Origin of the sequence: Geomicrobium halophilum (assembly GCF_014207655.1) — a bacterium.
In the GTDB taxonomy this organism is placed as follows: Bacteria; Bacillota; Bacilli; order Bacillales; family Marinococcaceae; genus Geomicrobium; species Geomicrobium halophilum.
On sequence record NZ_JACHHJ010000004.1, the window covers coordinates 346,027 to 402,790 of the forward strand.

Sequence of the window (56,764 nt, forward strand, 5' to 3'; positions counted from 1 at the left end):
AGATTCTTCTAAATAACGATCCTTATTGAAGAATCTTGGCATCCGCTCTTTTTGATAAAATAGCTGATCACTATTAATATTAAATTGCACGGATTTTTCCTTCAAACCCTGAATAGGCGATAACGTATGAATCGGGATCGGTCCATCCGCTTGTTTTTTTTCACAAATACCTTCTTCGATCCAACATAATTTTCCCAGCATTTCTGTCAGACCTAAATAGGGCGGATAAACGTAGGTTTGATTTTTTAACCTTTGTTTTAAATCATTTTGAAGGGCAGGATCTGCATGTCGAAAAAAGATACGATACGTAAGTTCATGTTGTTCAAGTGGCGGGAATAAAAACTCGACGGGTATTTGCGTACGACCCTTACTTAAGTTTACATCTGTTTTGTTCTTGACAAACATATAATTTACTGTCTGTATAATTTTTCTAGGCCATCCAACTACCGAAATGGCAATATCAGCATTTTCAGGATTGAACAATTCATAGTGCGAGTCCTTTTCGTAACCAAGGATTCCTGCCAACAACCCTGCTATCACAGTGCGGGGTGGGGCAATGTACGATAAAGAAGAGGAGTTTGTATCAAATTTTTTAAATTGGGCTATAGGCCCTTTTAGGTCAAACACTAAAATTGTTGACATATAGAAATCCTCCCTTAAACGTTAGCCCCTTCCAAGCTGCTTACTTTTTTTTGTAATGATGATGGTAAAAGTTCAGTGAATGGTTTCGCTTCACCCTTATGTTCTAATTCCAAGGAGTGATCGTGCCAAATGTGGATTTTTTCAATTTGATCAGATACTTGAACCAACTTATCAACCAATAAATCAATGTTAATTTTGGTTTCAGCAACAGAACGAAGTCCTTCTTGCTCTTCAAGACGGAGATAATCACGAAGATCACCGGTTATAAATTCTGGGTTAGTATATTCCACTCGTATGTATAACCGTGGATACTGCCCAACCTTGCTTCGTGTTGCCTGTAAAGGAATTGAGCGTACGATAGCTTCATCTAATAATTGAACATCTTGGTCTGTTAAACGTGTATGTTCAGCGCGCTTCGCACTAATCAGGCCATGAAAAGCTATTAATGAATAATACAGCCGATAATCCTTGCCTATTGACCCACGCTCATTTTCATCACTTGAACTAAAATGGGAAGTAATCGATGAAGATTCTACAAGACTTACTTTATTAAGGGAGTGACCCCAATTAAACTGAACAGGTCCCGTATACGTTAATGACCCACCCCTTGAACCATTACTTTGAATAGGCATTGTTGCTCCAAATAAGCGCACATCTATGAGTTGATCCAACATCCACTGTTTAGCAGGTTCTTCTAATTTTTTTAGGTTTACCTTCTCTTCATATTTATCAAATAAATTTTCCAAACGCTTTGTTGCGTTAACGGTCTTTCCATCAACTTGACCTGCATATATCTCCAATTCCTTATTAAGGAAATAATCGCGTAAATACCTCTTTAACCGAACGTCACTCACTAAATTAATTGAACGCTCATAGTCCATCCTTGGACGATTTTCATCATCTATATCACCGTTTGGATTTGTTAACTTTGCATCATATAAAAATAAAATATCGCTATTGTTCATTGGTATTTTCCTCCCTTTGGAGTTTATTAAAACGTTTTTGCGTGCCAAATGCATAGCCTGCAAGAATATAGAAAACAGTTTCATTATCTCTCATTGACCATGTTTTTAATGCTGCATCAAACAAACGTTTATGTTCAGCAAACATTGCTTCTTGATAAGAATTTATTGCAGTTTTCGTTAATTGGCTTAGCCTTCCATGAACCTCGGTCGATAACATCGCTATTTTTGTTTTATTCATTCCTTGGTAATTGATCTTGTTTAGTATCGGCTTTGTCGGCTCTTGCTTGCTGTACTGCATGGATGCCACTTCAGCAATTAAGCAACCTAGTAAAAACATGGCACTTTCCTCTTCTCCGTATTGCATGGTTTTCATATAATCCACGATTAGGTTATCTTTCAACTGATAATCAATGGTATCCTCCACTTTTTCTCCCTCCTCCTTTGTTAATTGATCAATCAGCCATAGAAATGATTGACATCGTAACATCTTGTCACGTAAGTGATAATCAATATTGCTTACTTTCTGGATTTGATAATTACCAAATTGTTCATGACGATAGATCTTGGCAAGCTGGACAAATTGGCTGATTAGCCAATTGTTAGATATTCTATTACCTGACAACATTGATTCATATACTGTTAATATTTTATGTTTTTCTTGCGGATTGCCACCTTGGATTTTCATTGGAATTAAATAATAGATATTTTCCAAACCTAGTTCCCAACTTCCCTCCCCGTAAAAATAATTAGATAGATCAGTACTCTCCTGCTGTAATCTTATAAGCCGTCCCAATTTGGAGATCGGAATACCTTTGATAAGCTTGTTAACCTTAAAAGAATTCTGCAGACTAGTAAAGAATAAAAAATTAAGAACGACTTGGTTCAAACCATCCTCGTCTTCCTCGAGGTAATCGCCAGTTATTTCATTAACTTCATGTGAAACGTTGATGATCTTAGTAGTTTCCACGTAATTTTTTACTTTTTCACTTAGATTATCTAGAAAGTAATTTGTATCGTCAGTATCCTTACTTTTAAATATAACTTCGGGAACTACATAACATGGAAGAGCCACAAATCGAGTATGAAAATTTCTCATTATATATGATTCTCCAGCCATTAGCTGTCGGTAAGTCTGTTTTCCCAGAACCATATTTTTCGAAAATCCAGTTTTTTCTATATTACTTGCAAAGTTTATTTTGTCATTAATGTAGTAGTTAAACTTTAATTTAGCTGTATCCGAGGTTACGGTTTGCTCCTCTCCAGTTACACTGCAAACCCCTTCTTTTGCCTTTTGAAATATATTCTCTTTCTCTTGAACAACAAGTTCACGATAATAAGTTTGGTCAATAATTCTCGAGCCGTTGATAGACAAAGAAAAAAGCTGAATTTCATCTGAAGCAAGTCCGTGTTCCTTTTTTAGTAGTCTGTAAAAATCCTTACCGGCCGCTTCAACTACCTTTTTTAGTTCTTCCTTTTCAATAACATTCGCATCGTAGTATTGTGGTGAAATGATATATCTATACCTCTGTTCTTTGGGGCCTCCAGGCCCTATGTCTATGAAGAATTGATCGTAAGCTTGTTTTAGCTGATTGAAAAACACATCTTTTTGTTCCCACATATTAAGAAGGGTAGGGATCGTTTGGCTTAACAAATACTCTACATTTGTCGTTGTAGCATACCATTGCGGACTATTAGGTCCATCTGCCGTACCAATCCATAAAAAATCAAGCGGAGTATCGTCTTGAACTTCATACGGTGGATAGATTTTCAATTGATTCGAATGCGTGAGTAAGTCAATTTCTACGATATGTTGAGTCTTATTTTTAAATTTTTTATAGACTGGAAGAGTTAAAGCTTCTGTTAAGTTTTTTTCTTCCAAAGCCATTTTTCCAAGATCTTTTATCGCTTCAATCATTGTTTCACTCCTTTATAGCGAGCCCCCCAGAATATTGCATTAAAAATAAATCTGACTTATTTCTAACACACCTCCTTCGATTAGTTTAAAACCTCCGGCAAACCAAACCCTTGAGAATTTTTACTACCTATTCCTACCGTACAAGCAAACGTTAGTATATTTGGTTCTCCTTGAAGTAAATATGTGCCATTCCACGCTTCTATAATAAAACCCTTAAATCTCGTTACGATTTTGTCTTTTTTATTTACTTTTATTGGTTTGATAGCTACTCTGGAGCTTAATTGTTCGCCATAATACGCCCTGTATTTGTTATTTATATTTTCATTAATTAAGTGAACAAATGCATGATCCCAAGGTTTATAATATTGCGTTGTTTTGCTTGCCCTACCTTCAAAAGTACTATGTACGGTGATGGGTGAAACCATACGAATTACACATTCCTTGTCATTGACCGTGGTAGTTTTATATTGCAGCTCTTCAACAGAGACCGGGTGATTACTAATATAAAGAAAATCCTTCATTAGCATACTTTGACCCAAGCTTTGAATAAATTTTGGTAAGCAAGAACTGACTTCCCAACTTACCTTGTCTTCGAAAGTAATCGTCTTATTTTTTGGATTGATCTTTCCTTTTCCTTGCAAACGGCTAAACGTAAACATTTTAAAAATTCGTCTTCCATCTGTGTATCCCTCTTCATGAAGAAAACGAGAAAAGGTTTCATCATCAATCTGATTATAAATAAACCCCTGTAGAATTTGCTGGTAATTAAGTGGCAGGGTCAAAGGAGATGAAAGTTTAAATTGGACATATAGACGCATGAGGCGCCCTCCTAATGTTATATTTATTTGTAATAGTCAGATATACATTTCCTTATTAAAAGGATATATAAGGATAGCAAATAAATCAATAAAAAAGTTATAAAGATCTTGAGATAACATAAAATTGAAGGTTAAAAGAGATGGATGTCTTCAAGTTTGAAAACAATATACATGTTAGTAAAAATTTTCCATTTATACCAGTATATCGGGCCGCCCCTTTATGAATTAACTCGCAAAACCCTGTACGTGAATTTGGGCAAAGAACAGATGGAATACCTATAGAAGAAGCGATGAAAGAAATGAAGGAAATGTATTCAAGTGCCGATGTTTAGCGCTGCGTGATCCATAAGGTTCGACATTCGCTCAACGCCGATCGTTAATCTTGAGCGAATGATAGGAGTGATCGAAACGGGATTCGGCGCGGGGAGTAGGTTTTTCGGCGCAGTAACACGTTTATTCGGCGCACAACCTAGATAATTCGGCGCGCTGGGCATTTTATTCAGCGCTTGAGGAATTTTTTCTTTAAGGCGATATCGTTAACCAAAAACATAAAAAAGAGACTTCTACCGAGTTAGCAGCTTGATGAAAAGTCTCTCTGAGGGATTTTTTTCTTGATAGAATAAATAACCTTAGTATTCCGTTCATCAAACCACCTTCTTTTCTAATCTTTACACCGGGTTCCTTCTTAACGTCCGAATAGAAACTTCATGATCACCTAAAATTTCGTGAATGGATTTTTGATCCTCTAATATTTGCTCTACTTTCTGATCTGTGACCGTTAACATCCTATTAGCATCAAGTAAAGCACGCTTGATATACGGGTGATATCCCTTCAGTTCCTTCAAATCACTTTCTAGATTACCAACTTTAGTCTCTATACCTAGCATTTGCCTCTCCATCCCTGTCATTTGCTCTTGCACCCCTGAATGTAAAATGACTGGGACTCATTACGCTGAAGCGTTTCTTTAAGCAAAAGGTATATAAAAGATTAAGAAACAAAATCACCTCCGCGCCTCTGTAGATGAGTGCGGAGGTGGGAGGAAATAGTAACAGAAGTTGGTTCATACTCTTCTATCTTCCTTGGCCAGAAGCTCTTACACGAATGGTGTCGGTCATTTTGTTTTCTTCTTTTTCATTCATAAGCTTTTCTCCATAAACATTGTAAATGTTCAAATCTGGATCAAACTTCGCTTGAAGATTATGGGTCCCGGGTGATAATTCAGGCACCTCTGTTTCAAAAACAAATTGGTCATGACCTTTTTGCTCGACTAATTCGAAGTACGTTTCTTCTTCTCCAATGGTAGCACTTAGACGTTTATTCCCGTTAAGCATAACATAATCCTCAAAGGTAGCTTCGATTTGTATCTTTTCCCCAGATCGGTACACAGGTGGAGGTGATAAAATCACATCCATTGATGCTAATTCCGGTATCGGTTTTTCGCCTTCCTGTTCCCACTTCAAAAATTCAGTATTGAACTTCATAAAATCCATTTCGGTGTTGGGAGTACCTTCGTAAAAGAGCCCAATTTCTCCATCAGGAAGATTCGTTAAACTGGAGTATCCGTAATGACCTTGTTTCACAAGTTGCTCATATTTCCAATCAAATGAATAATCTGTATATCCGTTTTCGTCCGTTCCGTTTTCTTCAATCAGACCTACCCTGACAGTACCGTTAATACGATCCACCGAATGATTAGCACTAGAGAAAATAACCGCTTCTTTTCCATCAATTTGACCATCATAACGGATCGCTGACATTTGGCTGTACGGGGCCACTAAATCTTCTTCCGTCTTCACTTCTTCTTGCCATGTTTCCCCACCGTCTAAGCTTGTTGCAATCTGTGCGTATCCTGAGTAATTACGCATAAATAGTTTGAGCTGACCATCGGGCATTTCTACAACTTGCGCTTCGGTTATTTCATGATCCTGTTCCGTAAAATCCTTCTCATTGATGGTTTCTCCATCTCCTATCACTCTTCCTTCGTTGGGAGATTCTCCACGATGCCATGTTTCCCCATTGTCATCACTGTAAATCACCGCACTTGCTTGCCTGTTATTGTCATTGATGAAATAAACAGGGAACACTAATCGACCTTCATTGGGACCTTCGCTCAACTGAATGCCGTTACCCGGTCCAACCCCTAGAAACATCATATATTCTTCTTTTACTTGATCATTTAAATCGATCGGACCCGTCCATGTCTCCCCATCATCGTCGCTGTAATATAATTCTAAATACGATGTTTTAAAGGGTTTTAAAGGGGACGATTCACTAAAAATATTGTCTATTTTCTCTCCGCTTTCATATAAGTTTCTTTGCATGTCGACGGAATAATCCGTTAAATTTCCCTCTTCATCATAGACCTTTCCCTCTTCTCTGATCGTATATTGACGATCATCTTCATCGGTCAGAAACATATAATCTTCTCCATCAATCGTCGTAAAGCCCGTGCCTTTATTTATATTAGCGCCAAATCCACCCATTAGACCGGCTCCATCAGGAAATCCATCAACAAGTGCAAAAACTCTTTCGTTTGAAATATCCTCTGTAAAAGCTAAATCAATATTCGATGCTTCATCGGGGTAGGCATTAATCAAACTACCCTCTTCTTCCCATGTGTCCCCTTGATCCATGCTCCGGCGAAGAGCTGCATGAATGTCATTTGGAGAATCACCTGGCCCTCCAACTCGACGGTCTATGCCAGCTAGAAGTGTATCATTCTGCGTATAGTACAAAGCAGGAATTCTAAAATTTGGAGAATCCATAAAACCGGGATAAAAGATACTCTCGGAGTCTGAGACATAAGCATCTTCGGGCATAGGGTTGGTTACGGGCTCAGACGCCGTTTCTTCCGTAATATTTTTCAGTGTTTCATCTGAAAGTGGTTCACTGTAGATGTCTGCAAAGTCAATATCTCCACTAAAAGGATAATTGTTTCCAGATTCCCTATCAGTTTGCCCTAAATACGAACGATTCGGATTATAAATGTTGCTCAAGAATTTTCGCGGGGACTGTGTATCTTCTTTGACTAATTCACCATTCAGAAAATACTTATATCCTTCGTCTTTGTCCATCACCATTGCGGCCGTGTGCACTTCTCCTTCTTTGAGTTCCACCGGTTCAGATGCAATATGGATGTTTTCTTGTGGCTCCCCGGGTGCTTCATACCGATTCTCACTTCCTATGGTATTGGGAGAAATGTAGAAATGGAAATGGCCATCTGAGACGTTGTTGTTACTTAAAGAAAAAAGCGACATAATGGAAGAACCTTCATGTCTAAATCTTACGACGATTGTTCCTTCATCTAACGTATTCAGCTGCTCTACTTCCTCATTTAGTTTTATATAATTGTTATCCGTTATGGTTTGATTTTCGATTTGCAGAATTGGGTCCGGAGTCTCGGCAGCCGCCCCCGATTCATCCGCAAACGCGAAAATGAACACCACTGGTATAAGCGTAATTAATGACCTGATTACGGTTTCCTTCAAAATAAACGCCTCCCTTATTATTAAGCAGTAATCATCTGATACACAGCACCTTGCAAATTAGCGTCATTCCCATTTTGGGCGAATTTTAACTGTAAGGGACGTTGAAAAGAAGACATGATCTGTTGGTTCACTTGTGCTTTCAATTTTTCAAGTAAATATTCTCCTTGTTCAGAGATCCCTCCTCCCATAACAACTAAAGAGGGATTGAACACATGAATGAGTGTCTTCATCCCCAGCGATATATCCGAAACCCACTGGTCAATGATAAGTTCTGCTTTCTTCTCTCCTTTTTTAGCCTCCGAAAATAACCCCCGAAGTGAATCACCTCCTTCAAAGTGTTCGTAAGCCTTTTGCTCAAGGGCTCTACTTGACGCATACATTTCATAACATCCCCTGTCTCCGCACGTGCATATCTTCCCATTCGGATAAAGGGTCATATGCCCAAACTCCCCTGCAGAAAAGGAAGCGCCCCGATAGACGGCTCCATCATGAACAATGGCACCACCAATGCCGGTGCCAAAAGTCATGCATAGAAAATAGCGGGAGTCTTGAGCTGCCCCTTTCCAATATTCCCCGAGCGCGGTGCAATTCACATCATTATCGACAACCACCGGCAATCGCACGGCCTGTTCTAATTCTCGTTTGATATGAACGCCCGTATATCCGGGTATGGCATCTGTCGCATAGATCACTTTTCCCTCGAGGTTGTCCACTTGCCCAGCAGTGCTGACCGCAACACCGTCGAGAATATATGCTTTTTGCAACTCCTGCACAAGTGCTATGATTTGGCTGACAACAACGACACCACCTTCTTGGGCTTTAGTGGCTACATGGGATTTGAAATGAATGTTGCCTTTGTCGTCTACGATTCCGTATTTAATATTTGTTCCACCGATATCAAAAGCTCCAATCATCATTTGCGCCCTCCGAACCTAATTCAATATATCTACCAAGAACGTTGCAATCTCCGGAACAAAGATTAAAATGATCAATACTGCAAAAAGAGGAAGTAAAAACGGAAGCACGCCTCTGTACATCGTACCGACCGGAATGTCACCTACACGTGAGACGACGAATAATGCCATCCCCATTGGAGGTGTCAAAATACCAATCATCAAACATAGGATAACGAAGATACCGAAAAAGATCGGATCAATACCTACGCTTGTTGCCACGGGAATAAGCACCGGCACAACAAGAACAAGCAATGCTAAAGCTTCAATGAAGGTTCCGAGAATAAGCAGCAACACACTGATTAACAGTAGCAACAAAATCGGGTTTTCTGTCACACCGAGAAAAAAGTCAGCCACTTGTATAGCGACTTGCTCTCGGGCGATAAATTGCCCAAAAAATTCAACAGACGCGAGCATCAACACGACAACCCCGGTCAATTTCATCGAATCTACAATATTGGCATATAATTTTTGGAAATTAAGTTCCCGATAGACAAAGAAGCCTAAAATTAAAGCGTAACAAGTACTAACAACGGCAGCTTCTGTCGGAGTAAAATAGCCGGAAAATATCCCAACAATGATAATCACAGGGGTCAACAGTGCCCAAAATGCTCTCAGGAAATCCTTGCCGATCATTTTCAAACTCGCTTTTTCCAATACCTGGTATCCGCGTTTTTTGGCCAAAATATAAGCAGCCGCGAACAAAGATACACATACAAGCAGCCCAGGAACTAAACCAGCAATGAACATGGAAGCGACGGATACGTTCGCGATCGCCGCATAAATAATCATATTCAAACTCGGTGGAATAATCCCGCTTAAGATCGCCGATGCCGCAGTTAATCCGCCGTTATAATCATCGTCATAACCAGCCTTTCGCATCGTCTTGATTTCAAGCTGCCCCAATCCCCCGGCATCCGCGAGTGATGAACCGGACATACCGGAAAACATCAGACTGGCCGTAATGTTTACATGACCAATGCCACCGGTGATATGTCCTACTAGTGATCTCGCAAAATCGAAAATACGATCTGTGATCCCCGAAGAATTCATTAAAGCTCCCGTTAAGATGAAGAACGGAATCGCCAATAAAGTGAAATTATCTATCCCAGCTATTAACTGGGCACCGGATGAATAAACAAGACTCCAATCTCCAATCATAAAATATAACAGCCCCGCTATGAGAAGGGAAAAACCAACAGGCACACCTAGAAACAGCAATATAATCCAAATAATAAATATAATTGCGACGTCCATTACTCTACCCCCCTCGTCTTCTCTTTCCGCCATTCTTTAATAAGTCGTTCAATGAGACGGTATATCATTAATAGCGTGAGTATAGGTAGAGCCAAATACATATACATGTATGAAATTTGCAAGGTAACAATGTTAAGATGTGCCTGATTCTGTACAATCGGGATACTAATCATAAATACGGTCACGAGTGCACTGAGAATTAACAGTTGGTTAAAGGTATACACCCACTTCTGAGCCTTAGCCGGAAGTTTATTGATCAAAACATCAATGGATACGTGACTATCATCTTTAATACAAGCGACAATCCCTAAATAACCTACATAGATAAACAAAAGCTTGCTTAATTCTTCAGACCACATGAGGGGAGTCCCAAACCCTTGGCGAGCCGATGTTTGAGCAATTAAAATAAGGAGCATTGCGACAAACAAGCTACTGCCAATAATTTCTTCAAAATGGTCATAGATTTTTTTTATCATGGATGCTCACCTGCATTTTGGCATTTTTAGGCGCAAAGCCCCCTATCACAAATTCTTGTCGATTTATGAGAACGGTTGCCTTGTAAATCTCTCATCTTCCATGGTTCCACACATCCCGAACATACAAGGGGAATGATTGGGGCAATAGACTGCCCCAGTTTCAACGTTTGCTAGAAATTGAATGGAAAGCCTATCATTCACGCGCTTCATCAATGATATCCATATACTCTTCGGCGCCTTCGCCAATTTTATCCAGATACTCAGGATAGACTTCGGAGAGAGCTTCTTCAAATTCGTCTAAATCCGGCTCTGTGATGGTCACACCTTCTTCTGCAAAGAATTCAAGCAATTCTTCTTCTTCTGTAGCAAATAAGTCAGTGTGATGGTCAGCTGCCTCAGTAATGCCATCGCTTAAAATTTGTTGAAGATCCTCAGGAAGTTCCTGCCATGTCACATCACTCACTACATAGGTGTTATCGTTCACCACGTGGTTCGTTAACGCAATGTAATCTTGCACCTCATAAAAGCTTTGTGCTTCAATAGCCGAAAGCGGATTTTCTTGCCCATCCACTTGGTTTGTCTGCAAAGCCAAATAGACCTCATCAAAGTTCATTGGTGTCGGATTGGCACCTGTATATTCCGCGTAATCGAGCAACGTTTGCGCCTCAGGGGTGCGTATGTTCAGCCCTTCCATGTCGGCAAGCTCGTTGATCTCAGTATTGCTTGAGGTTTGTCTCGTACCGTTATAACCCGTATCCATCACGCGCAAGTGATGCTCGTCAATCAACTCTTCACGCAATTCCTCGCCATATTCCGTTTCATAAATTACTCGTTCGATATGATCAAAATCTTCAATCACATACGGCACCATTAGAAGCTCGGCACGAGGAACCCATTCGCCAAACCGTCCCATTTCCGATAATGTGATATCGAGCGATCCATCCTGTAATTGCCCAAGCATGGAAAGATCATCACCCAGCTGAGCATCCGGATATAAGGTGATGGTCAATTGTCCATCACTTTCTTCCTCTACATAGTCCGCCAAATACTCTGCTGCCTCGTATTCATTGGACTGAGTACCGGGCTGCATCCCGAATTGGAGCTCAAATTCTTCCTCCTCTCCACCATTACCGTTCTCACCGGTTTCATCTGTAGCAGCTTCTTCACTTTCTTGATCACCATTTCCGCAAGCCGCCAGCATTAGCGACGCCATTAAACTAAACGAGAAAACCATCCCTTTTTTCATACTTTGATTACCCCCTCTAAGATTCATTCATCTTTGCCACGAATTTTTCCGTGATCCATTGCGGACGTGTAACAGCACTACCAACGACGACGGATTCTGCTCCCAGTTCAAGGGCATGCTTTGCCTTTTCTGGAGTGTCCATGTTCCCTTCGGCGATGACTGGCAATGCTGTACGTTTGACGATTTGTTCCAATACTTTTAACGGGTCATCCTCTTTGGAATACTCGGTATACCCTACTAAGGTGGTAGCAACCAAATCCACACCACAATCTTCAGCATGGAGCGCTTCTTGTACAGTAGATACATCGGCCATCAGCTTTTGATTAGGAAAACGTTCTTTAATAGATAATACAAAAGAATCTAATGCACGGTTGCCGGGACGAATCCTGTCGGTAGCGTCAAAAGCGATCACGTCGACTCCTTCGTCATATAAAGCTTGGACCTCCTTTTCAGTTGGGGTGATCACTACCTCACTGTCGTCATAATCTTTCTTAATAATTCCAATAATAGGAAGTTTCACTTCTTGTTTAATGGCTCTGATGTCAGCTACACTATTAGCGCGGATGCCACATGCTCCGCCAAGCTTAGCCGCCAAAGCCATTTTGGACATGATAAACGGACTGTGGAGTGGTTCGTTGTGCAACGCTTGGCAAGAAATAATTAACTTATTGTTCATGTTTTACTATCTCCCAAATGAGTCTTTATGAGTTAAGCTTCAACAAAACCGGTAATTTTTTCAGCTGTCTTCTTTTCTTCCTCCGTTAGCTCGCGAAACGGAAATTTCATAAAGCCTGCATCGATTCCTTTTTGTTTGAATACATGTTTAATCGCTTGATATACCCCGACCTCAAGCATGAGATCAATGACTTGGTTCATTTGCGATTGCATATGGCGAGCCGTTTCCAAATCAGAATTTTGTACAACCTCATATAGTTTGACCGCTTCCCTGCCAATGAGATTGTATGTGCTTCCAATCGCGCCGTCCGCTCCGGATACGGCAAACGGAAACACCATATCATCGGAACCACTAAAAAATACTTTTTCCGGATGGTTCTGCTTGAGCTTCGCAAGTTTTGCGAGATCAGTATCTGTATATTTCACTCCGATTACGTTCGGAAGTTCCAGCAATTCTCTATAATCATCGACAGAAAATTGAGCACCGGTAAAAGCTGGATTCGAGTAAATGATCATCGGATAGTCCGTTTCCTTGGTCAGCCGTTGATAATAAGCTTTGATTTCTTGAAAACTAAATTTGTAGTAGTACGGTGTAATCGCGGAGAGGGCATCATATCCTAGTTGTTTCGCTACTTTACCTAAGCGGATAGCTTCTTCAATGTTCAATGAGCCAATTTGGGCAATCAACTTCCCATCTTCACCGGCTTCTTCTTTAACTATTTGCAATAATTGGAGCTTCTGGCTTTCATCCAAAAGAAAACTTTCACTCGTAGAGCCTCCTACATACAAGCCATCCACGTTCATGACATCAATGTTATAGCGAACGATCTGTCTTAACCCTGTTTCATTTATGGTCCCATCTTCATGAAAAGGGGTAATGAGTGCTGTTATGATTCCTTTCATGTTCATCCTCCATTCAATGATGAAAACGGTATCATCATGTTGCATTCATACTAGCAACATGAAATAATGTTGTCAATATATTTTTATGAATGAAGTTTCACTCCAACATGATCTCTTTTTGATAGCCATCGATTAGGGTATTATTTTAGTAGAGGTGATCCGGAAATGAATAATGGGGAAACACCAGGAGAAAAGCGATTAAAATTAACGATGCTTATGGAACAGAATAAAAACAACTTCACAAAATCTGAACATAAATTGCATCGTTACATTTTGGAGCATTTTGAGGAAGTATTATATAAATCCTTAACGGAAATTTCCAGCGAATGCAAACTGGGAGAGGCCACCATATTAAGGTTTTGTCGAAAACTCGGCCTGAAAGGCTATCAAGATTTCAAATTCGCATTAGCCCAAGAACTTTCCTCCCTGCAAAAATCGAATAATGACGAAACTTATATCGACAAAATTAAGGGCAATATGGGCCAATCCATTGAAGACACCTATGAGTTACTCGACGCTGACATATTGCAGCAAGCCATCGACGAGATCAGTCATTCCAATGACGTCATTGTTTACGGCATTTCTTCGTCGGGGATCGCAGGGCTTGATATGAAAAGCCGGCTGATGCGTATCGGTAAAAATATTGAAGTCGTCACTGATTCCCACAATCAGGTTATTCGTTCCTGTTCGGTTACGAACGAAACAGTCATTATTGCCATCAGTTTAACCGGTAGCACAAAAGACATCGTTGATGCCGTCGAAGAAGCTAAAAAAAATCACGCCACAGTAGTTGCCATTACAAACTATGTAAAATCACCTTTAACCAAATATTCCGACCTTGTCCTGCTCTCATCCGCAAAAGAAAATCCTTTAGACAGCGGATCACTCGTTTCCAAGGTTTCTCAACTATTCGTCATCGATCTTCTCTGCACGGGTATCGCGATGACACAATATGAGCGCGCCCAGCAAAACAAGGAGCTTATCGCCGGAGCAATCTCCAGTAAGCTGTATTAAGCCGACGAGAAGCCATTTATCCATGCGTCCACATTTTGCAGCTTTTCAATTCTTGATGACTCTACGCTCGTAGTTTCGATCGCTCCTTTACACAAAATAGAGATTCTTCTCTATGTGCATCCGTCTCTCCCTCGTTGTAATGTGTTATACTGGATAACTATAGCAAAAGGAGGGAAGATGGATGCAAGTTCGAACGTTTTCAATCGAAAAACCTAAAGAGTTTCTGAAGATGCTGATCCAAAAATTCCAAAGTGATGAAACCACGGGTCTTGCCGCCCAACTGGCCTATTATTTTTTATTATCTTTGTTTCCGTTATTATTATTTGTTCTTACCTTACTCCCTTATTTTTCGTTACCTGTAAACCAAGTGATGGAATGGATTCGAGCTTACGCTCCAGGTGATACAGGCCAAATGATTGCAGGGAATGTCAGCTCGCTTTTAAATGAAACGAGAGGCGGTCTTCTTTCCCTTGGTATTATTGGTACGCTGTGGACAGCTTCCGGAGGCGTCAGCGCATTTATCAGAGCTACCAATCGAGCCTATGAAGTGGAAGAAACCAGATCTTTCCTTAAAGTTAAGCTCTTATCGATGACGTTAACCTTTTCCATGGTATTTGTCATTGCTATTACGTTAGTATTTCCCGTCTTTGGGCAGGTCATTATGGAGAGCATCCAAGCGTTGCTTCCCATCTCTTTTAATGTGGAATTTCTATTTCAAATTTTAAGATGGGTTGTTGCCATCTCGATTATGGTCTTTGTACTTATGGTGTTATACTACGCCGCACCCAATACCAATTTTAAAATGCGAGAAGTCTTTTGGGGTGCTGTCTTTGCAACCATTGGTTGGCAGCTTATTTCCGCTGGTTTTTCTTTTTACGTTACAAACTTTGGAAATTACGAAGCTACTTATGGAGCTATTGGCGGCATCATCGTCCTCATGATCTGGTTTTACTTAACCGGAATTCTCTTAATTGTCGGTGGACAACTCAATGCGATCCTTTATAAATGGAAAAGAACGGGGAGAACTGCGTAATGATATTTGGAGAGAAACCTTTAAGAGTAAACGACAAAACTACAAATGCGGCAAAAACTGCATCTTAGCAATCCAACTAAACGTCTGAACCACCTCATAACACTGAAACATCGGAGATCAAAAACATGGAACAAAAGAAGAACGAGCGCCCGTTTCTATCTGGGGAGCCGTTCTTCTTTTGATATTAATGACAAGATTCGTTCTCTATGGAGGTTTTTTTCTTTCCATTTAGGATTCCCCGCAGCACCACCATTTTAGAAATAATGATGGAATCAAATAAAGCAAAAACTTATTCAAGTCCCCTTTTCGCTTTGGAGGGTTAGTAAGGACCAGGATAATCACTAATATTCATTTCGTCATTGACCTGATCGTCGAACTTGTCAACGTAAAGCGTATCATTGGGAAGGATGGCTGCATAAGAGATCTCACGAAGATCATTGATTCCTTGCGTCTGAAGTTGTTCCATGAGCCAATCTTGATCTTTATTTCGCTGGGAAAGATTTTGGTCAATCAATTTCCCATCCATGACCACTTCAGTCGTCAGTTTCGCTGCTTTCGGAGGGATGTTTAAATCTTTTTTTTGCACGACTTGAAACGATGAATAGGGTGAAACGGAGACCGAACCATCCGGTTCCAATAACGCAATTTCTACCTCTACCGGCGAAAAAATATTTTTGGCTCGTAATTGGGCCATTAATTGATCTTTGGTAATTCGGGACTTTTTTAAATTTTCTTCTAAAAGCTTTCCTTTTTCCATGAGAACGACAGGTTCGGCATCTTGAACTTTGGCCAGAAAGCGACTCTTCATTCCAGTCCATTGAAGGATGAGCGTCAGGATGAGAAACACCGTTAAAGCAAGCCAATGAACAAGGGCTTTGGAAGAGATATCTGTGGCTAACGTAGCTGCAATGGAACCGATCGTAATACCATTGATGTAGTCAAACATGGTGAAATTGCCAATTTGAGACTTCCCAATGAGCCTGGCATAGAGAAGAAGAACAAAGAACGTAATCACGGCTCGTACAATGACAACCAGGGACTCTTGCATACCCTTACCACCTTTTTAACATGAATACCATTAAATTTTCCCTGCTTTCCAAATTTATGTATGTTAAATATTCGCTTCAAATGGATCGGTTTGCTGAATCGTCAAACAGCCATTGAGATGTAGATAAGAACTAGCTGGATTCTTTTTTTGCCATGTCGAACCCATAAGCGTATGCGCTTAACATTCGGTCGATTTACACGAGTCATATAATCTTAGCCAAGCCATCAGTGATTTGATACCTGATGATGGCCGGATGACATTCGTAGGAAAGGATGGAATAGAACCTTTTTCATCTTGATAGGCCCCTTACAGTTTTCTGTTTATGTTTGCGGCGGAGACTGAGTGTACCTTATAAAACAAGATTGAATCGATGTGTTAGTGCCCCAAACCACTTGTATTTTTCGTTTTTAGAGTTAATTTTATTCCAAATATACGGGTAACAATGGAAACATAAAGAAAATCTCCTGTATTCCTAATGTCATGCCGATTGGCATGCCCATTAAGTATACAGGAGACGGTGAATTGGTAAAGGCCCCCGCAAAAGGGGGGAAACTCTTCCGCATTTGGTGGTAAAAAAGATTGCAAGGGCGGTAAAAGATGAATGCACTACTCACGTTGGAAAAATCCAAGGGTCACTGTTTACGTGTTTTGCCCTTAAGCTTCAGCATCCACCCATGTATTGGAAATAAACTCCCTTATTGTCAGTGCTGGAGTCATAACTCATGATGCGCCTTGTTGAAAGCTCTGAGTAAGAAGATCCCCAATCTTAGAACGATTTTCGCTGGTAAATCATAGTGGTAACTCCCCAAGAAACACCATAGAGTGTCACAATGGCAAGTACCGCTCCCGTATATAAAACCGGGAGAGATAAATTGGCAACAAAATCAGTAATTGCTGTTAAATGTTCAGCTAAAAACGACATGATAGGCGGCCCTATGCCTACTAAAAGGATAAAGCTAAAGAGAATAACTGTTGTAATATGACCTGGTTTAAGTATATAAAATAATGGGAACGTGAGCGCAGCAAATAATAAGAATAAACCACTTCCAACTGCAATATCAGTCATTGTAAAAGGTTTATTCAAAGCAAATAATGCCAGACTTGTTACCCCAACGGCTAAAACCATATAAACGATAGCACCAAGATAGCGTGAGCCGATAATTTCTTTACGTGTGTAGGGTAAGGAGTTTAACAAAATATTCGTTTCTGCTTTTTCATCGTAATAAAAAGCATTATAGGGAATAAATATATTGGCAACCAGAAAAGTAACAGTTGGGTGTACATCCATAAATATAAAGAATAGGATAAAAGGGAGAAAGGTTAAAAGCAACCTTTTTTGTAATATAACATCACGTCTTATTAAATTAAACATGGTGTATACCCCCTTTGAAGTAATACATAATATCTTCCAGTGATGCTTTTTCAATAACAACCGAATCCCCGAAAGTATTTTTCACTGCTTTAATATTACCCGTTAATGCCTCAAATCCTGTTGGTGCGCGATGAATATGAACAAAAGATTTTTCCGTGTCTCTATCCAGCAACTCCATTCCTCCTTTAACGAGCGCATAATTTTCAGCAACGTCGTTAAGGGACTGATTAAATACTAATTCCCCGTTCTGTATAAAAGCTATATAATCTGCGATACGATCCAAATCTGTTGTAATATGCGTGGAGAAGAAAATGGTACGATTACCGTCAATCATTAATTCCTGCAAAAGATCCAGCAGCTCTCGTCTAAAAATGGGGTCTAAGCCTGCTGTCGGCTCATCCATAATAATTAGCTCTGCATGATGGGAAAGGGCTATCGCCAAAGATGCCTTCATTTGCATCCCTTTTGAGAAAGTTTTTATCTTTTTATAAAGCGGTAATTTGAATTGATCAGTATACTGATAAAATAATGTATCATCCCAGTGTTTGTAGGCTGGTGCAACAATGCGCTTAATATCCTTTAGGTTCATCCCTTCAAAAAAGACATTACTATCGTATACAAACCCAATGCGCTCCTTGATCTCCTTCTCGTGAGCTGTGTAGTCCAACCCGAAAAGTTTTACCTCCCCAGAATCTGGCCTTAATAGATTCATAATCATTTTTATCGTTGTCGACTTACCAGCACCATTTGCTCCTATAAACCCCGTTACAAAGCCTTTCTTAACTTGCAAATCAATATTTTCAACGGAAAAACCTTTGAAATTTTTCGTTACACTTTTTAATTCAACGACATTTTCCATTCATTTCACTCCTCATATAAAATCTTCAATAATTGCTGCAGCTCATCAAGAGACAGCCCAATTTCTCTGCTATTCGTTATGACCGCAATCAGCTGCTCTTCAATGACCTTCAGCTTCTTCTCTCTCATAAGCTCTAAATTTTGCTCTGCGACAAAAGAACCTTTTCCAACAATGGAATAGATAAAGCCTTCCTTCTCCAATTCCTCATAGGCACGTTTCGTCGTTATAACACTAATCCTTAAATCCTTTGCGAGTTTACGCATTGAAGGTACTGCTGTCCCCTCTTGTAGTTCACCTGCTAAAATTAACGATTTAATTTGATTCGTAATTTGTTCATAAATCGGCTCCTTTGAACTGTTGGAAATAATTATTTGCATGCCAATCCCTCTTCTTTAATTTTTCGGAATATCCTGTACTGCTTGAATCCGTACAGGAATTGTTATTGAAGTCAGCGTTACATATAAATTCTCATATGTTTCTATAATGTATATATACTATAATAACATTATATACATGTGTAGGGATTCATGCAACTACTTTTATTCGAAAAATTTTTTCAGTGAAAGTTGACTGTAAAGCTATCTAAAGGATGTTGTATTTGCTTTCATATTTATAAGGCCACTTGAACTTGTCTCTTCTTATTAAATTTAAATACGTAGGTCAAATTAAGGACTTCCAAAGTATTCCAATCTATTGTACTATGTAAATGTACTTATGTATTAGGGGGTTAAACATATGAAGAAATATTTAGTATCTATAGGAATGGGATCATTGCTTGTTTTATCAGCTTGTGGCGAAGACGGAAATGGATCGAATGAAGCAGACACCGATGAGACTGACGAGGAAACTGAAGATGTAAGCGCTGAGGAAGATGACTCAGACATAGACGAAGAGGAAGAAGGTAACGAAGATGATGAATCAGACGAAGATGGAGAAGATGCAGCTACAACGGAGGGCGGCCATGAAGTAGGAGAAACAGTTTCCGATGAAAATGGTGAACAAACTCTTGTCAGCCTTGCTGATGATGTGGGAACGTTTGAAACAGGCCCAATTATTTTAGAGATCGAGAAAGCAAATGGCGTATCTGCTGTTTTTGAAGGTGAAGCTGCCGCGCTTCTTGATCAAGACGAAGCAGAATACATTCAGGTAGATATGAACGTTGAAAACACAAGCGAAGATGACATTATGTTTTATGCTTCTCAAGCGACTTTGATCACCGATACAGGCGAACAATTAGATCCTGATATGTTCTTGAGCGATCATATGGACGGTGAGTATTTTGGCGAAGTGAGCAAGAGTGGATCTTCTTACTATTTCCTAGAAAATTCAACAGCTGATGAAGTGCAGAGCATTGAACTTAGGTATAGTGCTCCGACGGACGAGGATTTCATGGATGTCGGAGATGAATTGCAAATTGAGATTGACTTAGAAAGATAGATAGAATATGAGCATTAGCCCTTCGAGGGCTTTTCTTTCAACTTAATAGAGAACGTATGTTTTGTGGGTAGTGCATATGAGAATTTCCACAAACTTAGAAGATTTCATCAAAGGTCTGTACACCTGTATATCAATCCGACAACCAAGCGAATTGGAACTATCATACATCGCGGATCAACTAGGAATCATCATTTAGTCTCACAAGAACCTTTTTAAAGTTTAAGAGCTCAATATGAGCCTGTTAACATTGCATTCAAACCATATTTTCAACCCAAGCGCCAACTAGCCATCAGGCACGGTTCATTTCACGTTGCAGTATTTCAAAAAAAAGCGAGACATGATAGGCATCTACTGTTGCATGATGAACCTTAATATTCACTGGCATTAGCAACTGTGAACCACCTTTTTCGTACTTTCCAATGGTAATCATTGGTGTTACATTATTTTTGATAGCTCCTGAATGAGATGAAAAATGTTCAAAATGCAACCAAGGAATTGACGAAATATTTACCACGTTGGGTGGAACATCTCCCATTGGTGCGATATCTGTTGTGTTTGCATAGTCTTTTATAAGCTTTTTGTACTCACGGTCAACTGATGTATAATCTGTTAATTCTTCCAACCATAAAGTATAAAATAACTCTGTTTCTTGATTAAAGTTCGTAAACGTTGGTACTAATTCTTGCCATTCTACTAATTGATTATCGATGTGGGCATACCTCAAATTCGGGATCTTGTTAACCGAATTAGTCAAATTAAAAATGGAGTAAGCATAAAAACTTATAGCTTCGTCTTTGCATTTTTTAACTGCTTGAGTAACATCAATTTTTACTGTCATTTCAAACATTGTGTCTGTCGCCATAAAATACTCATAATAGTTTCTTCTTGGAAAACTTTCTAAATCAATGACTTGATACGTTGTCATCTATTTCAACCTCTCATTTATTCAACAATTTAGTCATTAAAAACAAAGGCGTCACAATTGCTATTCCAGAATAGCACCTCTTTACCATAACAAAAAGCAAATCGCATAATCCTTAGTAGAAAGATGCGACCTGTCATTCCTCTAAATTGTCCTTCAGTTGCTTCCATTGGTGCAATATTCGAACTACTTAAATGTATTCTATAGATAACCCTGTAGCTTTTTATCATATTTTCTCTTATAAACTCAGAATTATATTTTGGTACCATTCTTCCCGAATATGGGAATGTGGGAATTAAATCAACTATACCTACAATTTCACCGTTTCAATATACAAGCTATCCTCAGCTGCCAATAATGACCATCTCAACTCAACCACTTACCCATACGCTCCTTCACTTGACCATGATTAAGGTACTTTCCCGCATCAAGTTGATTTAATCCGGCGTCAATTTTTAGATTAAACAAATATTTCCTCCATAATATCCTCATAAGTGACATCGTCAGGAAGTTCGTTTATCGTTTTTATAACCTCTTCTTTTATACTCATTTTCTCACCTCAGTTATTGTTCTTTTCATCACCGTCTCAAATGGAACATGCTTTAAGCCGGTTCGAGTCCAGAAGGCCTCCCATTGAGATACAGTGCTTCCTCTTCTTGAAAATGTCTCATATACAATTATATAAGGGTTGACAACAGGAAAAAGTTCCCTTAACCTTAAATCGTAACTATTACGATTTATAAACGAGAGGGTGACGATGAATGGCAAAAAAATCAAAGATCGCGAAAGAAAGAAAACGAGAACAACTCGTTGCACAGTATGCAGAGCTTCGCAGAAAGCTGAAGGAAGAAGGGGATTATGAAGCCTTGCGAAAGCTCCCGCGAGATTCATCGCCAACTCGATTGACGAGGCGATGTCAAATTACGGGGCGTCCGCGTGGAGTGTTGCGAAAATATAAAATGTCACGTATTGCTTTTCGTGAGTACGCACATAAAGGGCAGATCCCAGGAGTTAAAAAAGCTAGTTGGTAAATTACCGTATCCACAACATTGTACGCTTTGGAAGGTTTTACATTGAATAATTGAGGATATGCAAAAGGTAAAGCATTTACCCTAATTCCAAAAATAGGGTATTATTTTTATAGTTTTCAAATCGTAATGATTACAATTTTAAATGATAAATGAGGGCTGGAAAAATGGACGACTACGCAGGTGTTTGTGTAAATTCAAAATGTCGAGAGTTGCTTTCCGTGAGTATGCGCACAAAGGACAGATCCCTGGGGTGAAAAAAGCGAGCTGGTAATCAAGTATCATCATTTTACTTAAAGTGAAATGAAAAGGAGGAACTGCGAATTACTATGAAGCCATATGTGCTCTCAACAATCTTATTGTTGACAGTGATACTTGTCGGTTGTCAAGCCGAAAAAACGAATGATGAGGATGAGGGGACTGAATCCGAAGATAGTGCTGGGGATACGCTTTCCATTTATACTTCCCTTTATGTACTGGAAGATTTTGCAGCAAAAATTGGGGGAGAATTTGTTGAAGTAGAAAGTGTCTCCCCACCGAATGCAGATGCGCATACTTACGAGCCTTCTTCTAATGACATGGTGCAAATCGCTGAATCAGATGCCTTTATTTACTCAGGTTTAACAGGGATGGAGCCATTCGCGGATACAGTGGACGATGCGCTTGGTGACGAGGATGTTCGCATCATTCCAGCCGCCGAAAACATCGATCTACGTGGAGAAGGCCACGATGATGGGGAAGAAGACGATGATCATGGAAACGGCAACGATCATCAAGCGCCGGAAGATGTAGAGATTGAAGGATTAGCGGATCATTATCATACGGGTGATAATGTTTCTCTAACTGCTGAGTTGGATGAAGACGTAGATTATGACCACTGGCATTGGTACACGCGTGATGAGGAGGATGAAGAATGGGAAACAGTGCCGGATCAGGATTCCAAGGACTATGAGATGCCGGCCGAGGACGGTCAAGAGCTGATGGCCGTGCTGTTTGATGATGATCACGAAGCTTATGCTCAATCGGCGCCAGTGACCGTTGAGATCGATGACCATGATGGGCAAAGCGGCGATGGTGACCCACATATTTTTCTCGACCCTATACGGAGTATTGAACTGGCCGAAAACATTAAAGATGAGTTGGTTGAATTAATGCCAGAGGAAGAAGCATATTTTGTAGAGAATTTTGAGCAGCTGAGGGCAAGTTTAGAAGACGTCGATCAAGAATTGCAGCAAGCCTTTGATGAAGCCGACCATAACCAAATCATTGTCTCGCACGCTGCGTATGGCTATTGGGAAGAAAGGTATGGACTCGAGCAACTTAGCGTTCACGGTCTTTCCTCTACTGAAGAGCCTTCGCAATCGGACCTGACTGAATTAGTCAATACCGCTGAAGAGAATAACCTGGGATATGTTATTTTTGAAAATAATGTGAGCAGCAACATCACCGAAGTGATCCAAAATGAAATTGGAGCGGAAAGTTTGATTCTACGCAATATGGAAAGCATATCTGAAGACGATCTTGAAGCAGGTGAAGATTACTTCAGTATGATGGAAATGAACATTGAAACATTGGAAATGGCATTAAATGATTAAAAGACTTGCAGGTGACTATACGCTACGTCGTACACTTTTCTTTTTGGAGGTATATACTGTAATGAAAAAAGCAATTGTGAAATGGTCCAGTGTTGTCGTGATTGGATCGTTATTAGCAGCATGCCAGGATACTGCAGACGAAGATACCGAGTTGGAGGAGGAGGCAGCCACAGAAGATGAGGAGGCAACCGAAGAAGAGGATCACGACCACGATCATGACCATGAGTCCGAAGAAAAAGGCGATGCCGAAATTGAGGGATTTATAGACCATTACCATACTGGTGATACAGTGGAACTTACGGTAACAACTGAAGAAGATGAAGGCGATGGCCAGTGGCACTGGTATGTCAGAGGCGGAGATGAAGGCGAATGGGAATCTGCTGACGGCGGAGATGGAGATACATTCGAAGCTGAAGCGGTAGACCACCAACAGATAAAAGCAACATTATACGATGATGATCATGAAGTCATCAGTGAAACCGAGCCTGTAACTGTAATAATTGATGACCATGATAGCGATGTTTACGAGGGTTACTTCGACGATGAAGATGTCGAAGACAGGGACATTTCAGACTGGGCTGGAGAGTGGAAGTCCGTCTATCCTTACTTTGAAGAAGGTGATCTTGAGGAAGTATTTGAACATAGAGCCGAAGAAAGTGACGACATGTCATTTGAAGATTACAAGGAGTATTATGAAACAGGTTATGCCACGAGTGTAGATAACATCGAAATAACAGAAGATGGTGAGTTTACATTCCATGACGGCGATGAAACATATTCAGGAACATATGTATATGACGGCTACGAAATCCTTGAATATGAAGCAGGCAACCGTGGTGTCCGCTACATCTTCGAATTGGAAGAAGGAGACGATGAAGCACCTCAGAACATCCAGTTCAGCGACCATATCATCGCACCACAGCCTTCTTCACATTTCCACCTCTATTGGGGAGATGACAGAGACGAACTTCTGGATGAAGTTGACCATTGGCCAACCTACTACCCTGTAGAGTGGAGCAGCGATCAGATCGTAGATGATCTGCTCCTGCACTAATCATTTTGAAGCTTTTATTTACAATCATGGCGGTCATTACAATCCTGGCCGCCTGTCAGGATGAATCTTCCGGTGCGGGGAAAGTCGGCGAGAAGAGCTCACCATTTACATACTGCAGTCTATCCACTGGAGTATACAGCATAGTTAATGCACTTAAACAATCAATATCATTTTAATCTAATTCATCAGAATCAAATTCCCACCTGACTTCATTAGCCACTGTACCTAATCGTATAACCAAAGACTAACTCATAATTGCTCGACTCGAGAACGTCAAAATATTTATTCACCAGGTGCTATCTCTTCCCCTTGGTCAAGGTCGTTTAAATTTATACAAAAGTATCTACACTCATACGTCCTGTGGGTTTACGCTCTATTACAAATAAACAGGATTCATCATCGTCACGTTCGTCTAAATACCTTTTCACCAAATCCCGCAGCGTATATTAAAATATACTTCTCTCCTGTAAATAAGCGCGATTAGTCTGTTGTGAATGATATTCGCTCCGTTAATGGCATAAGTGCATTTAAAATTGAACACTAAATCCATTAAATTTGTGGATCCCTGTTCCAAAACGTACGAGTTCTTTTTCTCTTAATTTTTTAACTGCTTTTTTTATTTCATCTAATATGCCTGGAGAAAGACCTAGTGTATTATGGCTCCCATAAATCTTTGTTACATTCGGTATATTTGATATTTTTTCTAGAGATTCCACCAAATTAACAGGATTCGTTGTTGGGAAAAACGCATAAATTGGAGTCTTATCATAAAACAAATCTCCGGTAAATAAATACCCTTCGCTATCATCGTAAATTGATATATGACCGGGCGAATGACCTGGGGTATGGTATATAGTTAATTTCCGCTCCCCAATTTCTATTTCATCGCCATCATTTAACAAACCAGTAGGCTCTCCTTGGAATGGTTTATATGTATATGGATCAAATGTTTCTGGAGTAGGTATTGTAATATCCCGACTTACATCTCTTCTGATTTGCTCGATTGGAAGCTTTTTAATTCCATTAATGAGCCAGTCCTCTTCCTCTTTATGTACATATAAAATTTCAAACTCACCATGACTTCCAATGTGGTCCCAATGAACATGTGTCGTTAATACAATTATTGGTAAACTTGTCAGTTGATCTGTTACCCTCTTAATATTATCAATTCCAAGTCCAGTATCAATTAATGCTGATTTCTCTTCACCGATTAATAAAAATGAATGAACCTTCTCCCTATGTCCATATTCACTAATAGCAAAAGTATTGTTATCAATTTGAGTCACTGTAAACCAACAGTCATTAATTTCTAGCATTTTTGTTGGCCCTCCTCTCAGCAAAAAAGTGACGCAAGTCTTATGTGGTTCTTGTGCCTCTTTTGAAGAATAAATCCTTTTCTTTGTTGGCTACCCTAAGCCCATCAAACTAAGAAAGATCCCCATCAAAAGGAGACCCCTCCAATGCTTAGAAAACACTTGTTAGACGGTCACTTCCTCTTGACAACTTTATCAAGATTATGCTGGGCTTGAGTACATGCCGGATCCAAATGCGTTAAGAACCGGGGTAAATGAATAATCCAACGCCAAGCAATGGGCGATCGTGTCTCCTGTGGCAATGGGCAGGATCGTTTTATTTTCGAATGTATCAAGTTTACGAATTTAAGGTTTCCTAAATTCTAGTAAAAGACATAATCATATGGCTTTTATTTGCTTGGTTACATGAAACTCTTGACATTAAATCATAGTATATTTATAATTCACATTAATTTAGTTGGTATTATCAAATATGTTTGAAACACTCAAGGAGGCATTACGAAATGAAAAAAACGATCCCTAGCCTTTCTTTTTTCTTTTTACTTGTAATGACTGGATGCCAGACATCAGAAGAAAATACTGATGAAGTTAAAATTGGTTATTTTCCAAATTTAACACATATTCCAAGTATCATTGCTCTTGAAAATGGTTATTTGGAAGATCACTTTGGCGAAGATATTGAAATAACACCTAATACATTTCCAGATGGCAGTGTGTTTATGGAAGCAATGTCAACACAGGACATTGATATTGGTACCGTTGGTCCCTCGCCTGCAATGAATACATATCAAATCAACCCTGAACATGAAGTGATAGCTGGAGCTATAAATGGTGGGGCGGTGCTTGTTACAAATGAAACAGCAGGCATTGAGCATGTGAAGGATCTCGATGAAGCAAGTGTTGCTATACCAGCCATTACAGCGACACAAGACATGATGTTAAGGGCAGCTTTAATGGAAGAAGGATTAAATGCAGAAGATTCGGGAGGGTCGGTCAGCATGTTACCCCAAGCGCCAGCAGATACTTCGACTCTTTTTCTTCAAGATGACGTGGATGCAGCCGCAGTTCCTGAGCCTTGGGGTGTGAACCTCGAAAGCCAGGCAGGTGCGGAGGTTCTCCTTGATGCAGATGAATTTGCCTGGGGGATGGAGACACCCACAACGGTCGTTACAGCTCGGACTGGGTTTACAGAGGAGAATGAAGACCTCACAAAAGGCTACCTTCGTGCCCATGTCGATGCTATTCAGTTTATTGAAGAAAATCCAGAGGAATCTATAGATATATTTATCGAACATATTGAAGAGCTAACCGGTAATGAACTGGATCAGGAAAAATTGCACAGTGCCAACGAGCGCCTCAATGCAACATATGAACTGAATGTAGATATCATGCAAGAGATGGCAACGATCAGTTATGATGCGCAATATACGCGAACAGATGACATTAAGGGACTCATCAATTTAGAATACTTGGAAGACGTATTAGGAGAAGAACAATAAATGTATGCCGTAGACGGGTAAGGTATAAGCTCAGATACTACGTTTATCATTTTAGTATTGTAACCACCATGTATTGCTCAACAATCTGGCCCTTCGTATTCCTCTGAAGCCAAAAAACCCGTTTGCGTAAAGTGAAAACGGACAAAGTTGATGCCTTCCATCTGGGTAAACTTTACTATAAAGAAGATCTAGAAGTTTTTCAGAGGAAAACCGAGCAATACCTGAATCTCCGTCATTTAACCCGAGCACAGCGCTTTGACGGATAGCTATGTGAACTAAGATCACTCTTCAACAATCGCGCTCGATTATGGAACAGTAAGATGAACGTATCGATGAACTTTATATTGAAGCATCTTTTTAAACTAGGTTATTAATCGCATAATTATTGGAACTAATGTAATTAGAAACGCGGCTATTGCTGCGCCGAAAAAACGTTTCGCATGTTCTAAATTTCCTTTTTTCTCGATATAAATCCTTGAGTACTCAAGAATAATACGGTCAATATGATAGTTATATCTATAGAAAAGAATATAGACGATGCAAAAAAAGAACCAATATGGCTAATGGCCATGAAGAATAATAAGTACAAGAAAGATGTTTCTCATTGAATTCATTGTAAACAATTTAAATTCTCCTTAAATTTGTAAAAGCCAATAACGATCGCACCCAATTCAGGTACACCTTTATTCCTTTACAGCGCTCGATTCATGAATACTTTTTGCTGATTGTTTCAATATAGAAACATAAAATCCCCAATGCCAATTAAAATCAGAATGATTCCAGATAAAAACATCCAAAATATCTCTGTCTTCTTAACATAGAACTTATTGATATAATCTATAATGACAAAAATTATAAGACCTAACCCACCTATTAAAACAATTAAAGTAAAAAACCAAGGAGTAATGGGATCACCATAAGCAAACCGAGATATGATATTTGCTATTAGCATTATTATCAAAGTTGAAGAAAAGATCCATTGAGATATTTTTCTCCATCTTGGTTCAGGTATTGTTTTGTGATTATCATCTTTCATAATACCACCCTTTTGTGATCAAGACCTTCTGCTTTATTAGGCTAATCTTCAATCATTATTTGTGGTAATCTTTCCTCCACAATCTGGCCCTCATACGGCAATATGGGCACAAACCCCTATTTCCGCAAACGCGCCTCTATAACTGAAAAATATAGTTACATACCCCAGTCCTGAATCCATCGTTTTGGTAACTTAATCTTTGCTTGTTTAAGGGCAACAAAGTACTGTCCCTGATGAATGCCTTCGTGTTGTACCGCAGTGTTTAACAGCTCTACTATTGATAAATATTCTTCACCCATCTTAATACGTTGATTATTTGCTTGTGTAAATGCAAAAGCTAGTTCATTCATTGATCTGTCTAATTGCTCAATTACATTGCCATTACTTGACGGAAGATCACCCGGAAATTCCACGATACCAGTGCTTAGCCCATCCCTATAAATATTTCTAACGCGAATGATATGGATGAATAATTTTCTTAGTGATCCTAATTCTTCAATCAACTGAATATCCCATTTATTTTCCGGAATTTCTTTTGCTAAAGTATTAGTCATATTAGCTGCATAAAGAAAACCACCAGAATCTATGACTATTCACCCCTTCAATTGTTCCGTTAGCGCCCGTTTACGGTAGGTCGGGTGAACTCATAATTAAGCTGTTATTGCGTAAACTATGTATCAAAACTCAATCGATCCAACAGATCAGATAACCACTGTACATCAAAACCAAAAATATACGATAAGACTAGAATTAAAATCGCAATAGATAAAACAGAAAAAAATATTATAGACATACGCTTTCTTAATTTTTTTTTATGCTGTTCGTTTTCTTGCCCACGAAGAGGGTCATATCCATCTTGCAAAAGAAATCCTCCTGTAACTGCCTTAAACTATATACCACCGATGAACGGGTCGTATATAGCTAAATTTAAGGTTGAGTATTTACCTTCCTTGCATATAAGACTGCGTGAATGATGGCTGCTATCCATAATATTGGTATACCCATTATAAATAGTAACCTCGCTACTGCATTGAATATTTCGAATCCTCCGCCAATGATCAACAAGATATACATAATTATAAAAAATATGCCTATCCTTAACGCACCAGCATAAATTTGGCCAGCCCCCGATATAACAAAAGATAGTAATCCAGCTATCCAGGGTTTTTTCTGCTCATATGTATCCCTCCTAACAGACCATACCCATTCATTTTAACACTTAAACGAATTAGGAGTTTTATATTATGCAACAATATGGCCCTATTCCCTCAGGAGAGCGCATTCCTTGTTGTTCCAGAATTGCGCTCATTTGTTTAGCACACACCTAGTAATAAACACTAACTGATTCAACCCTTATGATCATTTTTTCGCCTTTTAACAGATCGTACAACTAGCCAGGTGACGAAACCAACTAAGGTTATAAAAATGATGAGGGTAATGTTGGCAGTACCTATGATTTCCACTTTACTACCCCACCTAATGTTACCGTTCCTACAATATGTGATTGTTCCATTAAAGCGCTCGTTTGCGGAAGAACAAAATTAAAAATTGCTAGAATAAATTTCTACACATATGAAGCACCCGCTCAAGATCATGCTTATGTAATTCGCCTATATAGCGTTTCAATTCAGATCCATGCACAGAAATAATTTTTGAAGTACGAGCTACAGATGGCTTTAGCAATCCGGAGTCTTTCCAATACTCCAAAGCAACATCAAATTGATTTCTGGGCTGCTGACTAGTAACTGGGGTAATGATGACATCCACATCTATTGCCAATTCATTACCGACAATAATTACAGGGCGTTGCTTAGTTTCGCGCTTTCCTTTAAAAAGGACTTCTGCCAACCAAAATCTCGCCCTGTTTCGTCTTACTGCTCATTGTAAATGTCATCCTCCTCATTATCCCACCAAGCATAATTCTCACCTAGTAAAATAACATCTTTAGACATGTATTTTTCTTTAATTTTATCAAGCACCTTTTGTCTTTCTTGCTCGCTCAACATGTCAATTTCCTGAATAATTTTATCTGGAATAGACATATGATACACCTCCATAAAGCTGTGCCCTTATTATATCTTATATTCGATCCAACCTGAAGTGTTCAACGATCCACCTACGGAGAAATACTTCCGTCCTTATTCCTGATATGCGCTTCGTGCTTAAATAAATTCTTTAATAATCATGACTACAAATTACTGTTCACAAGATACTGACCAATTTAAAGCTAACACATCTACATTTTCCTCTGTAATAGTTCCATTGCTTTCCACACAAGCACTTTTTGCTTCTATAAATCCGTTGTAGCTTAAAGCAATACTAATTGTCATCATAGCCATAGCCGTGACCGCAAAAATTAACCCGATAAGCACATTTCTTATCCTTTTTGGTCTCATCGAATTGCCTCCTCTTTAACACACAAATTCCTACTTGTTCGATTAACGCGCTTCTTTTCTGGAACAAGGTTTAGACAAAAACTTTAAAGAAATAAGGTGTTGATATCACCAGAACCGAGCCTATAGCAGTCACAGATATAACTTTAATTAAATCCTTTTTCACTTCTCTTTCCAAAAAAGACCACCCCCCCATAATATGGCCATTTTCTGGTATAACTTTTGTTCCATTAAAGCGCTCGATAACGTAATAACACTCCTATTGGTAATTGGAATTATCACCATCTAAATCAGTTTATTCCATCCACTAGAAACGCAATTAGAATTATTAAGAGAACGATTAGCAAAGTTCTTGTACCTGAGTCCTTAAGCCTTGGTCGAACCTTGCCTACTTTTTTATATTCTCCTTGCGCTTCTTTTATTTCTTTAACGTTAGGTTCTTTCATTCTCCTACACCTACAATTGCATAGAATTTGATGCGAGCAAAACTATATAAATTCTTACTGGTAATGTGACTTTCGTTCTTTCATCAGAACGCTAAAATTAAGATATAAAGCATAAAATCCTACTGCTATTGTAAATCCAGCGAACCAAAAAGTATGGTTAAATAAAACATGAAAGATCGTTATGAATACGGGCACAATCACGACAATTGCAATCATATTTCGGACATAATTATGCATTTTACCCCTCCACTTTCCACCTGATGATGCTCAATATAGCCAATAAAGAGCGCAATATTTATTCCGCAATCGCGCCTCTTTTATGGAATAAGTGTCTAATCCTTAGATGCCCAATCAACAAGCCTTTTTATTGCAAAAAAGCTAATCGTTGCTGTGCCAATAAAAATTACAAAAGAGATAACACTGAACTCACCAAACAAAAGATTGTTTACCAAATATAGTATGAGAACCGTTAAGGTCATTCAAACAACCATAGACCTTGAGATTTTCAATTTAAATTCCTCTCTTTATGCTATATCTAATTTAACTTAAAGGTGCTAAAAGTGATTTATTCATTTCTTGCACCCTTTAGCTGAACACTCACTTAAGAAGATGTTGTGTTTAACTTTTTCGACTGATACATAATAAAGGCCAAAATAAGACCAATCAGTAAAAAACCCAAGAAATAGGGAGTTATAGATGACAATGGGGAATTATTAAGTAGATTATTACCAAGCAGTAAAATCAATGTAGCTCCTATCGGAAAAACAACCACTCCTAATAACATTGACCATAATATTAACCTTTTACGATTCATGAGTATCTCCCCTCTTCTCTCATCACAACCATTATTCCACGTAATCGCCTTTTTCCGGCAGATCAGACGCTGTTCCTTGTTCCGCATAAGCGCTCGATTGCGTAACAAGGAAAAATACTATCGCAGATATCCCCCGAACTATAAAATCCACAATGCCAATAAAAATCATAAATATACCGGTGAAAACCATGCCAAATATCTCCGATTTCTTCTTATAGAAATTCCTGACATAATCCGTAATACTGGCAATCGCAAATATCATATATCAAACTGATTATGGTTTTTCTTTACTGGCTTTGCTGGTGGATTAGGTATTATAATTTTTGGCATTACGGATATAGAGAAAAAAATCCAATGAGATATTTTCCTCCATCTTGGTTCAGGTATTGTGTTATGATTATCACCTTTCATGATTATCATCCTTTTTCTGATCACTACCCTATGCCATATCAGGCTAATCTTCAAAAAATTTGACCATTTATTTGAACAATTCAGTGTTTGGAACTTAGAATAAATGTCCGCTGTCTTTTATTACTCCAATTAGAAATGATAGTCTGTACTCTTGGAAAGCGATGGAGACTTGCCATAATCCTAGTAATAGATAAATAATTGCTAATGAATAATATATGATGACAACATACTTTGGATCTTTTGCTTCTTTACAGACAATAGAAGCTTCGGTTACGAAAAATGCGCTGAAAAGAAGTATCATAAGACCTAATATGTCAATGGTTATATCCGAAAATATGAATATAAGATTTAGTGTCCCAACAACAAGTAATAATACAACAATGATTTTTCTTATTTTAAACAGGACTATCTTAATTCTTCCTTCCATCAAAGTCTTTTTGTATTTCAGTTACCCTAACTCATTATTAATAAACAAATGAATTGCAACAATGGAAGCGCTCTAGTGGAATAAGTATGGCGCAGGCAAATGTGTAACAACAGTTTATACAAGACTTTATCTTTTTCTATTGTCCATAACGAACACCATACTTATTCCGCAAATGCGCCCGATTACTGAAGTATACGTTAGCTCCTATATTTTATTGTTGGATATAAACCAATACAACAATTATAAGCATCGCTGGCATAATAAAACCACTGGCTTTCATCATACGTCCAGCTAACTTATCATACTGCCTATCACCAGCATTTCGCTTTTTCAAATCTTTATATTGCTTATAATAAATTAAGAATGGAATGAAATTTATTAGGAACATAACAATTAAAAGAGTTAGTATCATCAGGACATTCCCTTTTCTTCAACGATCTGCCTTATTCTCGAGGAGAGCGCAATCCCTGTTATTCAAGAATCGCGCCTCTATTCTTGAAGAAATTTTATTAAACAATCAGAAACAAGCCAAGACCTGAAAAAGTAACTCCCACGAAGATTACAAATGACCGAACTAAAGGAGAAGGTAACTTTTGAATTAATAATGTTAGCCATTCAATCTCAAACAAGATATTGTCGCCACGACTTTCAGCTTTGAGATCTTTGTTACTCATTTTCTTAACCCCTATGGCAAGTATTAGAATCCCCCATATTAGGAATAATCCACCGAAAAGAATATTCAATGTTTAACCTCCAATCTAGCCAAATTCATAAATACAGACGATGATTGTTAAGCAAAACGCCTCGTTCGAAATTGAGGCTATTTTTTATTTTACTGAGTCCACGATTTTTTTGGCATCGATCACTGTAGATTTTTTTGTACAGTCATACGGACTTTACATAAAATTGTAGATAGTCCAACCTCATTTGCATAGTCCTCTAAAGCTATTAGTATCTTTTTTGCAATGCCCTGTCCTTGTTTTTCTGGAATAACTGATAGTCGGTGAAAATTTAACCCCTCATTTTTTAATTTGAATCGTACCATACCAACTGGTTTACTTTTTTCAAAAGCAATTAGCGCTTTTTCTCCTTTACCTAAAGCATCTGAAATCGACTGCACAGTTTCATCTAATGCACTTGATGGAGGGGTTTCATTCTTATATTCCATAAACGCTTTAATCATTAAATCATGAATTACTGCTGCATCTGAATTTGTTGCAGAACTAATCACTATTTTCATCACCCCCACGTTTTCCGTAAGGTTAGGCATTAATTTTTGTTCCGCATAAGCGCTTCGATAATTGAATTAACTGCTATACCATTTCCGAAGTTGATTTATGTGGGCTTGATGGTATCTACTATGATCTGCCATATGCCACATTCCCCAACGAATCGTTGCTTGCTTTTCGTTTTCATGTCCAAAAGTGACAACCTTATCTAGATCAGTGTCAGTTAATCCAATACATTCAGATTTAAACATTGCAAACACTTGTTCGTAATTCAATAAAAGTTCCTGCAGAGAGATTCCTTTAACATTTGGAAGTCGATTATTTTTGTCTAAAGCTGGCCCATATTTATTTTCAAAAGCATCCGGAAAAGGTTCGCCCTTGATCCTGTAAACCCATTTAATATCAATATAAGCTAAATGTTTAATTAGTTGACCGGTGCTATTTAATTCTTTATTTGGGCCATGATAATCTAATTCCTCTTGAGACATTCCCTGAATGATTGACTTTAATCGCTCAAAATTTTCTTTTACTGTCGAATAGAACATTCCAACAACCGGCGTCATATTTGATTCACCTTTTAAGTCAAACACCACTAGACCCTCCTGATTTATTCTCGAAATATATTGTGTCCACTGTTTGTTAATACGCCTAAAGACTTTTCGAGCTTATTTTCCTTTATCAATAGGTAATCAGTATCGTAGGTCGAAACTGCAAATATGCTAATACCTGCTTCTGCAAGTGGCGATGTAAGTGCAGTCAGAATGCCAGTTAAAGAATAATCAAAGGCCCATCAACTTTAATGCATCTCCAATCTTTTTCAACAGTCATCTCGTGATTATCTGGAATGACATTTTCCGGGCAGACAACCGACAGTTCCTCATCCGTATATGTAATTGAGATAAACTTTTTGTTATCAAAAATCCATGAAGGTAACCTTTTATCGGGGCTACCTTTTAAAATTGCAATCTTTTCATGTAAAACAGATAAATCCATTTCGCTCCCCCTTTCACTTGCTTGCTCCGTACCTACTTCCACTACAACTTCTCAAAGTTACCCTTCCTTTTTTTCACATACGTATAATCAGTTCTTATTTTATATAATGGCCCTTTTCTGGAAGACTACATCATTCTTTAACTCGTTTCAAAAATAAATTTCATGTCAGTTAGGTGTATCTTTGCTTTAGTCTACTAATTTCAGGTTGTATTGAACAATAAGACGCAAGATGAAAAAAATGCTCCCGCAAAAAGCATCTCACCTTTGCGGGAACATCCTTAAAAACACTTTTTCTCTAAAAATGTTACTTTTTTGTTACCTTTTGGCTCCTAGGCCGGACTGAATGAAGATCTTACACCCCACTCTTCACGGCATACTCACACCTCCCTATTAGCTGAAGCAGGTGTTCATCTCGACAAGATCATGGACAGGCTTGGCCACAAAGATGATGATACAACGAGAGATGTATATTTGCACGTTACAAAATCACGCAAAAAAGAGGCCGCCGATAAGTTCAGCGACCTCATGAAAAGGATGCAATATTGATTTTCTGAGAAAAAGTATGCCAAAAATATGCCATTTGGCTGCTTTTTCAGGGGAGGAATTGCTGTATAGGGCGGTGTATCAAGGTTTTAAAAACCTCGTTACATCATGCCGCCCATTCCACCCATTCCTCCCATGCCGCCCATGTCTGGGGCGCCGCCGCCGTCATCTTCTTCAGGACGGTCAGCAACAACAGCTTCTGTTGTGAGGAACATAGCAGAAACAGAGGCTGCGTTTTGAAGGGCATAGCGGGCAACTTTTGTTGGGTCAACGATACCGGCGTCAACCATGTTTACCCATTCGCCAGTGGCTGCGTTGAAGCCAACGCCGACATCTTCGCCTTTAAGGCGCTCAACAACAACGGAACCTTCAAGGCCTGCGTTTGTTGCGATTTGACGGACTGGTTCTTCAAGAGCGCGCAATACGATGCTAACACCCGTAGCTTCATCGCCTTCAGCTTCAACTGCTTTTACAGCGTTGTAAATGTTAACGAAGGATGTTCCACCACCGGATACAATACCTTCTTCTACTGCAGCGCGAGTAGAATTCAAGGCATCTTCGATGCGAAGCTTACGTTCTTTCATTTCTGTTTCAGAAGCAGCACCGACTTTCATCACTGCTACCCCGCCCGCAAGCTTAGCAAGACGCTCTTGTAGTTTTTCGCGATCGAAGTCAGACGTTGTTTCTTCGATCTGAGATTTGATTTGGTTAATGCGGCCAGTGAGTTGCTGAGCTTCGCCAGCACCTTCAACGATCGTTGTGTTGTCTTTTGAGATGACAACCTTGCCAGCACGGCCAAGCTGCTCAATTGAAGCGGATTTCAAGTCATGGCCAAGATCTTCTGTAAGAACAGTACCGCCGGAGAGGATGGCTAGATCTTCAAGCATGGCTTTACGACGGTCACCGAATCCTGGTGCTTTAACGGCAACAGCGTTAAATGTTCCGCGAAGTTTGTTGAGTACAAGTGTCGCTAGTGCTTCACCTTCAACATCTTCAGCAACGATCAGGATTGGCTTGTTTTGTTGTACAACCTGCTCAAGAAGCGGTAATACTTCTTGGATGTTTGTAATCTTCTTATCTGTAATCAAGATGTAAGGATCATCGAGATTCGCTTGCATAGAGTCATTGTCTGTTACCATGTACGGAGAAGCGTATCCGCGGTCGAATTGCATCCCTTCAACAACTTCTAGCTCTGTGTCTAATCCTTTTGATTCTTCAACCGTGATTACACCGTCGTTGCCAACACGGCCCATCGCTTCTGCAATAAATTCGCCGACTTCTTCGTCGTTGGCAGAAACAGAACCTACTTGCTTGATGGATTCACGACCTTCAACCTCACGGGAAATTGTTTGAAGTTCTTTAATTGCAGCTTCAGTTGCTTTTTCAATCCCGCGGCGTAATCCTACTGGACTAGCTCCGGAAGTAACGTTTTTCAGTCCTTCCTGAATCATCGCCTGGGCAAGAACAGTTGCCGTTGTCGTACCGTCACCGGCAATGTCATTAGTTTTGTTAGCAACTTCAGATACGAGCTGAGCACCCATATTTTCGAAGTTATCTTCAAGTTCAATTTCTTTGGCGATCGTTACACCATCATTAGCAATTAACGGAGAACCAAACTTTTTCTCAAGAACGACGTTCCGTCCTTTCGGTCCTAACGTTACTTTTACAGCGTTTGCAAGCTCGTCCACACCACGTAGCAAGGCGCGGCGGGCATCTTCGCTAAAACGGATATCTTTAGCCATTCTGAATTCCCTCCTGTGTTAAAAATATGTAGGCAACTGCCTACGACAGATCTCTACCCAACGACCGCAAGCACATCACTTTCGCGTAAAATCAGGTATTCTTTTTCGTCGTATTTTACTTCAGTTCCCGCGAACTTGGAGAAAATAATCGCGTCGCCTTCTTTAACTTCCGGCGTAACTTTCTCACCATTTTCTGTTACGCGTCCAGAACCTACAGCGATAACCTTTCCTTCTTGCGGCTTTTCTTTTGCAGAATCTGGAAGTACAATTCCGCTTGCTGTTTGTTCTTCTTGTTCTACTTGTTCGATGATAATACGATCACCTAGTGGCTTTAACAAGGAAAACACCCTCCTTTAATAAAATATAATGTGAAGTACAGCTAGTGCATACACTGAAAGTACGGGTTTAAGACCTAACTTCAGCAAGCCATACTTACTTTCGAATTCAATTGTTAGCACTCGATAACGTTGAGTGCTAACACCACTTATAATAATAAAAGGTTCAAAGCTCTTTTTCAAGTCTTAAGGAAAAATTTTTTCGAACAAAGTGACATCATCTTTACAAGAAGGTATATTTCATGCGAATGGGGAGGGAGCTATGATACAATGTTGGCGATTGGCAGATCAAATCCTGACAGGTTTTATCGTCAGCTACTGATAAAATAAGTATGTGTTCAAAAGAGTCGTACGCTGCGACAGTTTGATCAATCTAAAATGAAGGAGTCGTGCTTCTTGAGCTTACGTTATTGGTTTGTAATCGTCACATTTGTACTCGCGCAAATATTAAGTGCCATTATGGCCCTCCCACTAGGATTACTGGGGATGGATTTAGGAGCGATAATGGCAACATCGACCATTACCAGCTTTGCCCTCGGGTTATTCGTCATTTGGCTCCTGATTCGTAATGAATCTGATCCCATCCGTGGAAATCAGCCTCCTGCGAGCGTGGGTTGGTCTACGTTATGGGTCGTTATTGGGTTCTTCCTCGCGCTCTTCGGACAACAGGCTGCATTTTACATTCAAAGTTTCTTGTTTGGCGTCGAAGCCGAATCTGAAAATACTCGGATGATCCTGGATATGATGAGTGATAATCTCTGGATCCTTTTAGCCGTAGCTGTGCTTGGTCCGATTATTGAAGAGTTAGTTTTCCGGCAAGCCATATTCGGACATCTCTATAAGAAAATGAATTTCTTTTGGGCAGCACTCATCAGCTCAGCCATCTTCTCAATCGTTCATTTGGACTTTTCACATATCCTTGTCTATACAGCAATGGGTTTTGTGTTCTCTTATTTATATGTGAAAACGAAACGAATTATTGTACCCATCATCGCCCACGTGCTAATGAACACTTTCGCATCTCTACCGATTATATTCCTGGAAATTATGGATATGGATCTTGACGATTTGGAGGAGCTAGAAGAGAGCCTTCAATTTATTATCGGTGCATTAGGAGCTCTGATATCATGAAGTTATCACCACGTGTAATGGGATTTTCATATTCTTTTTTAGCTACACTGTTTGTCGTTTTTGCCATTGTCCATGTCCAGTTGGATGGCTGGGGCTTCCTTACTTACGCCATCCTTGCCATTGCAGCGCTCGACTATATGATCGCCTGGAATGCCTTTAAAAAGAGTGCAGCAGAAAAGCAGGAACAAAATAACCATTAGAAACCTGGCATGCAAAAAGGGAAGGCCCACCGATTAGGGTCCTTCCCTTTTTCTATAGCGAAAATCTTCTCCCTCCATCTCTAGTGTTCCGTGGCAGAAGTTCTTTCTCCTTTCGCTAATGCTGCGCGCCGAAAAATTTCCTCAAGCGCTGAATAAAATGTCCAGCGCGCCGAATAAACGTGTTGCTGCGCCGAAAAAACCATCCCCCGCGCCGAATCCCGTTTCGCTCGCGCTCGAGCTGATGCCTAAACAGTCATTACATCTCTCTTGGCGTTCCTATTAAATCATGAACATCCCAGCAATAGAAGCACTTAAAAGAGACGCAAGCGCACCGGCAATGACGGCACGTACCCCTAACTGAGCAATTTCTTTACGCCTTTCTGGTACCAAACTTCCTATACCTCCAATTAAAATGGCAAGGGAGCTAATGTTGGCAAAGCCGCAAAGGGCAAAAGTAATCACAATTTCGGCTTTCTCCGAAAGATTATCGATTTCAGGTGCGAAGCTGGCGTAAGCCACAAACTCATTAAGCACGAGTTTTTGACCGATGAAATTGCCTGCCATAAAAGCTTCTTGCCATGGAACACCAATGAGAAAAGCAATCGGAGCAAAAATAAACCCAAGGATGTCTTGGAGGGTAATCGCTTCGACACCCGGAATATAAGCTACTAATCCTAGAATACCATTTACAAGCGCGATCAGCGCAATGAAAGCAAGCAACATGGCCCCAACATTTAATGCAAGTTGCAAACCAGTCCCAGCACCTCGTGCGGCCGCATCAATCACGTTCTGAGATTCTGTATCTTTTTCTATTTGAATATCGTCTGTCGTTTGCGAGATTTCAGTTTCAGGCATGATGATTTTCGCCATGATTAAACCAGCTGGAGCTGCCATGAAACTTGCGGCTAGCAAATAGTCAAGACGTACACCAAGCAATGTATATCCAATAAGCACTGCACCGGCCACCGACGCAAGTCCACCGGTCATTACCGCAAAAAACTCGGAACGGGTCATATCTTTAAGAAATGGCCGAACGACGAGGGGGGCTTCTGTTTGCCCAACAAAAATATTCGCAGCCGCGGACATCGACTCTGCTTTGCTTGTTTTTAAAATCATTGACAAAAACCCACCAATGATTTTCACAAACCATTGCATGATTCCCAGGTAATATAAAATCGAAATTAAGGATGAGAAAAAGATAATGACAGGCAACACTTGAAAAGCAAAGATATTATCTTCTTCTATATCGTCAAATAAATCATCGAATAGAAAAAGAATGCCTTCATTCGTATAATCAATAATGTTGGCGACCGCAAATGTCAGTGCCTGTAAGGCTTGTTCACCCACAGTCGTACCAAGAACAATAAAAGCGAATAATAACTGCAAGCCAAGACCAGCTAAAATGGTTCGGGGATTAATATGCCTTTTACGTGCCGAGAAGAGGAACGCAATTCCTAGAACTGTTATGATCCCCATCATTCCCCATAAGATGTTCATTTTAAATCACCACTTTCCTTAAGAATTTTTCAATTCATGATGGTATCGTTCATCCACATATGAACTCCAACCTATCTCTCTACTCAAACCTCCTTACCAACTTTAATCTTATAATATACAGTTGTAAATGACGATTTTGAATAATAAAGAAGAGTGTCAAGAGCACATAGCCCCTAACACTCTTCTTATTGATCCTTCGATTGCGATTCAACCATTGCCCTTTGCCTTGCTGCCTCTTCTTTCATCCGTTTTCTATATGCATAGCGTGATATAACGACACTCAATTCATAAAGCAAAAACAGAGGTAACGTAACCATCAGGTGGGTCACAAGTTCTGGTGGTGTGATGAACCCAGCAACCACGAGAAGGCCAAAATAAGCATATTTACGAATACGGTGCAGCAACATCGGCGTCATTAACCCGAGCCTGGTAAAAAACATCACCGCCACTGGCAACTGGAAGAGAAAACCAAATGGCAATGTTAATCGAAATAGAAACGAAAAGTATTCATTAATCCCATACTGCTCGGTAATATTTAACCGTTCAGCAAGCGTTCCGAGAAACGACATAATATAAGGCAGAAGGACGTAATACGAAAAAGCGATCCCTGCCAAAAATAGCACAGTGGCCATCGGGATATAAGAAAGCGTCACCTTCCGCTCCTTTTCTGCGAGTCCTGGGGATATAAAAGCCCAGAGCTGATAGAAAATCACCGGAAGGATGAGAATAATAGATATAAAAAAAGCAAAGTTAATGTATACTTGCAAAGGATCGGTTAATTGAAAAGCATTCATAGGGAAGTCTTCCGCTTCTGGAATACTTTGCAAATAATCAATCACTGTAGGAGCCAAAAAGAAGCCGATAACAAGGCCCAAAACGAGAAAAATGGCAATAATAATCAAACGTTTGCGCAGCTCTTCAAAATGGGCGAGGAATGTCATATCCCTTGGTTTCATCAATCACCCATCCTAACTCTGATCTTGCTTGTTCTCTTTTTTTTCTTCAGTTTGATCGTTGGCCATACCTTTCGTTGCATTCCTGAATTCTCTCAAAGTATTCCCTGCAGCTTTGCCCATCTCTGGTAACTTATTCGGACCGAACAAAAACAAAGCAACAATGATGATTAAAATGATGCTGCCTCCACTAAATCCACCCATAAATAGGTACCTCCTAGATTTTGGTTTACAACGGATAATGCTTCAGGAAGTATACGAGCGACTGCAGCTCTATTGACAAGTCAATATGATGCACACGTATATGTGAAGGGACCGTCAAACGAGTCGGTGTGAAGTTCAAAATCCCTTGGATCGCCGTCTTTGACAATCGATCTGCAATGCCTTGGGCGGCTGAAGAAGGGACCGCAACAATCGCTGCCCGGATCGAATCATCCACTTCTTTTTCCAAATCGTCCATCGATAACACACGAACGCCGCCAATTTCCTTTCCTATCATTTCCTCATTGTTATCAAATGCTTTAACAATACTTGTATTATTATTTTTAGCAAAGTTGTAGTTCAACAACGCGGTGCCAAGATTTCCTACCCCGATTAAAATGACATGGGTTGTCTCATCCTGATCCAGCGTTTTACGAAAAAATGATAGTAAATATTGAACATCATACCCATATCCTTTACGGCCAAGCGCTCCAAAATACGAAAAATCTCGTCGAATCGTCGCAGAGTCTACTTTCACCGCTTCACTTAATTCGGTTGAAGAAACTCTCGCTTTTCCTGATCCGTATAGATTTTCTAGATAACGATAATATAGCGGCAACCGTTTGGCTGTAGCCTGAGGTATTTTTTGCTGATCATCCATGAAAAGCCTCCACGATTTTCTACATTCCGTTTCTCAAGTATAACATGTTTGCTACACTTGTCATAAGTATTGTGCTAAAAAACGATGATGTCTAAAGGATGAACCACATGATTATATTACAAAGCGATCGAATCACGAAATCTTTCGGTGCCGAAACGATCTTACAAGATATAAAAATGGAAATCAAAATGGGAGAGCGCGTTGCTCTCGTCGGTCGAAACGGGAGTGGGAAGACGACACTATTGAAAATTATTACCGGGGAAATGCCCTACGACAGCGGAGCGCTGCACATGCCAAAATCACAAACATGGGGGTTTCTTGCTCAAGATACCGGGCTGGAATCAGATCAATCCATTTGGGATGAAATGTTATCTGTATTTGCCTCTCTACGCAAGGTTGAAAAGGACATTCGTGAGCTGGAATTGAAAATGGCTGATCCTAACATCTATGAAGATCCAAACGCCTATGAAGCAATTTTAAAAGAATACGATGAGAAACAGGAACATTTTCGAGCAGCCGGCGGCTATCACTATGAAGCAGATATTCGCAGCATCCTTTCCGGCCTCAATTTTAACCACCTCTCCTATGATTTACCAATTTCAACGTTAAGCGGCGGACAAAAAACGCGGCTTGCCCTTGGGAAACTGTTACTTTCAAAACCGGATCTGCTCATTCTCGATGAGCCCACGAACCATTTGGATATTAACACCTTGAACTGGCTCGAAAATTACTTGAATGGTTACGAAGGAGCGGTATTGATGGTTTCTCACGACCGCTATTTTTTAGATCGAATTGTAACGAAAGTATATGAAATTGCCCACACCCGGGCTCCCATGTACTACGGGAATTACAGCCAATTCCTAGAAAAAAGGGCCAAGGATGTTGAACTTCAACAAAAGGCCTATGAAAAACAGCAGGATGAAATTGCCCAATTGGAAACGTTTATTGCCAAAAACATCGTACGTGCTTCAACGTCAAAACGGGCACAAAGCCGGCGCAAAAAACTGGAAAACATGGAACGAATCGATGCCCCTGCCGCCGATGCCAAAAGCGCGTCCATGTCCTTTGATATCAGTCAAAAAAGCGGAAATGATGTGCTTGTGGCAAGAGGGCTATCTTTTGCTTATCCCCATAAAAAACCTTTATTCAGCAATATTAACCTGGATATTAACCGCGGGGAAAGTGTTGCGATCATCGGACCAAATGGGACTGGTAAAACAACGTTATTAAAGATTCTCGGCGGTCACCTGGAAGGGACGAGCGGTAACGTTCAGTATGGCAGCAAAGTAAGCGTGGGTTACTATGATCAGGAGCAGGCGCAATTAAATCCTAAAAAAACGGTACTTGATGAATTATGGGATGAACATCCCCAGGTGATCGAAAAAGAGATACGCACCGTTTTAGGCCGTTTCCTTTTTAGCGGAGAGGACGTGTTAAAACTTGTCCACAGTTTAAGCGGCGGTGAAAAAGCGCGGCTCGTCCTTGCCAAATTAATGATGCAAAAGGCCAATCTGCTATTGTTCGATGAGCCGACGAACCACCTTGACCTCGATAGTAAGGAAGTCCTTGAAGATGCCCTCCTTGATTATCCAGGAACAATGGTATTTATTTCTCACGATCGTTATTTCTTGAACCGCTTGTCCACCCGTACCATTGAATTCACAGAGGACCAACAACTGCAGACGTATCTCGGCAATTACGATTATTATTTAGAAAAGAAAGCCGAGGAAGAGGAGCGAACACGGCTAAAAGAAGCAGCAAATGATCAGAAAAGTATCCTTGCTGAAAATGAAGGGAAAGATAAAAAAACGTTTGAACAAAACAAAGAAGAAAAGAAAGCCGCTCGTAAACGGAGAAGGGATATTGAAGCGATTGAGCAAACGATCAGCCAGCTGGAAACAGAAATAGAGTCCCAGCAATCGAAGATGCTTGACCCTGACGTTTATGAGGACTTTGCTCGCGCCGCCAGCATTCAAGAAGATATCGATGAAAAAGAGGTAGAACTAGAACGACTGATGGAAGAATGGGAAAGGCTGCAAATGGAAGAATCACCATAATTATCAGACTTTCCACAGTTTCCACAGAGTTATGCACAACACCTCCCCTGGTTTGGTGGGATATTTACACTTATACCCACAGGTCAGGGCAGTTATCCACCGAAGATCTGCGCACATGTAAAGTGGCTTCACAAAGGTATCTCAGGGTGTTTATCCACAGCATCCCTGTTTCCTTTGTCCACATTCCAATCTAAAAGTTTTTTGGGAGTTTTCAAAAAGTTATAGATGTCTTTCGCTTTTGGTGTCAGATGTAGGACATGTGCACATGGATTCACTTCCAACCGTTCATCAAATAGACGAAACTGCTGAGCGATATGAGTGCCCAGCAGTTTTGTCTATTTGATTGCAAGTCCTGGTTGGCCGTTTAGATCATATCCCGCTCTTACATCTTTTTCCCAAACGACTTGTGCAGCCGCGCCTATCATCGCTGCATTATCTGTACACAAGGAGAGCGGCGGAATGACCAATTCAACATCTCCATCATTCGGGAACGTTTTTCCCATCGCTTCCCTCAGCGCGTGATTAGCCGCCACGCCACCAGTAACAATAAGTTGTTGGGCCTGGTATGCAGAAACCGCTCGCTGCGCCCGTTCCACAAGTACATCGACAACGCTTGCTTGAAAGCTTGCGGCAACATTTTCCTGAATCACTTCTTCCTTTCGTTGGTTGGCGTTATGAATATAGTTCAACACCGATGATTTCAAGCCGCTGAAGCTAAAATCATAGGAATCAGCTTCCAGCCATGCCCTTGGAAAATCAATGGTTACCTCCCCATTCGCGGCAAGACGATCTATTTCTGGTCCTCCGGGGTATGGAAGTTTTAGTGTTCGAGCCACTTTATCATACGCTTCTCCGACAGCATCATCTCTTGTTTCCCCGATGACTTCATATTCGCCTCTTTCGGGCATGTAAATCAGTGAAGTATGCCCGCCGGAAACTACAAGGGCCATTGCTGGATATTTAATGTCGGCGATGAGATCGGCAGCATGGATATGTCCGGCAATATGATGCACAGGAAGTAAAGGACGCTGATGGGCATAGGCGAGTGCTTTTGCCGTATTTACTCCAACGAGCAAGGCTCCGACGAGTCCTGGTCCTTCCGTGACCGCTATCGCATCCAAGTCTTCATACGTTACATGCGCAGAAGACATCGTTTCTTCAATGACCGCAGTCATATTTTCTACATGATGCCGAGAAGCCACTTCAGGCACCACTCCTCCGAACCGCTTATGAATTTCGATTTGGGAAGCAACAACATTGGAGAGCAAGGTTTTTCCGCCTTCAACGATGGCTGCAGCTGTTTCATCACAACTCGTTTCGATAGCAAGTATACGGGGGTTACTCATTGCGATCCGTCCTTTTTTTGTTTAATCGAACGTTAAACTCATAATCCATGCGTCCTCATTATTATCTGTGTAATACCCTTTTTCTACATCGATTTTTCGAAATCCGAATTGCCGGTAAAATTGCTGTGCACGTGTATTCGTCTCCCTGACTTCCAGCGTTATCGTTTGTACACCTAGCTTAAAGGATTGTTCGATCATCGCTTTTACTAATGACTGCCCAACCCCTTGATGCCGGTATCCGGATAGAACGGCAATGTTCGTGATATGAGCTTCTTCCATCACAATCCAAATTCCACAATAGCCAATAATATCACGACCATCATCAGCGACAAAATAATGGGCAAATGGATTTTTAACTAGTTCATTGACGAAAGCTTTAGACGTCCAAGGCATCTGAAAAGAATCCTGTTCAACAACTAACACTTGTTCAATATCGGTAAACCTCATGGGCCGAATGTTGTACTGTTCACTCATGATACCCTTGCGCCTTCCGCCAATTTTTCTCCGCTTCTGCCAGTTGTAAGTAACGAGGGGAAAAGGCGTGAATATTCGCTACAGGTTCGATTTTTTCTGCTAATCGAAGAATCTCACCAGGCTTCACTCTGCGATCGACAGGATCGGCAAACGTAGCTGTGGATCCTAATACCTGTTGAATGTTTTCACGATGAAAATCAATATCTAAACTCAAAAAATGAACGGACGTGGATGCCTCTGCTAACACCGCTAACAAATCATCCATAAGCCAAAGCTTCTCCTTATATACCGTATGCAATTCGCCCTCATTGGACTCATAAACAGCCGCATACACTTGACCCCGCCTTGCATCAATAAAAGGACAAATAAAACCGTTGGCAAATCGGCGGTTACAAGCGAGGGCTTCCAACGTGGATATATCATAAAGCGGCAAATCTAGGGTGCTCGCCATCGTTTTAGCGGTTGCTACACCGATACGTACCCCTGTATAAGAGCCAGGACCACTCGTGACAGCAATTCCCTTTAATTCAGAGGGATCACTGTTGATGCTCTTCATCACATGATCGATACCCGGCAACAAACGTAAGGAGTGGTTTTTCTTTTCATAAGTCGTCCACTCCGCTTTCACCGCGTCCATATTCCCCAATGCTACTCCCATTACGTACGTCGACGTATCCATTGCTAAAATCATCGTTTTGTTAACTCCTTGAAAACAGGCTCATAGCGATCGTGATTCGAATACACATCCAGTTTCCGAACGTGATCATCTACATGCTTCAAGGTAATGTCGATCCGGTTCTTAGGGAGTTGTGTACGCAAAATGCTCGCCCATTCCACAACCGTAACGCCCTCACCTTCCATATATTCCAAGAGCCCGAGATCCTCTTCTCCATCTTCATCAAGACGATAGGCATCTATATGATAAAAAGGGAGCCGACCATTGTACACTTTCAAAATCGTAAACGTCGGGCTATTCACCATAGCTTGGACACCCAGTCCCTTGGCAAGGCCTTTACTAAAATGAGTTTTTCCTGCACCAAGATCGCCGTCAAGGGCAAAAAGATCCCCTGCTTCTGCCATATGACCCAGACGTTCTCCAATCATCAGTGTATCCTCTGTTGAACGGCTCCATAACTGAAATTGAGTCATTTTCTCACCTCATTGATGACGGTAACCCGCTCGCTTGAGCGGCATCCATTCGTTGTTTTTTTGAATGAGAACTTCTGAACCTCTCCCTGCGACGGTTCCAATGGCTGAGAGTGTGATCCCATTTTCGTATGCGTTTAATTGTATCGCGGACCAATGTTCCCGTGCAACGGTTCCTACAAGCTGGAAATCTTCGCCGCCATTCAAGGCATATTCCAGTGCCCCAGATTTGCCAAAAATATTGATAGCTTCCTTACTAACGGGGATTTTGTCCTCTTCCAGACAAATACGAGCCCGACTCGCTTCAGCTAATTCCCAAATTTCTGCGGATAAACCATCACTGATGTCATTTAGTGCGATGCGAACGCCGCTTTTCATGAGCATACGCCCTAATTCCACTTGGGGACAGGGACGTTGATGAGCAAAGACAAGTTCCTCTTCATCGGCGCTTCGCTTACCCTCCAGCCCTTTAGAGAAAAGAATGTCGAGCCCTGCGCTTGATTTTCCCAGCGCCCCTGACACGAAGACGACATCGCCTTCTTGGGACGTGCTTCTTAAAAGGGCATGATCTTTTTCGATTTCACCTAGAACGGTAACAGAGATCGTAAGCGGCCCCTTTGATGTTACGCTATCCCCGCCAATTAAGGTTACTTGATAGCGGTCGGCCAGTTCATTCATCCCACGATAAATCTCGATAATTTCTGCCTCATCCCAATCTGCAGGGATGGCAAGCGAAACGAGATAATAGCGGGGGATGCCGCCCATCGCAGCAATATCACTGAGATTAACAGCTAATGCTTTATAGCCAATATCTGTCAATTTCAAAGTTGAGCGTTTAAAATGAACATCCTCACAAAGCGTATCTACACAACTAATGAGGCGGTTATTTTCAAATCCGGAAACCACCGCAGCATCGTCACCTATTCCCACTTCCACATCTTCGCCGTCTTTGGTTAAATGATCGATTTTTCGAATAAGGTCGAACTCGTCCATGATTGCGCTCCTTTTAAGCGATTTAAGCGACGACACCATCTTATATCATTAGTTTACCATAAAAGATAAACTATCCAGCAGATCCCGAGTGATCCGTCCGTTTTATGTATTTGAAACAAAAAAATAACAAACACTCCGGTTTGTCTTCTTCTTACCAGTATATATATGGTTGCGGGGGAAGGATTCGAACCTTCGGCCTCCGGGTTATGAGCCCGACGAGCTACCTGACTGCTCCACCCCGCGATATGAAAACCTGGCAACGTCCTACTCTCACAGGGCGTTTCCACCCAATTACCATAAGCGCTGAAGAGCTTAACTTCCGTGTTCGGCATGGGAACGGGTGTGACCTCTTCGCTATTGTTACCAGATTTATGATGACGCCTTTCAACGTCACAATGAATAATATATCAGAGCTTCTGATTTTTTGCAAGGGGTATTTTAAATTTTTTTTATCACATGCGATATTTACTGAAGAAATCCGGCGTTACAGGCAGCGCGTTATTTTTTCTCCGCTGCCTGTAATGCTGCTTGTAGTGTATGAATGATATCCTTTTCCCCTTCTAAGCCAACGGACATACGTACCACCCCGGCGGTTATCCCCAGTTTTTCTTGTAAATACTCTGGTAAGCTACGATGTGACGTTTTCAGCGGATAAGACACTGTCGTTTCCACCCCTGCTAATGTCGGCACGATTTTAATCCAATCTAAGTGTTTGAAAAAAGTATGAACATCATAGCGCTCATCTAGTTCAAAGCTCACCATTGCGCCATTGCCATACGCGGCCAACGTTTTCGGGTAATAAACCCTCACACCCGGTTGCTCTTCCATAAATGAGGCAATCGCCCTGGCATTCGCACTTTGCTGTTCCATACGTACCGATAGAGTTTTCAATCCGCGTACAGTGAGCCAGGATTCAAATGGACTAATGTTCATTCCCAATTGGATCACTTTCTTTTTTGCACGAGCAATCAGCTCTTCATCACCGACGAGCACTCCGGCAGTCACATCACTATGGCCGCCAATATACTTTGTGGCACTATGAATAACAAGATCAGCGCCAAGCTCATAAGGTTTAAGAAAGTACGGCGTTGCGAAAGTGTTATCAATCATGACAGGGAGGTGATGCTTACGGGCGATCTCGATCACTGATTCAACTTGTTCAACACGCAAAAGAGGATTGGTCACAGACTCCGTATAAATAAGAGCGACGCGGTCATTGATTTTGTTTTCTAATTCAGAAAGGTCCCCAAACGAAGCCGTAACGACCTCTACTTGCCATTCCTGAAAAAACTGGTGAAATAAATCGTATGTACCCCCGTAGACATCTTCAGGAATAATCACCGCTTCTCCCGGTTTCACCACCGACAAAACACCGGCCATAATCGCTGACATCCCAGACGAAGATGCGACTCCCGCAGGGGCCCCCTCTAGTTCGCTCACCTTCCGGGCAAGCTGATCAGAGTTTGGATTTCCATATCGTGAATACATGTATCGTTCATTTTCTGGCTGAAAATATGTTTCCAAATCATCCAGATTAGAAAATGAAAAAGCCGATGTTTGATAAATCGGCGTCGATTTACTTTCCTCTGCATTATGGTTCGTAGCATCATGGACAACTTTCCAATCAAAACTCTTCACACTCTTCACCACACTCTAGATTTCATTTCTGTTTATCTTAACATTTTTCAATCCCATATGTGTTAAACAAATCTTGGACGTTTCCATATTTCATTCATCTCTTAAAGAGCTGCCCACACAAAGTGAGCAGCTCACGCATTTAGTGCTTAGGACGAAATGTTTTACAATCCGTATCCGCTTGCTCAGTCGTTCGCTCATCAGCTCTCGATACCACATATATTCGGTCCGCTTCGCAGTAGTTCCCCTCGCCCCAATATTCGCAGTTTTGCACTTCACATAACACATCTTGTGCCATTAAGCTCCCCCCTCACCCACAGCTTTTACAAATCAGCCGTTAAATCTGCATTGGAAAAGGAGAAAATATCTGTTTATTCATATCGCATCGCTTCAACTGGATCCAGCTTTGCAGCCTTGTTTGCAGGTAACAGTCCGAAAATAATCCCAATCACCATGGAAAAACCGATCCCCAATAAAATGACAGGAAGCGAAATAAGAAGGGGCCAGCCAGCGATAAGGGCAACCGTATTTGCCAAGCCTGCCCCTAATCCAATGCCAATTAAACCGCCGATGGTTGTTAACGTCATCGACTCGATGAGAAATTGTGAGACGATATTGCCGCGAGTAGCGCCTAATGACTTCCGTAAGCCGATCTCTTTTGTACGTTCCGTAACGGAAACGAGCATAATGTTCATAACCCCGATGCCGCCGACAATAAGGGCAATACCAGCAACACTTCCGATAATCATCGTTGTGATATTCGTGACTTGCGATATTCCTTCTTGAATTTCTTCCATATTTAGCACTTCGTATTCTCCCGCCAATGAATGTCCTTCATTTAGTAACTGCGTGGTTTCATCTCCCGCCTCTTGGATGTCATCAGCGGATGTTGCCTGTACATTTAACATATCCATATCATCGGTCCCGTAAAGCATGGGCCATACCGTTTGCGGAATGAGGATTTCATCCATTTCTAAATCAAAAATGCTCTGATTTTCACGTGTAAAAACACCAACGATTTGAAAAGAAGTGTTTTCAATGTCGACAATTTCCCCAATCGGATTTTGAACATCTTCAAAAAATTCCTCAACAAATCCTTCATTGACCGCAGCAATCCTTCTCCCCATATCAGAATCACGATCATCAAGCAGCCTTCCACTGGTTACTTCCAACTCATGCAGCTCATAATATCCTTCATTTAATGCCACTACTTGTGCCATTGCTTCTTCTTCTCTGTATCCAACTTCTGTGGAATTTTGAGCATAGGCTATGACCTGATCAACAGCAGGGATGGATTCAATGGCGAGGATATCCTCTTCTGTATACTGCGTCTTAGAATAAGGGTCTTCTCCGCTCATCCACTCTTCATCGGAAGGGTTATAATAAACTTCAAACGTATCATTCCCGCCTCCGGCAAACTGTGAAGTTAACATCGCTTCACCGCCACGCCCGATAGCCACAACCGTAATGACTGCCCCCACACCGATGATGATGCCGAGCATCGTAAGGATTGATCGCATTTTATGGCTCCAAAGGGAACGAAGCGCCATTTTTAGACTGTCGATGAAGGACATGTTTCCCGCCCCCCATCATTCATAATTTCTCCATCACGTAAAGTAACGACGCGCCGAGCATAATCAGCTACTTCAGCTTCATGAGTGACAACGACAATCGTCGCTCCCTCCCGATGAAGTGCCTCAAATAATGCCATGACTTGTTCGCCAGAACTTGTATCCAACGCACCTGTAGGCTCGTCCGCCAAAATCAGGGAAGGATCGTTAATGATCGCTCGTGCAATGGCCACCCGTTGCTTTTGACCCCCAGAAAGCTGGTTAGGAAAATGCTTCATTCTCTCCCCGAGCCCAACCTTCCGTAAGGCTTCTTGAGCACGCTCTTTTCGTTCCTGTTTTTTTACCCCGGCATAAATGAGTGGTAACTCTACATTCATCTCAGCTGTTAATTTCGGTAATAATTGAAATTGCTGAAAAACAAATCCAATATGTTGATTACGGATGGCCGCAAGAGATGTCTGTGTTTGCTTGAATATGTCCATTCCTTCCAACCTATATGTTCCATATGATGGTTGATCCAGACAGCCAAGAATGTTCATAAGCGTCGACTTGCCCGACCCCGACGGCCCCATAATCGCCACAAACTCATGGTTTGCGATCTCTAAATGAATGTTGTCCAAAACGGTGAGTATCTGATCGCCCATTTCATATTTTTTTTGAATATCATTCAGCTGAATCATCTTGATCCACTTCCATTCCGGACATTACAGGATTTTCCTCATCTTGCACAACGATCAAGTCTCCAGGCTCTAGCCCTGCCACAACTTGCACGCCTTGCTCATTTCTGATCCCCGTATCAATTCCTTGTCTAACAATGACGCCATCTTCAATAAGATAAACATACTCCGTTTCCGTATTATCTTCGAGATTGGTTTCTGTTTCAATCACTTCAGCAGGAATCACGGTAGCTGCTGTTGCGGTTTCTACATCAATCAATACGTTTACATGAAAACCGTAAACGAGTTCAGGGGCCTCTTCCTCAAGTTGTACGGTGAATGGGTAAGATGTAACATTTTCTTCTTCTCCTTCAAGATGATCATCTACTTCAACAGGGGTTGTACCAAGATCCGTAATTGTACCTAACCATTCCTGATCGTTAATCACGTTCGCTTCAACTGTCACCTCTTGTTCCTCTTCCACATGGACAAGATCATACTCTGACACCGTACCGTTAATATCCCAGCCGTTATCCGCGACGACATGTAATAGGCGTTCACCCTCGGCCGCTTCAGACGATTCATTTCGCTCTTGTACTAAACCATTCAAGTCACTGTATACTTCATGGGGATCATTTTCTCGATCTTCATAATACACTAGCTCTTCTTCTTGCTCACTAATTTCTTGTTCTGTTAACTGCTGTTGAAAAAGAAGATCATCTCGCTCTTGCTCATACTGTTCGATCACTTCATCCGGCTCATTGTTATTTTGAGCATTCGCGATACGTGTTTCCGCATTTGAAATTTGCCGATCTTGTTGCTCGACTTCCAGATGCAGGCGATCAATGCTATTTTGAATGGAAACCACTTGTCTAGCTATTTCCTCATCTTCCTCATAACTCACAAGCAAATCGCCCTCCTCAACACTCTCCCCTTCCTCAACATGAATGTCTTCCACTTCCCCATATTGAGGTTCTTCATACACTGACTGTTCGTCTCGAGGTTCGACCCTCCCATTCGCAATGATCGATTCATATATATCCACTTCTTCAACTGTAATGATTTCCAGTTCTTCCGGTTCAACGGCTTGCTCTTCTGATACGATATATGTATTCGTCCCAATCACCGCAAGGACAATAAGCACTCCGATCAAAATGGCTATTCTTTTTTTCATACATTACACTCCTTGAGTCATTCCGAACATTGAGATCCCAGCCATCAGTAACATAACCATGACATATGCAATTGCCGTTACCGTGACAATATAACGAGTAGACTTCGCTGTGTTTACTTTTAACGCAAAAACTTGTACGAGAAAACACCATATGAACCATAAAGACACTTGGCTAAAGAACATAACAAAAAATGAGTGATCCCAGATTTGCTCAGCAATAAACCCTAAACTCGTCATTGAAATCCCTTGTTCAAGATCAAAATAAATTATAAATGGAAGATCGATCAGCATAACTAACACATAAATAGGCAAAAAATACACAAATATAATAAAAAGATTTTTAAATCCGACATCTTTAAAAAAAATCCAAAAAACGAGCGCCGCTATCACGATCCCTATAACGCTAATGCCAGCAACAAAAATGCCGTTTAACACCGAGATAATGTTAGTAAAAACGGCTGCCTCATCAGGGCTCAATCCACCTGCTTGCAATTCCGCCGACATCTGACCAGATAACAGGTACATGCTTACACCTGTTAGCACACCAATCAATAAAGCACTAACAACCGTTCTCCATATAATGCCTTTTACCCCTTCAGCCTCACGCAATGAAGAAAAATGCTGCTGAGGATTTAACAACCCTTTCGTATACTTGACATGAAATATCATTACTGATTCCCCCTATATCTATCAAACATACGCAGACCCTATCATCTATTATGCCATATTTCCTAAATGGCACAAGAATAGTCATTTATTTTTTATAATTTTACTTTATTAGAACGTATTCAAAAAAGAGAGGACAAAAAAGCCGAGTGGGTCAAGAAGACAGCTTTGAGTACCGTGCTTCCACCACGAAAGCAGTCCCTTCTCATGATGGAATAGTGGGGTACTTTTCGAGGATATGGTTTTATACGTGGGGAGTACAGCAAGAGGACGAAGAGTTACGGCCGCTATTTTTCACGGACTTTTTGAACATTCCCTGTTATGGAATAGTTGAATTCCATGTATGATTTGCCGGCGAAGGTCCTAAAAAGCGCAAAGCTAGCGCTAAACTTCATAGCGCTAGCTTTGTGGATTTCCTCATGTTTTATTTTTAGTATCCGTCACCTTCCGTCTCTTCAGTTAAATAGACATCTTCAAGGATATATCTTGAGTTCGCCCAACGATCAAAACCTTCAACGTGAGTGCCTACAGCTTCTATCGTCTCTTGAAAAGCAAGATAAGTCATTGGAGTATCTTCTTCTAAAATCTCGTAAGCCTCATGATATAGCTGCTCACGAGCATCTTCATCCGTTTCCTCTCTCGCTTCTTCTAACAATTGATCGAGATCTTCATTTTCATAAAACATCCGGTTACCTGCTTCTCCTTGGCTGTCACTGTGGAATAATGACATCAATGTAGCGTCTGCATCCGCTGTGATTGCTGACCAACTGAGAATGTACATATCTTGAGATCCTTCATTTAACGTATCAATGTACGCTCCCCACTCCATCTGTTGTAATTCGACATTCACTCCAACTTCACCTAACATATCTTGTACAACCTCAGAAATCTGGATACTAACCTCATTGGTATCACTCGTGAACATCTCTATTGTGACACCATCTTCATATCCGGCTTCTGCCAACAATTGTTCAGCTTCCTCGGGGTCATAAGGGACAGGTTCTGCATCGGGATGATGTCCAAAAACTAGATCATTGATCGGGCCATTTGCGGGCTCTCCATATCCTTCATATACACCATCAATGATCATATCATTATCAATCGCCAATGATATTGCCCTTCTTACATCTGGATCATCCAATGGCTCATTCTCCGTTTGAAAGCCAATATACATCGTTAAAAATGATTCTGTCGTATACAGTTCAGCATTATCCATTTCCTCAACTCTTGGAGTATTTGCAGGCTCTACCGTCTCAACAGCATCCGTTTCTCCAGTCTCCAACATTGCCAACCGTGTCGCAATTTCGGGAACAACATGGAAAGTGACACGATCAAGATACGCGTGATCTCCCCAATAATTATCATTCCTTGCAAGCACAATCTCATTGCCCTGATCCCACTCTTCAAACTCAAAAGGACCCGTTCCGACAGGCTCCACTTCCAAATTAATTTCATCATTTGCATCAGCCTCGATGGCTGCAGGACTAATCATACTTCCCACATTATGAGCTAGATGACCAAGTAAAGGAGCAAAAGGATCTTCAGTACGAATTTGAACAGTATACTCGTCGATCGCTTCAACCTCAGAGATCGCTTCTAAATAATTCGCTCTCGGCGCTGCAATGTCTGGATCAAACAACCGTTCCAAATTGACCTCTACAGCCTCAGCGTTAAAAGGCTCACCATCATGAAACTCTACATCTTCACGCAATGAAAATTCCCAAGTCAATTCATCAATTTGTTCATAATCTTCTGCAAGTAAAGGCTGTAGCTCCATATTCTCATCACGTTCCACTAATGTCTCATAAAGATTGAAAGCGACTGACATGGAAGCAATATCCGTATATAGATGTGGGTCAAGTGAAGTTGCATCTTCCCCCCTTGCTAGTCGAAAATCCCCACCTTCCTGTGGTTCTTCATCCAATTCATCGTCGGCTTCTATGTCTGCATCTGTTTCCACAGACTCTTCGCCATCTCCCTCAGCATCCTCACTGCTATCATCTGCACAAGCAACAAGTAACGCCATCATCGATGCAAGAAATAAAAATAAAAAGTACTTGTTTTTCATCAACTTCCCCCCTGTATGTATTGGTTTTTCTTGTCTAAGCTTAAACCCTCCTTCATGCACCAACCTTTTTAATTTTGGTAATTTTCATAGCAACTACTTAAATTATATAAAGATTCTTCTAATGAAACAAGGGTAATATTAGAAAAACTTGCTATCCGTCAAGTTCTTACAAACCTTATTAACGAACAAAAAAACCAACCCAAGATGAGTATCCTGCGTTGGTTGATGGATAAGCCAGGCGACGTCCTACGCTCACGGGGCGTTTCCGCCCGATTACCATCGGCGCTGAAGAGCTTAACGTCCGTGTTCGGCATGGGAACGGGTGGGACCTCTTCGCTATGGCCACCTGACACATTTGAGAGTTTCGCACCCTCAAAACTGAAGAACGCTGGGCTTGAAGGGCACCGAGCCCCATGATCGTGGATAAATCCTCGACCGATTAGTATCTGTCAG

Annotated in this window: 60 protein-coding genes, 1 tRNA gene, 2 rRNA genes and 3 pseudogenes (1 of these 66 cut by a window edge); 13 read left to right on the forward strand and 53 right to left on the reverse strand. The window is 40.7% G+C overall.

Annotation, left to right across the window (positions count from 1 at the left end; all coding sequences use genetic code 11):
• The 12 genes from cas5b to HNR44_RS14470 form a co-directional block, all read right to left on the reverse strand.
• On the reverse strand, positions 1-642 hold the 5' portion of the coding sequence (gene cas5b / locus HNR44_RS14415; RefSeq protein ID WP_184405016.1) for a type I-B CRISPR-associated protein Cas5b. Its footprint begins 105 nt before the window's first position; 642 of the gene's 747 nt are visible here — the first part of the coding sequence; it begins with the start codon at positions 640-642; its stop codon lies off the left edge, out of view.
• Between the two features lie 14 nt (positions 643-656).
• Complete coding sequence (gene cas7b, locus HNR44_RS14420) at positions 657-1,607, reverse strand: type I-B CRISPR-associated protein Cas7/Csh2 (RefSeq protein ID WP_184405017.1); 951 nt, start codon at positions 1,605-1,607, stop codon at positions 657-659.
• Entirely contained in the window at positions 1,597-3,522 is a 1,926-nt protein-coding gene (gene cas8b / locus HNR44_RS14425) for a type I-B CRISPR-associated protein Cas8b/Csh1 (RefSeq protein ID WP_184405018.1), read from the reverse strand. Before cas8b ends, cas7b begins: the two co-directional genes overlap by 11 nt.
• An 80-nt stretch (positions 3,523-3,602) precedes the next feature.
• Complete coding sequence (gene cas6, locus HNR44_RS14430; RefSeq protein ID WP_184405019.1) at positions 3,603-4,340, reverse strand: CRISPR-associated endoribonuclease Cas6; 738 nt, start codon at positions 4,338-4,340, stop codon at positions 3,603-3,605.
• Positions 4,341-5,008: 668 nt separating this feature from the next.
• The gene (locus tag HNR44_RS14435; RefSeq protein ID WP_184405020.1) at positions 5,009-5,248 is read right to left on the reverse strand and encodes a hypothetical protein; all 240 of its coding nucleotides are present in this window, start codon (positions 5,246-5,248) and stop codon (positions 5,009-5,011) included.
• A 163-nt stretch (positions 5,249-5,411) separates the two neighbouring features.
• Complete coding sequence (locus HNR44_RS14440) at positions 5,412-7,829, reverse strand: sialidase family protein (protein ID WP_184405021.1); 2,418 nt, start codon at positions 7,827-7,829, stop codon at positions 5,412-5,414.
• A gap of 20 nt (positions 7,830-7,849) precedes the next feature.
• A complete protein-coding gene (locus HNR44_RS14445) occupies positions 7,850-8,746 on the reverse strand; it encodes an ROK family protein (protein WP_184405022.1) in 897 nt (298 codons plus the stop codon).
• A 15-nt stretch (positions 8,747-8,761) separates the two neighbouring features.
• Entirely contained in the window at positions 8,762-10,039 is a 1,278-nt protein-coding gene (locus tag HNR44_RS14450) for a TRAP transporter large permease (protein ID WP_184405023.1), read from the reverse strand.
• A complete protein-coding gene (locus HNR44_RS14455; RefSeq protein WP_184405024.1) occupies positions 10,039-10,515 on the reverse strand; it encodes a TRAP transporter small permease in 477 nt (158 codons plus the stop codon). Before HNR44_RS14455 ends, HNR44_RS14450 begins: the two co-directional genes overlap by 1 nt.
• A 193-nt stretch (positions 10,516-10,708) precedes the next feature.
• Positions 10,709-11,761 (reverse strand): DctP family TRAP transporter solute-binding subunit, encoded by a 1,053-nt coding sequence (locus tag HNR44_RS14460; RefSeq protein ID WP_184405025.1) that lies wholly within the window; start codon positions 11,759-11,761, stop codon positions 10,709-10,711.
• A gap of 16 nt (positions 11,762-11,777) precedes the next feature.
• Positions 11,778-12,437: an N-acetylmannosamine-6-phosphate 2-epimerase gene (locus HNR44_RS14465; protein WP_184405026.1), complete on the reverse strand. Its 660-nt coding sequence runs from the start codon at positions 12,435-12,437 to the stop codon at positions 11,778-11,780.
• A 32-nt stretch (positions 12,438-12,469) separates the two neighbouring features.
• On the reverse strand, positions 12,470-13,339 hold the full coding sequence (locus HNR44_RS14470; protein ID WP_184405027.1) for an N-acetylneuraminate lyase: 870 nt from the start codon (positions 13,337-13,339) through the stop codon (positions 12,470-12,472).
• Between the two features lie 165 nt (positions 13,340-13,504).
• Between HNR44_RS14470 and HNR44_RS14475 the strand changes: the two genes are divergently transcribed.
• Positions 13,505-14,353, forward strand: coding sequence for a MurR/RpiR family transcriptional regulator (locus tag HNR44_RS14475; RefSeq protein WP_184405028.1), 849 nt, complete (start codon positions 13,505-13,507; stop codon positions 14,351-14,353).
• 181 nt (positions 14,354-14,534) lie between these two features.
• The gene (locus HNR44_RS14480; RefSeq protein ID WP_184405029.1) at positions 14,535-15,386 is read left to right on the forward strand and encodes a YihY/virulence factor BrkB family protein; all 852 of its coding nucleotides are present in this window, start codon (positions 14,535-14,537) and stop codon (positions 15,384-15,386) included.
• Between the two features lie 319 nt (positions 15,387-15,705).
• Here HNR44_RS14480 and HNR44_RS14485 read toward each other — a convergent pair whose 3' ends face one another.
• The 4 genes from HNR44_RS14485 to HNR44_RS14500 form a co-directional block, all read right to left on the reverse strand.
• Positions 15,706-16,434 (reverse strand): YetF domain-containing protein, encoded by a 729-nt coding sequence (locus HNR44_RS14485; protein WP_184405030.1) that lies wholly within the window; start codon positions 16,432-16,434, stop codon positions 15,706-15,708.
• A gap of 766 nt (positions 16,435-17,200) precedes the next feature.
• Entirely contained in the window at positions 17,201-17,806 is a 606-nt protein-coding gene (locus HNR44_RS14490) for an ABC-2 transporter permease (protein ID WP_184405031.1), read from the reverse strand.
• Positions 17,799-18,665 carry an ABC transporter ATP-binding protein gene (locus tag HNR44_RS14495; protein WP_184405032.1) on the reverse strand — a complete coding sequence of 289 codons (867 nt, stop codon included), beginning with the start codon at positions 18,663-18,665 and terminating at the stop codon, positions 17,799-17,801. Before HNR44_RS14495 ends, HNR44_RS14490 begins: the two co-directional genes overlap by 8 nt.
• 5 nt (positions 18,666-18,670) lie before the next feature.
• On the reverse strand, positions 18,671-19,042 hold the full coding sequence (locus HNR44_RS14500; RefSeq protein ID WP_184405033.1) for a GntR family transcriptional regulator: 372 nt from the start codon (positions 19,040-19,042) through the stop codon (positions 18,671-18,673).
• A gap of 358 nt (positions 19,043-19,400) precedes the next feature.
• Here HNR44_RS14500 and HNR44_RS14505 point away from each other — a divergent pair, with 358 nt between their 5' ends.
• Positions 19,401-20,102 (forward strand): hypothetical protein, encoded by a 702-nt coding sequence (locus tag HNR44_RS14505; protein ID WP_184405034.1) that lies wholly within the window; start codon positions 19,401-19,403, stop codon positions 20,100-20,102.
• Between the two features lie 289 nt (positions 20,103-20,391).
• Here HNR44_RS14505 and HNR44_RS14510 read toward each other — a convergent pair whose 3' ends face one another.
• The gene (locus tag HNR44_RS14510; protein WP_184405035.1) at positions 20,392-21,027 is read right to left on the reverse strand and encodes a CatA-like O-acetyltransferase; all 636 of its coding nucleotides are present in this window, start codon (positions 21,025-21,027) and stop codon (positions 20,392-20,394) included.
• 758 nt (positions 21,028-21,785) lie between these two features.
• Here HNR44_RS14510 and rpsN point away from each other — a divergent pair.
• The 4 genes and pseudogenes from rpsN (at position 21,786) to HNR44_RS14530 (ending at position 24,701) form a co-directional block, all read left to right on the forward strand.
• Positions 21,786-22,055: a 30S ribosomal protein S14 gene (rpsN, locus tag HNR44_RS14515; protein ID WP_184405036.1), complete on the forward strand. Its 270-nt coding sequence runs from the start codon at positions 21,786-21,788 to the stop codon at positions 22,053-22,055.
• Between the two features lie 166 nt (positions 22,056-22,221).
• Positions 22,222-22,326: pseudogene (locus tag HNR44_RS14520) on the forward strand (30S ribosomal protein S14); the annotation flags it as partial.
• A 55-nt stretch (positions 22,327-22,381) separates the two neighbouring features.
• Positions 22,382-23,647, forward strand: a complete 1,266-nt coding sequence (locus HNR44_RS14525) for a metal ABC transporter solute-binding protein, Zn/Mn family (protein ID WP_184405038.1) — start codon at positions 22,382-22,384, stop codon at positions 23,645-23,647.
• Between the two features lie 61 nt (positions 23,648-23,708).
• Entirely contained in the window at positions 23,709-24,701 is a 993-nt protein-coding gene (locus HNR44_RS14530; RefSeq protein ID WP_184405039.1) for a ZinT family metal-binding protein, read from the forward strand.
• Between the two features lie 527 nt (positions 24,702-25,228).
• Here the strand turns inward: HNR44_RS14530 and HNR44_RS14535 are convergent.
• Positions 25,229-26,017, reverse strand: a complete 789-nt coding sequence (locus tag HNR44_RS14535) for an MBL fold metallo-hydrolase (protein WP_184405040.1) — start codon at positions 26,015-26,017, stop codon at positions 25,229-25,231.
• A gap of 500 nt (positions 26,018-26,517) precedes the next feature.
• On the opposite strand from HNR44_RS14535, the gene HNR44_RS14540 reads away from it, so the two are divergent.
• On the forward strand, positions 26,518-27,513 hold the full coding sequence (locus HNR44_RS14540) for an ABC transporter substrate-binding protein (protein ID WP_184405041.1): 996 nt from the start codon (positions 26,518-26,520) through the stop codon (positions 27,511-27,513).
• A 107-nt stretch (positions 27,514-27,620) separates the two neighbouring features.
• Positions 27,621-27,786, forward strand: a pseudogene (locus HNR44_RS14545) (IS110 family transposase); the annotation flags it as partial.
• Between the two features lie 457 nt (positions 27,787-28,243).
• Here HNR44_RS14545 and HNR44_RS14550 read toward each other — a convergent pair.
• The 14 genes from HNR44_RS14550 to HNR44_RS17715 all read right to left on the reverse strand — a co-directional run bounded on the left by HNR44_RS14550 (position 28,244) and on the right by HNR44_RS17715 (position 35,304).
• Positions 28,244-28,549 (reverse strand): hypothetical protein, encoded by a 306-nt coding sequence (locus tag HNR44_RS14550; protein ID WP_184405042.1) that lies wholly within the window; start codon positions 28,547-28,549, stop codon positions 28,244-28,246.
• A 155-nt stretch (positions 28,550-28,704) separates the two neighbouring features.
• On the reverse strand, positions 28,705-29,103 hold the full coding sequence (locus HNR44_RS14555; RefSeq protein WP_221434317.1) for a DinB family protein: 399 nt from the start codon (positions 29,101-29,103) through the stop codon (positions 28,705-28,707).
• A 116-nt stretch (positions 29,104-29,219) separates the two neighbouring features.
• Entirely contained in the window at positions 29,220-29,411 is a 192-nt protein-coding gene (locus tag HNR44_RS14560) for a hypothetical protein (RefSeq protein WP_184405043.1), read from the reverse strand.
• A gap of 689 nt (positions 29,412-30,100) precedes the next feature.
• Positions 30,101-30,397, reverse strand: a complete 297-nt coding sequence (locus HNR44_RS14565; RefSeq protein ID WP_184405044.1) for a type II toxin-antitoxin system PemK/MazF family toxin — start codon at positions 30,395-30,397, stop codon at positions 30,101-30,103.
• Between the two features lie 23 nt (positions 30,398-30,420).
• The gene (locus HNR44_RS14570) at positions 30,421-30,591 is read right to left on the reverse strand and encodes a hypothetical protein (RefSeq protein WP_184405045.1); all 171 of its coding nucleotides are present in this window, start codon (positions 30,589-30,591) and stop codon (positions 30,421-30,423) included.
• Between the two features lie 153 nt (positions 30,592-30,744).
• Complete coding sequence (locus HNR44_RS14575; protein ID WP_184405046.1) at positions 30,745-30,945, reverse strand: hypothetical protein; 201 nt, start codon at positions 30,943-30,945, stop codon at positions 30,745-30,747.
• Between the two features lie 287 nt (positions 30,946-31,232).
• Positions 31,233-31,388 carry a hypothetical protein gene (locus tag HNR44_RS14580; protein WP_184405047.1) on the reverse strand — a complete coding sequence of 52 codons (156 nt, stop codon included), beginning with the start codon at positions 31,386-31,388 and terminating at the stop codon, positions 31,233-31,235.
• 54 nt (positions 31,389-31,442) lie between these two features.
• The gene (locus HNR44_RS14585; RefSeq protein ID WP_184405048.1) at positions 31,443-31,625 is read right to left on the reverse strand and encodes a hypothetical protein; all 183 of its coding nucleotides are present in this window, start codon (positions 31,623-31,625) and stop codon (positions 31,443-31,445) included.
• Positions 31,626-32,233: 608 nt separating this feature from the next.
• On the reverse strand, positions 32,234-32,392 hold the full coding sequence (locus tag HNR44_RS14590) for a hypothetical protein (RefSeq protein WP_184405049.1): 159 nt from the start codon (positions 32,390-32,392) through the stop codon (positions 32,234-32,236).
• A gap of 1,157 nt (positions 32,393-33,549) precedes the next feature.
• On the reverse strand, positions 33,550-33,714 hold the full coding sequence (locus HNR44_RS14595; protein ID WP_184405050.1) for a hypothetical protein: 165 nt from the start codon (positions 33,712-33,714) through the stop codon (positions 33,550-33,552).
• Between the two features lie 188 nt (positions 33,715-33,902).
• Positions 33,903-34,280, reverse strand: a complete 378-nt coding sequence (locus HNR44_RS14600; RefSeq protein WP_221434318.1) for a GNAT family N-acetyltransferase — start codon at positions 34,278-34,280, stop codon at positions 33,903-33,905.
• A gap of 66 nt (positions 34,281-34,346) precedes the next feature.
• The gene (locus HNR44_RS14605; protein ID WP_184405051.1) at positions 34,347-34,862 is read right to left on the reverse strand and encodes a DinB family protein; all 516 of its coding nucleotides are present in this window, start codon (positions 34,860-34,862) and stop codon (positions 34,347-34,349) included.
• A 14-nt stretch (positions 34,863-34,876) separates the two neighbouring features.
• Complete coding sequence (locus HNR44_RS17710; RefSeq protein ID WP_343069537.1) at positions 34,877-35,032, reverse strand: ACT domain-containing protein; 156 nt, start codon at positions 35,030-35,032, stop codon at positions 34,877-34,879.
• Positions 35,033-35,037: 5 nt separating this feature from the next.
• Positions 35,038-35,304, reverse strand: a complete 267-nt coding sequence (locus HNR44_RS17715) for a hypothetical protein (RefSeq protein WP_246407470.1) — start codon at positions 35,302-35,304, stop codon at positions 35,038-35,040.
• A gap of 291 nt (positions 35,305-35,595) precedes the next feature.
• Between HNR44_RS17715 and HNR44_RS14615 the strand changes: the two are divergent.
• A pseudogene (locus HNR44_RS14615) lies at positions 35,596-35,808 on the forward strand (tyrosine-type recombinase/integrase); the annotation flags it as partial.
• Positions 35,809-35,906: 98 nt separating this feature from the next.
• Here the strand turns inward: HNR44_RS14615 and groL are convergent.
• Together groL and groES are read right to left on the reverse strand one after the other, a co-directional pair.
• Positions 35,907-37,547: a chaperonin GroEL gene (groL, locus tag HNR44_RS14620; RefSeq protein WP_184405052.1), complete on the reverse strand. Its 1,641-nt coding sequence runs from the start codon at positions 37,545-37,547 to the stop codon at positions 35,907-35,909.
• Positions 37,548-37,600: 53 nt separating this feature from the next.
• On the reverse strand, positions 37,601-37,885 hold the full coding sequence (gene groES / locus HNR44_RS14625; RefSeq protein WP_184405053.1) for a co-chaperone GroES: 285 nt from the start codon (positions 37,883-37,885) through the stop codon (positions 37,601-37,603).
• Between the two features lie 393 nt (positions 37,886-38,278).
• Between groES and HNR44_RS14630 the strand changes: the two genes are divergently transcribed.
• Positions 38,279-39,013: a CPBP family intramembrane glutamic endopeptidase gene (locus HNR44_RS14630; protein WP_184405054.1), complete on the forward strand. Its 735-nt coding sequence runs from the start codon at positions 38,279-38,281 to the stop codon at positions 39,011-39,013.
• Positions 39,010-39,213, forward strand: coding sequence for a YdiK family protein (locus HNR44_RS14635; RefSeq protein WP_184405055.1), 204 nt, complete (start codon positions 39,010-39,012; stop codon positions 39,211-39,213). Before HNR44_RS14630 ends, HNR44_RS14635 begins: the two co-directional genes overlap by 4 nt.
• A 279-nt stretch (positions 39,214-39,492) precedes the next feature.
• On the opposite strand, the gene HNR44_RS14640 is transcribed toward HNR44_RS14635, so the two are convergent.
• The 4 genes from HNR44_RS14640 to HNR44_RS14655 form a co-directional block, all read right to left on the reverse strand.
• Positions 39,493-40,710, reverse strand: coding sequence for a NupC/NupG family nucleoside CNT transporter (locus tag HNR44_RS14640; RefSeq protein WP_184405056.1), 1,218 nt, complete (start codon positions 40,708-40,710; stop codon positions 39,493-39,495).
• Between the two features lie 185 nt (positions 40,711-40,895).
• Positions 40,896-41,666: a twin-arginine translocase subunit TatC gene (tatC, locus tag HNR44_RS14645; protein ID WP_184405057.1), complete on the reverse strand. Its 771-nt coding sequence runs from the start codon at positions 41,664-41,666 to the stop codon at positions 40,896-40,898.
• 12 nt (positions 41,667-41,678) lie between these two features.
• Positions 41,679-41,867 carry a twin-arginine translocase TatA/TatE family subunit gene (locus HNR44_RS14650; RefSeq protein ID WP_184405058.1) on the reverse strand — a complete coding sequence of 63 codons (189 nt, stop codon included), beginning with the start codon at positions 41,865-41,867 and terminating at the stop codon, positions 41,679-41,681.
• 25 nt (positions 41,868-41,892) lie between these two features.
• Positions 41,893-42,525 carry a redox-sensing transcriptional repressor Rex gene (locus tag HNR44_RS14655; RefSeq protein WP_184405059.1) on the reverse strand — a complete coding sequence of 211 codons (633 nt, stop codon included), beginning with the start codon at positions 42,523-42,525 and terminating at the stop codon, positions 41,893-41,895.
• A 107-nt stretch (positions 42,526-42,632) separates the two neighbouring features.
• Here HNR44_RS14655 and HNR44_RS14660 point away from each other — a divergent pair, with 107 nt between their 5' ends.
• Positions 42,633-44,582, forward strand: coding sequence for an ABC transporter ATP-binding protein (locus HNR44_RS14660; RefSeq protein ID WP_184405060.1), 1,950 nt, complete (start codon positions 42,633-42,635; stop codon positions 44,580-44,582).
• Positions 44,583-44,917: 335 nt separating this feature from the next.
• Here the strand turns inward: HNR44_RS14660 and tsaD are convergent, their stop codons facing one another.
• The 15 genes from tsaD to rrf (HNR44_RS14735) form a co-directional block, all read right to left on the reverse strand.
• Positions 44,918-45,928 carry a tRNA (adenosine(37)-N6)-threonylcarbamoyltransferase complex transferase subunit TsaD gene (gene tsaD, locus HNR44_RS14665; protein ID WP_184405061.1) on the reverse strand — a complete coding sequence of 337 codons (1,011 nt, stop codon included), beginning with the start codon at positions 45,926-45,928 and terminating at the stop codon, positions 44,918-44,920.
• Between the two features lie 21 nt (positions 45,929-45,949).
• On the reverse strand, positions 45,950-46,402 hold the full coding sequence (gene rimI, locus HNR44_RS14670) for a ribosomal protein S18-alanine N-acetyltransferase (RefSeq protein ID WP_246407474.1): 453 nt from the start codon (positions 46,400-46,402) through the stop codon (positions 45,950-45,952).
• Positions 46,395-47,093, reverse strand: coding sequence for a tRNA (adenosine(37)-N6)-threonylcarbamoyltransferase complex dimerization subunit type 1 TsaB (tsaB, locus tag HNR44_RS14675; RefSeq protein ID WP_184405062.1), 699 nt, complete (start codon positions 47,091-47,093; stop codon positions 46,395-46,397). The genes rimI and tsaB overlap by 8 nt, the downstream gene beginning before the upstream one ends.
• Positions 47,090-47,551, reverse strand: coding sequence for a tRNA (adenosine(37)-N6)-threonylcarbamoyltransferase complex ATPase subunit type 1 TsaE (gene tsaE / locus HNR44_RS14680; protein WP_184405063.1), 462 nt, complete (start codon positions 47,549-47,551; stop codon positions 47,090-47,092). The genes tsaB and tsaE overlap by 4 nt, the downstream gene beginning before the upstream one ends.
• Before the next feature lie 9 nt (positions 47,552-47,560).
• Entirely contained in the window at positions 47,561-48,541 is a 981-nt protein-coding gene (gene thiL, locus HNR44_RS14685) for a thiamine-phosphate kinase (protein ID WP_184405064.1), read from the reverse strand.
• 166 nt (positions 48,542-48,707) lie between these two features.
• Positions 48,708-48,784, reverse strand: a tRNA-Met gene (locus tag HNR44_RS14690).
• 8 nt (positions 48,785-48,792) lie between these two features.
• Positions 48,793-48,909: ribosomal RNA gene (gene rrf / locus HNR44_RS14695) — 5S ribosomal RNA — on the reverse strand.
• A 130-nt stretch (positions 48,910-49,039) separates the two neighbouring features.
• The gene (locus HNR44_RS14700) at positions 49,040-50,179 is read right to left on the reverse strand and encodes a trans-sulfuration enzyme family protein (RefSeq protein ID WP_343069533.1); all 1,140 of its coding nucleotides are present in this window, start codon (positions 50,177-50,179) and stop codon (positions 49,040-49,042) included.
• A 139-nt stretch (positions 50,180-50,318) separates the two neighbouring features.
• A complete protein-coding gene (locus HNR44_RS14705) occupies positions 50,319-50,474 on the reverse strand; it encodes a DUF1540 domain-containing protein (RefSeq protein ID WP_184405065.1) in 156 nt (51 codons plus the stop codon).
• A gap of 73 nt (positions 50,475-50,547) precedes the next feature.
• Entirely contained in the window at positions 50,548-51,750 is a 1,203-nt protein-coding gene (locus HNR44_RS14710; RefSeq protein WP_184405066.1) for an ABC transporter permease, read from the reverse strand.
• On the reverse strand, positions 51,729-52,427 hold the full coding sequence (locus tag HNR44_RS14715) for an ABC transporter ATP-binding protein (RefSeq protein ID WP_184405067.1): 699 nt from the start codon (positions 52,425-52,427) through the stop codon (positions 51,729-51,731). Before HNR44_RS14715 ends, HNR44_RS14710 begins: the two co-directional genes overlap by 22 nt.
• On the reverse strand, positions 52,411-53,577 hold the full coding sequence (locus HNR44_RS14720; protein WP_184405068.1) for an efflux RND transporter periplasmic adaptor subunit: 1,167 nt from the start codon (positions 53,575-53,577) through the stop codon (positions 52,411-52,413). Before HNR44_RS14720 ends, HNR44_RS14715 begins: the two co-directional genes overlap by 17 nt.
• A gap of 3 nt (positions 53,578-53,580) precedes the next feature.
• Positions 53,581-54,246: a hypothetical protein gene (locus tag HNR44_RS14725; protein ID WP_184405069.1), complete on the reverse strand. Its 666-nt coding sequence runs from the start codon at positions 54,244-54,246 to the stop codon at positions 53,581-53,583.
• A gap of 427 nt (positions 54,247-54,673) precedes the next feature.
• A complete protein-coding gene (locus tag HNR44_RS14730; RefSeq protein ID WP_184405070.1) occupies positions 54,674-56,311 on the reverse strand; it encodes a glutathione ABC transporter substrate-binding protein in 1,638 nt (545 codons plus the stop codon).
• Positions 56,312-56,544: 233 nt separating this feature from the next.
• Positions 56,545-56,661: ribosomal RNA gene (gene rrf / locus HNR44_RS14735) — 5S ribosomal RNA — on the reverse strand.
• Positions 56,662-56,764 lie beyond the last annotated feature (103 nt).

Excerpts from the sequence above, each read along its gene's own strand:
- cas7b (WP_184405017.1), bottom strand. The coding sequence starts at position 1,607 with ATGAACAATAGCGATATTTTATTTTTATATGATGCAAAGTTAACAAAT.
- cas8b (WP_184405018.1), bottom strand. The coding sequence starts at position 3,522 with ATGATTGAAGCGATAAAAGATCTTGGAAAAATGGCTTTGGAAGAAAAA.
- cas6 (WP_184405019.1), bottom strand. The coding sequence starts at position 4,340 with ATGCGTCTATATGTCCAATTTAAACTTTCATCTCCTTTGACCCTGCCA.
- HNR44_RS14435 (WP_184405020.1), bottom strand. The coding sequence starts at position 5,248 with ATGACAGGGATGGAGAGGCAAATGCTAGGTATAGAGACTAAAGTTGGT.
- HNR44_RS14445 (WP_184405022.1), bottom strand. The coding sequence starts at position 8,746 with ATGATGATTGGAGCTTTTGATATCGGTGGAACAAATATTAAATACGGA.
- HNR44_RS14450 (WP_184405023.1), bottom strand. The coding sequence starts at position 10,039 with ATGGACGTCGCAATTATATTTATTATTTGGATTATATTGCTGTTTCTA.
- HNR44_RS14455 (WP_184405024.1), bottom strand. The coding sequence starts at position 10,515 with ATGATAAAAAAAATCTATGACCATTTTGAAGAAATTATTGGCAGTAGC.
- HNR44_RS14460 (WP_184405025.1), bottom strand. The coding sequence starts at position 11,761 with ATGAAAAAAGGGATGGTTTTCTCGTTTAGTTTAATGGCGTCGCTAATG.
- HNR44_RS14465 (WP_184405026.1), bottom strand. The coding sequence starts at position 12,437 with ATGAACAATAAGTTAATTATTTCTTGCCAAGCGTTGCACAACGAACCA.
- HNR44_RS14470 (WP_184405027.1), bottom strand. The coding sequence starts at position 13,339 with ATGAAAGGAATCATAACAGCACTCATTACCCCTTTTCATGAAGATGGG.
- HNR44_RS14475 (WP_184405028.1), top strand. The coding sequence starts at position 13,505 with ATGAATAATGGGGAAACACCAGGAGAAAAGCGATTAAAATTAACGATG.
- HNR44_RS14480 (WP_184405029.1), top strand. The coding sequence starts at position 14,535 with ATGCAAGTTCGAACGTTTTCAATCGAAAAACCTAAAGAGTTTCTGAAG.
- HNR44_RS14485 (WP_184405030.1), bottom strand. The coding sequence starts at position 16,434 with ATGCAAGAGTCCCTGGTTGTCATTGTACGAGCCGTGATTACGTTCTTT.
- HNR44_RS14490 (WP_184405031.1), bottom strand. The coding sequence starts at position 17,806 with ATGTTTAATTTAATAAGACGTGATGTTATATTACAAAAAAGGTTGCTT.
- HNR44_RS14495 (WP_184405032.1), bottom strand. The coding sequence starts at position 18,665 with ATGGAAAATGTCGTTGAATTAAAAAGTGTAACGAAAAATTTCAAAGGT.
- HNR44_RS14500 (WP_184405033.1), bottom strand. The coding sequence starts at position 19,042 with ATGCAAATAATTATTTCCAACAGTTCAAAGGAGCCGATTTATGAACAA.
- HNR44_RS14505 (WP_184405034.1), top strand. The coding sequence starts at position 19,401 with ATGAAGAAATATTTAGTATCTATAGGAATGGGATCATTGCTTGTTTTA.
- HNR44_RS14510 (WP_184405035.1), bottom strand. The coding sequence starts at position 21,027 with ATGACAACGTATCAAGTCATTGATTTAGAAAGTTTTCCAAGAAGAAAC.
- rpsN (WP_184405036.1), top strand. The coding sequence starts at position 21,786 with ATGGCAAAAAAATCAAAGATCGCGAAAGAAAGAAAACGAGAACAACTC.
- HNR44_RS14525 (WP_184405038.1), top strand. The coding sequence starts at position 22,382 with ATGAAGCCATATGTGCTCTCAACAATCTTATTGTTGACAGTGATACTT.
- HNR44_RS14530 (WP_184405039.1), top strand. The coding sequence starts at position 23,709 with ATGAAAAAAGCAATTGTGAAATGGTCCAGTGTTGTCGTGATTGGATCG.
- HNR44_RS14535 (WP_184405040.1), bottom strand. The coding sequence starts at position 26,017 with ATGCTAGAAATTAATGACTGTTGGTTTACAGTGACTCAAATTGATAAC.
- HNR44_RS14540 (WP_184405041.1), top strand. The coding sequence starts at position 26,518 with ATGAAAAAAACGATCCCTAGCCTTTCTTTTTTCTTTTTACTTGTAATG.
- HNR44_RS14550 (WP_184405042.1), bottom strand. The coding sequence starts at position 28,549 with ATGAAAGATGATAATCACAAAACAATACCTGAACCAAGATGGAGAAAA.
- HNR44_RS14555 (WP_221434317.1), bottom strand. The coding sequence starts at position 29,103 with ATGACTAATACTTTAGCAAAAGAAATTCCGGAAAATAAATGGGATATT.
- HNR44_RS14570 (WP_184405045.1), bottom strand. The coding sequence starts at position 30,591 with ATGTCTATTCCAGATAAAATTATTCAGGAAATTGACATGTTGAGCGAG.
- HNR44_RS14575 (WP_184405046.1), bottom strand. The coding sequence starts at position 30,945 with ATGAGACCAAAAAGGATAAGAAATGTGCTTATCGGGTTAATTTTTGCG.
- HNR44_RS14580 (WP_184405047.1), bottom strand. The coding sequence starts at position 31,388 with ATGAAAGAACCTAACGTTAAAGAAATAAAAGAAGCGCAAGGAGAATAT.
- HNR44_RS14585 (WP_184405048.1), bottom strand. The coding sequence starts at position 31,625 with ATGCATAATTATGTCCGAAATATGATTGCAATTGTCGTGATTGTGCCC.
- HNR44_RS14590 (WP_184405049.1), bottom strand. The coding sequence starts at position 32,392 with ATGGTTTTCACCGGTATATTTATGATTTTTATTGGCATTGTGGATTTT.
- HNR44_RS14595 (WP_184405050.1), bottom strand. The coding sequence starts at position 33,714 with ATGAGTAACAAAGATCTCAAAGCTGAAAGTCGTGGCGACAATATCTTG.
- HNR44_RS14600 (WP_221434318.1), bottom strand. The coding sequence starts at position 34,280 with ATGAAAATAGTGATTAGTTCTGCAACAAATTCAGATGCAGCAGTAATT.
- groL (WP_184405052.1), bottom strand. The coding sequence starts at position 37,547 with ATGGCTAAAGATATCCGTTTTAGCGAAGATGCCCGCCGCGCCTTGCTA.
- HNR44_RS14635 (WP_184405055.1), top strand. The coding sequence starts at position 39,010 with ATGAAGTTATCACCACGTGTAATGGGATTTTCATATTCTTTTTTAGCT.
- HNR44_RS14640 (WP_184405056.1), bottom strand. The coding sequence starts at position 40,710 with ATGAACATCTTATGGGGAATGATGGGGATCATAACAGTTCTAGGAATT.
- tatC (WP_184405057.1), bottom strand. The coding sequence starts at position 41,666 with ATGAAACCAAGGGATATGACATTCCTCGCCCATTTTGAAGAGCTGCGC.
- HNR44_RS14650 (WP_184405058.1), bottom strand. The coding sequence starts at position 41,867 with ATGGGTGGATTTAGTGGAGGCAGCATCATTTTAATCATCATTGTTGCT.
- HNR44_RS14655 (WP_184405059.1), bottom strand. The coding sequence starts at position 42,525 with ATGGATGATCAGCAAAAAATACCTCAGGCTACAGCCAAACGGTTGCCG.
- HNR44_RS14660 (WP_184405060.1), top strand. The coding sequence starts at position 42,633 with ATGATTATATTACAAAGCGATCGAATCACGAAATCTTTCGGTGCCGAA.
- tsaD (WP_184405061.1), bottom strand. The coding sequence starts at position 45,928 with ATGAGTAACCCCCGTATACTTGCTATCGAAACGAGTTGTGATGAAACA.
- rimI (WP_246407474.1), bottom strand. The coding sequence starts at position 46,402 with ATGAGTGAACAGTACAACATTCGGCCCATGAGGTTTACCGATATTGAA.
- tsaB (WP_184405062.1), bottom strand. The coding sequence starts at position 47,093 with ATGATTTTAGCAATGGATACGTCGACGTACGTAATGGGAGTAGCATTG.
- tsaE (WP_184405063.1), bottom strand. The coding sequence starts at position 47,551 with ATGACTCAATTTCAGTTATGGAGCCGTTCAACAGAGGATACACTGATG.
- thiL (WP_184405064.1), bottom strand. The coding sequence starts at position 48,541 with ATGGACGAGTTCGACCTTATTCGAAAAATCGATCATTTAACCAAAGAC.
- HNR44_RS14705 (WP_184405065.1), bottom strand. The coding sequence starts at position 50,474 with ATGGCACAAGATGTGTTATGTGAAGTGCAAAACTGCGAATATTGGGGC.
- HNR44_RS14710 (WP_184405066.1), bottom strand. The coding sequence starts at position 51,750 with ATGTCCTTCATCGACAGTCTAAAAATGGCGCTTCGTTCCCTTTGGAGC.
- HNR44_RS14715 (WP_184405067.1), bottom strand. The coding sequence starts at position 52,427 with ATGATTCAGCTGAATGATATTCAAAAAAAATATGAAATGGGCGATCAG.
- HNR44_RS14720 (WP_184405068.1), bottom strand. The coding sequence starts at position 53,577 with ATGAAAAAAAGAATAGCCATTTTGATCGGAGTGCTTATTGTCCTTGCG.
- HNR44_RS14725 (WP_184405069.1), bottom strand. The coding sequence starts at position 54,246 with ATGATATTTCATGTCAAGTATACGAAAGGGTTGTTAAATCCTCAGCAG.
- HNR44_RS14730 (WP_184405070.1), bottom strand. The coding sequence starts at position 56,311 with ATGAAAAACAAGTACTTTTTATTTTTATTTCTTGCATCGATGATGGCG.